General features: G+C 54.4%; 53 protein-coding genes, 1 pseudogene and 1 riboswitch (2 of these 55 cut by a window edge). Of the genes and pseudogenes, 25 read left to right on the forward strand and 29 right to left on the reverse strand.

The window, feature by feature from the left end; genetic code table 11:
* The 7 genes from ACXAIA_RS04350 to ACXAIA_RS04380 form a co-directional block, all read left to right on the forward strand.
* On the forward strand, positions 1–165 hold the final stretch of the coding sequence (locus tag ACXAIA_RS04350; RefSeq protein WP_475348282.1) for a DUF1835 domain-containing protein. Its footprint begins 807 nt before the window's first position; 165 of the gene's 972 nt are visible here — the last part of the coding sequence; its start codon lies off the left edge, out of view; it ends in the stop codon at positions 163–165.
* Between the two features lie 143 nt (positions 166–308).
* Complete coding sequence (locus ACXAIA_RS04355; RefSeq protein WP_475348283.1) at positions 309–1,202, forward strand: glycosyltransferase family 2 protein; 894 nt, start codon at positions 309–311, stop codon at positions 1,200–1,202.
* 41 nt (positions 1,203–1,243) lie between these two features.
* Positions 1,244–2,014, forward strand: a complete 771-nt coding sequence (rfbF, locus tag ACXAIA_RS04360) for a glucose-1-phosphate cytidylyltransferase (RefSeq protein WP_475348284.1) — start codon at positions 1,244–1,246, stop codon at positions 2,012–2,014.
* Positions 2,015–2,019: 5 nt separating this feature from the next.
* Positions 2,020–3,105, forward strand: coding sequence for a CDP-glucose 4,6-dehydratase (rfbG, locus tag ACXAIA_RS04365; protein ID WP_475348285.1), 1,086 nt, complete (start codon positions 2,020–2,022; stop codon positions 3,103–3,105).
* Positions 3,102–4,334, forward strand: coding sequence for a methyltransferase domain-containing protein (locus tag ACXAIA_RS04370; RefSeq protein WP_475348286.1), 1,233 nt, complete (start codon positions 3,102–3,104; stop codon positions 4,332–4,334). The genes rfbG and ACXAIA_RS04370 overlap by 4 nt, the downstream gene beginning before the upstream one ends.
* Positions 4,331–4,867, forward strand: coding sequence for a dTDP-4-dehydrorhamnose 3,5-epimerase family protein (locus ACXAIA_RS04375; RefSeq protein WP_475348287.1), 537 nt, complete (start codon positions 4,331–4,333; stop codon positions 4,865–4,867). The genes ACXAIA_RS04370 and ACXAIA_RS04375 overlap by 4 nt, the downstream gene beginning before the upstream one ends.
* Complete coding sequence (locus ACXAIA_RS04380) at positions 4,864–5,769, forward strand: NAD-dependent epimerase/dehydratase family protein (RefSeq protein WP_475348288.1); 906 nt, start codon at positions 4,864–4,866, stop codon at positions 5,767–5,769. The genes ACXAIA_RS04375 and ACXAIA_RS04380 overlap by 4 nt, the downstream gene beginning before the upstream one ends.
* Positions 5,770–5,790: 21 nt before the next feature.
* Here ACXAIA_RS04380 and ACXAIA_RS04385 read toward each other — a convergent pair whose 3' ends face one another.
* Positions 5,791–6,705, reverse strand: a complete 915-nt coding sequence (locus ACXAIA_RS04385; RefSeq protein WP_475348289.1) for a LysR family transcriptional regulator — start codon at positions 6,703–6,705, stop codon at positions 5,791–5,793.
* Positions 6,706–6,807: 102 nt separating this feature from the next.
* Between ACXAIA_RS04385 and ACXAIA_RS04390 the strand changes: the two genes are divergently transcribed.
* Complete coding sequence (locus ACXAIA_RS04390) at positions 6,808–7,671, forward strand: SDR family oxidoreductase (protein WP_475348290.1); 864 nt, start codon at positions 6,808–6,810, stop codon at positions 7,669–7,671.
* Entirely contained in the window at positions 7,668–8,123 is a 456-nt protein-coding gene (locus ACXAIA_RS04395; protein WP_475348291.1) for a nuclear transport factor 2 family protein, read from the forward strand. The genes ACXAIA_RS04390 and ACXAIA_RS04395 overlap by 4 nt, the downstream gene beginning before the upstream one ends.
* Before the next feature lie 373 nt (positions 8,124–8,496).
* Here the strand turns inward: ACXAIA_RS04395 and ACXAIA_RS04400 are convergent, their stop codons facing one another.
* Positions 8,497–8,961, reverse strand: a complete 465-nt coding sequence (locus ACXAIA_RS04400; RefSeq protein WP_475348292.1) for a nuclear transport factor 2 family protein — start codon at positions 8,959–8,961, stop codon at positions 8,497–8,499.
* 111 nt (positions 8,962–9,072) lie between these two features.
* Positions 9,073–9,621, reverse strand: coding sequence for a carboxymuconolactone decarboxylase family protein (locus tag ACXAIA_RS04405; RefSeq protein WP_475348293.1), 549 nt, complete (start codon positions 9,619–9,621; stop codon positions 9,073–9,075).
* Between the two features lie 176 nt (positions 9,622–9,797).
* On the opposite strand from ACXAIA_RS04405, the gene ACXAIA_RS04410 reads away from it, so the two are divergent.
* A complete protein-coding gene (locus ACXAIA_RS04410; RefSeq protein ID WP_475348294.1) occupies positions 9,798–10,376 on the forward strand; it encodes a TetR/AcrR family transcriptional regulator in 579 nt (192 codons plus the stop codon).
* Between the two features lie 75 nt (positions 10,377–10,451).
* Here the strand turns inward: ACXAIA_RS04410 and rnd are convergent, their stop codons facing one another.
* The 7 genes from rnd to ACXAIA_RS04445 all read right to left on the reverse strand — a co-directional run bounded on the left by rnd (position 10,452) and on the right by ACXAIA_RS04445 (position 17,500).
* Positions 10,452–11,615 carry a ribonuclease D gene (gene rnd / locus ACXAIA_RS04415; protein WP_475348295.1) on the reverse strand — a complete coding sequence of 388 codons (1,164 nt, stop codon included), beginning with the start codon at positions 11,613–11,615 and terminating at the stop codon, positions 10,452–10,454.
* 109 nt (positions 11,616–11,724) lie between these two features.
* The gene (locus ACXAIA_RS04420) at positions 11,725–12,822 is read right to left on the reverse strand and encodes a succinylglutamate desuccinylase/aspartoacylase family protein (RefSeq protein WP_475348296.1); all 1,098 of its coding nucleotides are present in this window, start codon (positions 12,820–12,822) and stop codon (positions 11,725–11,727) included.
* 17 nt (positions 12,823–12,839) lie between these two features.
* The gene (gene rimK, locus ACXAIA_RS04425; protein WP_475346444.1) at positions 12,840–13,745 is read right to left on the reverse strand and encodes a 30S ribosomal protein S6--L-glutamate ligase; all 906 of its coding nucleotides are present in this window, start codon (positions 13,743–13,745) and stop codon (positions 12,840–12,842) included.
* A 135-nt stretch (positions 13,746–13,880) separates the two neighbouring features.
* On the reverse strand, positions 13,881–14,381 hold the full coding sequence (locus ACXAIA_RS04430) for an ATP-dependent zinc protease family protein (RefSeq protein WP_475346445.1): 501 nt from the start codon (positions 14,379–14,381) through the stop codon (positions 13,881–13,883).
* Positions 14,382–14,481: 100 nt separating this feature from the next.
* Positions 14,482–15,207, reverse strand: coding sequence for an HdaA/DnaA family protein (locus ACXAIA_RS04435; protein ID WP_475348297.1), 726 nt, complete (start codon positions 15,205–15,207; stop codon positions 14,482–14,484).
* 29 nt (positions 15,208–15,236) lie between these two features.
* Entirely contained in the window at positions 15,237–16,334 is a 1,098-nt protein-coding gene (locus tag ACXAIA_RS04440; RefSeq protein WP_475348298.1) for an AI-2E family transporter, read from the reverse strand.
* Between the two features lie 41 nt (positions 16,335–16,375).
* Positions 16,376–17,500, reverse strand: coding sequence for a DUF2066 domain-containing protein (locus ACXAIA_RS04445; protein ID WP_475348299.1), 1,125 nt, complete (start codon positions 17,498–17,500; stop codon positions 16,376–16,378).
* Positions 17,501–17,862: 362 nt separating this feature from the next.
* On the opposite strand from ACXAIA_RS04445, the gene purM reads away from it, so the two are divergent.
* Complete coding sequence (gene purM / locus ACXAIA_RS04450; protein WP_475348300.1) at positions 17,863–18,936, forward strand: phosphoribosylformylglycinamidine cyclo-ligase; 1,074 nt, start codon at positions 17,863–17,865, stop codon at positions 18,934–18,936.
* Positions 18,924–19,607, forward strand: coding sequence for a phosphoribosylglycinamide formyltransferase (gene purN / locus ACXAIA_RS04455; protein WP_475348301.1), 684 nt, complete (start codon positions 18,924–18,926; stop codon positions 19,605–19,607). Before purM ends, purN begins: the two co-directional genes overlap by 13 nt.
* Positions 19,608–19,808: 201 nt before the next feature.
* Here purN and ACXAIA_RS04460 read toward each other — a convergent pair whose 3' ends face one another.
* Positions 19,809–22,067 carry a hypothetical protein gene (locus tag ACXAIA_RS04460; RefSeq protein ID WP_475348302.1) on the reverse strand — a complete coding sequence of 753 codons (2,259 nt, stop codon included), beginning with the start codon at positions 22,065–22,067 and terminating at the stop codon, positions 19,809–19,811.
* Between the two features lie 361 nt (positions 22,068–22,428).
* Between ACXAIA_RS04460 and ACXAIA_RS04465 the strand changes: the two genes are divergently transcribed.
* A complete protein-coding gene (locus tag ACXAIA_RS04465; RefSeq protein WP_197145299.1) occupies positions 22,429–22,557 on the forward strand; it encodes an aa3-type cytochrome c oxidase subunit IV in 129 nt (42 codons plus the stop codon).
* Between the two features lie 326 nt (positions 22,558–22,883).
* Here ACXAIA_RS04465 and ACXAIA_RS04470 read toward each other — a convergent pair whose 3' ends face one another.
* Positions 22,884–23,438: a P-loop nucleotide/nucleoside kinase family protein gene (locus ACXAIA_RS04470; protein WP_475348303.1), complete on the reverse strand. Its 555-nt coding sequence runs from the start codon at positions 23,436–23,438 to the stop codon at positions 22,884–22,886.
* Between the two features lie 380 nt (positions 23,439–23,818).
* Between ACXAIA_RS04470 and ACXAIA_RS04475 the strand changes: the two genes are divergently transcribed.
* A complete protein-coding gene (locus ACXAIA_RS04475; RefSeq protein ID WP_475346455.1) occupies positions 23,819–23,956 on the forward strand; it encodes a hypothetical protein in 138 nt (45 codons plus the stop codon).
* Between the two features lie 358 nt (positions 23,957–24,314).
* On the opposite strand, the gene ndk is transcribed toward ACXAIA_RS04475, so the two are convergent.
* Complete coding sequence (gene ndk, locus ACXAIA_RS04480; RefSeq protein ID WP_008891250.1) at positions 24,315–24,737, reverse strand: nucleoside-diphosphate kinase; 423 nt, start codon at positions 24,735–24,737, stop codon at positions 24,315–24,317.
* Between the two features lie 418 nt (positions 24,738–25,155).
* Between ndk and ACXAIA_RS04485 the strand changes: the two genes are divergently transcribed.
* The 3 genes from ACXAIA_RS04485 (at position 25,156) to ACXAIA_RS04495 (ending at position 29,534) form a co-directional block, all read left to right on the forward strand.
* On the forward strand, positions 25,156–27,048 hold the full coding sequence (locus tag ACXAIA_RS04485; protein ID WP_475348304.1) for an ABC-F family ATP-binding cassette domain-containing protein: 1,893 nt from the start codon (positions 25,156–25,158) through the stop codon (positions 27,046–27,048).
* A gap of 390 nt (positions 27,049–27,438) precedes the next feature.
* Positions 27,439–29,100: an MACPF domain-containing protein gene (locus ACXAIA_RS04490; protein WP_475348305.1), complete on the forward strand. Its 1,662-nt coding sequence runs from the start codon at positions 27,439–27,441 to the stop codon at positions 29,098–29,100.
* A gap of 125 nt (positions 29,101–29,225) precedes the next feature.
* Positions 29,226–29,534, forward strand: coding sequence for a HigA family addiction module antitoxin (locus ACXAIA_RS04495; protein ID WP_475348306.1), 309 nt, complete (start codon positions 29,226–29,228; stop codon positions 29,532–29,534).
* An 85-nt stretch (positions 29,535–29,619) separates the two neighbouring features.
* On the opposite strand, the gene ACXAIA_RS04500 is transcribed toward ACXAIA_RS04495, so the two are convergent.
* The 6 genes and pseudogenes from ACXAIA_RS04500 to ACXAIA_RS04525 all read right to left on the reverse strand — a co-directional run bounded on the left by ACXAIA_RS04500 (position 29,620) and on the right by ACXAIA_RS04525 (position 36,764).
* Positions 29,620–31,581, reverse strand: a complete 1,962-nt coding sequence (locus ACXAIA_RS04500) for a diguanylate cyclase domain-containing protein (RefSeq protein ID WP_475348307.1) — start codon at positions 31,579–31,581, stop codon at positions 29,620–29,622.
* Positions 31,582–32,107: 526 nt separating this feature from the next.
* Positions 32,108–32,908: a MetQ/NlpA family ABC transporter substrate-binding protein gene (locus ACXAIA_RS04505; protein WP_475348308.1), complete on the reverse strand. Its 801-nt coding sequence runs from the start codon at positions 32,906–32,908 to the stop codon at positions 32,108–32,110.
* Between the two features lie 88 nt (positions 32,909–32,996).
* On the reverse strand, positions 32,997–33,656 hold the full coding sequence (locus ACXAIA_RS04510) for a methionine ABC transporter permease (protein ID WP_475348309.1): 660 nt from the start codon (positions 33,654–33,656) through the stop codon (positions 32,997–32,999).
* Between the two features lie 81 nt (positions 33,657–33,737).
* Positions 33,738–34,466 (reverse strand): annotated as a pseudogene (locus ACXAIA_RS04515) (methionine ABC transporter ATP-binding protein); the annotation flags it as partial.
* Positions 34,467–34,531: 65 nt separating this feature from the next.
* Positions 34,532–34,609: riboswitch (SAM riboswitch) on the reverse strand.
* Positions 34,610–34,751: 142 nt separating this feature from the next.
* Complete coding sequence (locus tag ACXAIA_RS04520; RefSeq protein ID WP_475348310.1) at positions 34,752–35,207, reverse strand: DNA polymerase III subunit chi; 456 nt, start codon at positions 35,205–35,207, stop codon at positions 34,752–34,754.
* Between the two features lie 87 nt (positions 35,208–35,294).
* Positions 35,295–36,764, reverse strand: coding sequence for a leucyl aminopeptidase (locus ACXAIA_RS04525; protein ID WP_475348311.1), 1,470 nt, complete (start codon positions 36,762–36,764; stop codon positions 35,295–35,297).
* Between the two features lie 279 nt (positions 36,765–37,043).
* On the opposite strand from ACXAIA_RS04525, the gene ACXAIA_RS04530 reads away from it, so the two are divergent.
* Positions 37,044–37,298 carry a DUF2798 domain-containing protein gene (locus tag ACXAIA_RS04530; protein WP_475348312.1) on the forward strand — a complete coding sequence of 85 codons (255 nt, stop codon included), beginning with the start codon at positions 37,044–37,046 and terminating at the stop codon, positions 37,296–37,298.
* A gap of 11 nt (positions 37,299–37,309) precedes the next feature.
* On the opposite strand, the gene ACXAIA_RS04535 is transcribed toward ACXAIA_RS04530, so the two are convergent.
* The 3 genes from ACXAIA_RS04535 to ACXAIA_RS04545 all read right to left on the reverse strand — a co-directional run bounded on the left by ACXAIA_RS04535 (position 37,310) and on the right by ACXAIA_RS04545 (position 39,947).
* Positions 37,310–37,774: an N-acetyltransferase family protein gene (locus ACXAIA_RS04535; RefSeq protein ID WP_475348313.1), complete on the reverse strand. Its 465-nt coding sequence runs from the start codon at positions 37,772–37,774 to the stop codon at positions 37,310–37,312.
* Positions 37,775–37,985: 211 nt separating this feature from the next.
* Complete coding sequence (gene amrS, locus ACXAIA_RS04540; protein ID WP_475348314.1) at positions 37,986–39,068, reverse strand: AmmeMemoRadiSam system radical SAM enzyme; 1,083 nt, start codon at positions 39,066–39,068, stop codon at positions 37,986–37,988.
* A gap of 27 nt (positions 39,069–39,095) precedes the next feature.
* The gene (locus ACXAIA_RS04545; RefSeq protein ID WP_475348315.1) at positions 39,096–39,947 is read right to left on the reverse strand and encodes a hypothetical protein; all 852 of its coding nucleotides are present in this window, start codon (positions 39,945–39,947) and stop codon (positions 39,096–39,098) included.
* Between the two features lie 110 nt (positions 39,948–40,057).
* Here ACXAIA_RS04545 and amrB point away from each other — a divergent pair, with 110 nt between their 5' ends.
* The 7 genes from amrB (at position 40,058) to ACXAIA_RS04580 (ending at position 49,390) form a co-directional block, all read left to right on the forward strand.
* Positions 40,058–41,527 (forward strand): AmmeMemoRadiSam system protein B, encoded by a 1,470-nt coding sequence (amrB, locus tag ACXAIA_RS04550; RefSeq protein WP_475348316.1) that lies wholly within the window; start codon positions 40,058–40,060, stop codon positions 41,525–41,527.
* A gap of 5 nt (positions 41,528–41,532) precedes the next feature.
* Positions 41,533–41,928, forward strand: a complete 396-nt coding sequence (locus tag ACXAIA_RS04555; protein WP_475348317.1) for a DUF2750 domain-containing protein — start codon at positions 41,533–41,535, stop codon at positions 41,926–41,928.
* A 94-nt stretch (positions 41,929–42,022) separates the two neighbouring features.
* On the forward strand, positions 42,023–42,841 hold the full coding sequence (gene cysQ / locus ACXAIA_RS04560) for a 3'(2'),5'-bisphosphate nucleotidase CysQ (RefSeq protein WP_475348318.1): 819 nt from the start codon (positions 42,023–42,025) through the stop codon (positions 42,839–42,841).
* A 381-nt stretch (positions 42,842–43,222) separates the two neighbouring features.
* Positions 43,223–45,298 (forward strand): methyl-accepting chemotaxis protein, encoded by a 2,076-nt coding sequence (locus tag ACXAIA_RS04565; RefSeq protein ID WP_475348319.1) that lies wholly within the window; start codon positions 43,223–43,225, stop codon positions 45,296–45,298.
* Between the two features lie 948 nt (positions 45,299–46,246).
* Positions 46,247–47,245 carry an L-threonylcarbamoyladenylate synthase gene (locus tag ACXAIA_RS04570; protein ID WP_475348320.1) on the forward strand — a complete coding sequence of 333 codons (999 nt, stop codon included), beginning with the start codon at positions 46,247–46,249 and terminating at the stop codon, positions 47,243–47,245.
* A gap of 2 nt (positions 47,246–47,247) precedes the next feature.
* On the forward strand, positions 47,248–47,946 hold the full coding sequence (locus ACXAIA_RS04575; protein WP_475348321.1) for a hypothetical protein: 699 nt from the start codon (positions 47,248–47,250) through the stop codon (positions 47,944–47,946).
* Between the two features lie 31 nt (positions 47,947–47,977).
* Entirely contained in the window at positions 47,978–49,390 is a 1,413-nt protein-coding gene (locus ACXAIA_RS04580; protein WP_475348322.1) for an FAD-binding oxidoreductase, read from the forward strand.
* A 66-nt stretch (positions 49,391–49,456) separates the two neighbouring features.
* Here ACXAIA_RS04580 and ACXAIA_RS04585 read toward each other — a convergent pair whose 3' ends face one another.
* The 7 genes from ACXAIA_RS04585 to ACXAIA_RS04615 all read right to left on the reverse strand — a co-directional run.
* Positions 49,457–50,308 (reverse strand): 5'-nucleotidase, lipoprotein e(P4) family, encoded by an 852-nt coding sequence (locus ACXAIA_RS04585; RefSeq protein WP_475348323.1) that lies wholly within the window; start codon positions 50,306–50,308, stop codon positions 49,457–49,459.
* 183 nt (positions 50,309–50,491) lie between these two features.
* Positions 50,492–50,806 (reverse strand): acylphosphatase, encoded by a 315-nt coding sequence (locus tag ACXAIA_RS04590; protein ID WP_475348324.1) that lies wholly within the window; start codon positions 50,804–50,806, stop codon positions 50,492–50,494.
* A gap of 39 nt (positions 50,807–50,845) precedes the next feature.
* On the reverse strand, positions 50,846–51,229 hold the full coding sequence (locus tag ACXAIA_RS04595; protein ID WP_475348325.1) for a DUF1244 domain-containing protein: 384 nt from the start codon (positions 51,227–51,229) through the stop codon (positions 50,846–50,848).
* Positions 51,222–51,956 (reverse strand): HAD family hydrolase, encoded by a 735-nt coding sequence (locus tag ACXAIA_RS04600; RefSeq protein WP_475348326.1) that lies wholly within the window; start codon positions 51,954–51,956, stop codon positions 51,222–51,224. Before ACXAIA_RS04600 ends, ACXAIA_RS04595 begins: the two co-directional genes overlap by 8 nt.
* A gap of 295 nt (positions 51,957–52,251) precedes the next feature.
* Complete coding sequence (locus ACXAIA_RS04605) at positions 52,252–53,946, reverse strand: methyl-accepting chemotaxis protein (RefSeq protein WP_475346480.1); 1,695 nt, start codon at positions 53,944–53,946, stop codon at positions 52,252–52,254.
* Between the two features lie 564 nt (positions 53,947–54,510).
* Positions 54,511–56,511, reverse strand: a complete 2,001-nt coding sequence (accC, locus tag ACXAIA_RS04610; protein ID WP_475348327.1) for an acetyl-CoA carboxylase biotin carboxylase subunit — start codon at positions 56,509–56,511, stop codon at positions 54,511–54,513.
* Between the two features lie 21 nt (positions 56,512–56,532).
* Positions 56,533–57,671, reverse strand: partial view of an acyl-CoA carboxylase subunit beta gene (locus ACXAIA_RS04615; RefSeq protein WP_475348328.1) — the 3' portion only. The gene runs 394 nt beyond the window's last position; the window shows 1,139 of its 1,533 coding nt (coding positions 395–1,533); the start codon falls outside the window, past its right edge; it ends in the stop codon at positions 56,533–56,535.

A 57,671-nucleotide genomic window follows, 5' to 3' on the forward strand; every position in this document is an offset into this window, starting at 1 on the left:
TTCACCGTCTCCCCAACCAGCCCCCAAACCAACTGGGCTGAGCGCATCCTCACCCTCACCGAGGCCGGACAAGAAACACACGCCGGCAACCGCAATTTCCTTGAAACTTTCACCGGCACCCGCTGGGTCGGGGGGATCCGCATCCATCCTTCGCATGCAGCATGATGCCCAAGGATGGAAAGCTGCCACAGTCTGACCGTGCAAAGCAGCGATTATTTTCCCTGTGGCGGCAATCTCTGATTGGACATTGCACCCGGATTGAATATGTTCTGCCCCACGGGGATATGGACATTCTGCAGGGAACCTAAATGGCGGCGAGAACGACAGTTATCACGATCACCCATAATGGGGGGCTCGTCATTGGCGGGCTGTTGAAATCGCTTCCTGCCGATCTGCCATTGATCGTTGTCGACAATGCGTCTCAGGATGACACGCTTGATATTGTTGCCAAGCTCCGCCCTGACGCAAAAGTCATCCGCAATAACGAAGGTCTGGGCTATGGCGCTGCCGCCAGTCAGGGGCTTGGCGCTGTCGAAACTGAGTTCGCCCTGCTTGCCAACCCGGACTCCCTGATGACCGAGGATGCGGTAAACGCACTTGTCGAGGCCGCTGATCAATATCCCGAAGCCGCAATGTTCGGCCCGCTGCATAGAGATGGCGACGGCAAGATTGAACCCAGCCATGATGTTGAACTCTGGAAGCGCGGCGGCTTTGGCAAACTGGCCTACCACTGTGTTCCCGAAGGGGCACTTTGCGTCGAATTCCTCTCGGGTGCGGTCAATCTTGTACGCATGGATGTGATGAAACAGGTCGGTTTCTATGACCCGGAAATCTATCTGTATTACGAAGATGACGACATGTGTACGCGCCTTCGCCGCGCAGGACACGGCCTGATCCTTGTTGCAGACTCTGTGGTGACACACCTGAATGGCGGATCGGTTCGTCCCAACCGGGCATATTACTGGGAAAAGTTCTGGAACATCGCTTGGTCCAGAATATACTTTGAACGCAAATACAAAGGCCGTCTCGCTGGAAGCTGCCTTGGCCTCAAATGCGCGTTGCGGTTTGCAGGAAAGGCCCTTTTGTACGGTCTGACCTTCAAACGGACGAAAGGCTGGCGCGATCTGGCAAGGTCGGCGGGATCTCTGGCGGCTGTCCTCGGTGTAAGGGCCTCGAAACTACCGCGCTCGGCGAAACACTAGGTCGGTGGCATCAAAACCTGAATGAGTGGATATCTTTTCAAATGAAGGCAGTAATTCTTGCAGGCGGATATGGCAGCCGGTTGAGCGAAGAGACCTCGGTTAAGCCAAAGCCGATGGTAGAAATCGGTGGCAAGCCGATCCTTTGGCACCTGATGAAGATTTACTCAGCCCATGGCGTCAATGAATTCGTGATCTGCCTTGGCTACAAGGGCTATGTGATCAAGGAATATTTCGCCAACTACTTCCTCCATCACGCCGACGTCACCATCGATATGGCGACCAATCAGCTTGAATATCACAATGCCAATGCCGAGCCGTGGAAAGTCACCCTGGTTGATACCGGTCTGAACAGCATGACCGGCGGGCGCATCAAACGGGTTGGGGACTATCTTGATGACAATGAACCGTTCTGCCTGACCTATGGCGACGGGGTCGGCGATATCGACATCACCGCCAGCATTGATTTCCACAAAAAACAGGGCCGCAAGGCAACCATGACTGTGGTCTCCCCTCCGGGCCGTTTTGGCGCAACTGTTCTGGAAGGCAATCAAGTCTCTGCTTTTCAGGAAAAGCCGCTTGGCGATGGCGCGCGCATCAATGCCGGCTTCTTTGTCTGCGAAAAGTCCGTCCTGAACGAAATCGCTGAAGACAAAACCGTTTGGGAAGCTGAACCGCTGCGCAATCTGTCTGATCAGGGCGAGCTTTCTGCATGGCGTCATGATGGCTTCTGGCAGCCAATGGATACCCTGCGCGAGAAGCAGATGCTTGAGAACCTCTGGACAGAGGGCAAAGCCCCCTGGAAGGTCTGGTAACTGTCATGCGTCCCAGCGAAAACCTGAGATCATTCTGGTCAGGCAAACGTGTTCTTCTAACCGGTCACACTGGTTTCAAGGGAAGTTGGGCGGCCTGCTGGCTGATGCAAATGGGCGCTGAGGTCCATGGCTTTGCACTGTCACCGGAAACTGATCCAAACCTGCATGATCTTCTCGACCTCGACTACGCATCGGAAACCATTGCCGACTTGCGTGATCGCGCTGACATTGCCGCTACTGTAAAACAGGTCCAACCCGAACTTGTTCTGCACATGGCGGCTCAGCCGCTTGTGCGGCGCGGATACCGTGAACCGGTCGAGACCATGGCAACCAACATTATGGGCACTGCCCATCTTCTGGATGCGCTGCGCGATAGTCCTGGCCTCAAGGGCGCTCTGGTGGTTACCAGCGACAAGGCCTATGACAATGACAGCTACGATCAGGCGCATGGCGAAATTGTCTTTAGCGAGGGTGACGCACTCGGTGGCCGCGATCCCTACAGCGCGTCAAAAGGCTGTCAGGAAATCGTCGCACGCAGTTTTGGCCAAAGCTATTTCCGCGCAGCAAACATCCCGGTGGTCACAGCACGCGCAGGTAACGTGGTCGGCGGTGGTGACTGGTCCGAAGACCGCCTGATGACAGATATCATTCGTGCCGTTTCCAACGGTGAAGCGGTCGAACTGCGTAATCCCGGCACCACACGCCCCTGGCAGCATGTCATTGAGCCGGTTTCCGGATATTTGATGTATCTGCAGGCTGCGGTTGAGAGCAAAACGGCTGTCAGCGCACTTAATTTTGGTCCGCATGAATCGCATACTGTTGGTCATGTAACCAATCTGATGCTGGATGCCTGGGGATCGAAAGCGGGCATCGCGCAGCAGGACAATACCGGGGGCAGCAAGGAAGCACTCACGCTTGCCTTGGATTCAGCTCTTGCCACCAAAACCCTGTCATGGGAACCGCGGCTTGAACTGCCGACCTGTGTGGAATGGATTGTCGCATGGCACAAGGCACACCTTGATGGCCGCAAAATGCGCGACGTGACCGAGGCCCAAATTGCCTCGTTTGAGAAGATGATGGATACGAAATGACAACGCCAACCTGCCGCGCCTGCGGAACCGAACTGAAACACACGCTTGTTGATCTGGGCCTGAGCGCGCTTGCCAACTCCTATGTGCCGCTGGATCAAGCGGATCAAAAAGATCCGCGTTACCCTCTCCATGCACGCGTCTGTGAGAACTGCTTCCTGGTGCAGGTCGATGATGTTGTCCCGCCATCGGACATCTTCAGTCACTATGCTTATTTCTCAAGCTACTCGTCCAGCTGGGTCGAACATGCACGCAAGTATTGCGAAACAGCTACGGAACGTCTTGACCTCGGCAAAGACTCCTTCGTCGTCGAAGTCGCGTCTAACGACGGTTATCTGCTGCAGCATTTTGTAGGCAAGTCGATCCCGGTCCTGGGTGTCGAACCGGCGGCGAATGTCGCTGAAGAAGCCGAGAAAAAAGGCGTCAGAAACCTGGTTGCCTTCTTCGGTAAGGAAACGGCGCAAAAGGTCGTTGCCGAACATGGTCACGCAAACCTGACCGCCGCAAACAACGTTCTGGCCCATGTGCCCGACATCAACGATTTCGTTTCGGGCTTTGCCACGGTTCTGGCTGATGACGGGGTTTCCACCTTTGAATTCCCGCATCTTCTGAACCTTCTGGAAAAAACCCAGTTCGATACGATCTATCACGAACACTTCTCCTACCTCTCGCTTTACGCGGTCGAGAAATGTTTCGAAAGCAATGGCCTTAAGGTCTTTGATGTTGAGGAAATTCCGACCCATGGCGGCAGCTTGCGCGTTTGGGCCCAGAAAACCACTGGTACGCGTCCCGAAACGGACCGCCTCAAGGCCCTTCGTGCCAAGGAAGCCGATGCCGGCATTGCAACTCTTGCCTGCTACGAAGGCTTTGACGCCAAGTGCCGCAAGATCCGTGACGACCTGCTGGCTTTCCTCAAAGCCGCCAAGGCAGAAGGCAAAACTGTTGCTGGCTACGGTGCCGCAGCCAAGGGCAATACGCTTCTGAACTACTGCGACATTGGCGCCGATCTGATCGATTTCGTGGTCGATGCCAACCCGCACAAGCAAAACACGCTTCTGCCCGGAAGCCATATCCCGGTCCATGCGCCCGATCACCTCAAGGTCGCCAAACCGGACTATGTCCTGATCCTGCCGTGGAACCTGTCGACCGAGATCATGAAAAGCATGTCGCACGTCAGTGACTGGGGCGGACAATTCATGGTCGCAATTCCCAAGGTCGAAGTGATCGGATGAAGTTTATCCCGACAGATATCAAGGGCGTCGACCTGATCGAGCTTGAAAAGCACAGCGATGATCGCGGCTTTTTGGCACGCTCCTTCTGCAAGGAAGAACTCGCCGCCAACGGCCATGACTTCGAGATCGATCAGGCCAATCTGTCGTTCAATCATCACGCAGGCACACTGCGCGGCATGCATTATCAGGCGGCACCTGTCGGCGACCCCAAAATCGTGCGCTGCATTTCCGGTGCGATCTTTGATGCGGTCATTGATCTTCGCCCGGACTCACCGACCTATTGCAAATGGTTGGGTGCCGAACTGTCAGCCGCCAACCGCAACTCCCTGATCATTCCCGCAGGCTGCGCCCATGGCTTCCTGACGCTAGAGCCCGATACCGAGGTACTTTACCTGATGGGTGCACCGTTCGTCCCAGACCTTGCATCGGGCGTGCGTTGGGATGATCCTGCCTTTGGCATTGAATGGCCGAACACGCCTGCCATCATCAACGACCGCGATGCCAACTATCCTGACTACGAGCCATCGAAATGAAGGTTCTCGTTACCGGTGCCAATGGCCTGATCGGCCCCTATGCCTGCCAAAGACTCGCTGCTGCAGGCCACGATGTCATTACCTGCGGACGATCTACCCCAAAGGCGAACGACCTGCCCGGACAGCACATCTCGGGCGATCTTCTCAATGCCGACTTTCGCAAACATCTGATCGAAAGCGAGCGCCCGGAAGGCCTGCTCCATCTGGCTTGGCAGACCAAGCACGGTCATTTTTGGAATGCCTCGGATAACCCCGACTGGCGGGATGCCAGCATTGATCTTCTCGATCGTTTTCACGATCAGGGCGGTAAACGCGCCGTCCTTGCCGGAAGCTGTGCCGAATATGACTGGCAGGGCATTGCGCCGGGTCAAAAACTGACCGAGGACGCAACCTGCAAACCCCACATGCTCTATGGCCAGGAAAAACTCAAACTCGCCCAGCATTGTCTGGAGCTAAACAGCCAGGGCGCATCCATCGCCTGGGGGCGCCTCTTCTTGCTGTGCGGCCCCAAAGAGGCTCCTGCCCGCTTCGTGCCCGCCATCACCCGTGCCCTTCTGGCCGGTGAAACCGCCAAAATGAGTTCCGGCAAACAGATCCGCGATTTCATGCATGTCGCCGATGCCGGTGCGGCCTTCGCCGAGCTGATCGATCATCCCTTTACCGGCCTGATTAACATTGCGACCGGGAACGGCCACAGCCTGCTTGAAGTTGCCGAAACCATCAAAAGTCTGATTGGCCGCGGTACCATCGCCGCTGGCAGCATGCCAGACCGGCCGGATGACCCTCCTTATCTTGTCCCTGACACGTCACAGCTTATGCAAACGGTTGGGTTTCAACCAGAGTTTGACCTGAAGTCTGGACTTCAGAACTGCATTGAATGGTGGCGCACTCACCCAAGCTAATCTCGGCCTCTGACCGTCGCCCTACCCCATCCCACGCGACACGCGGAAAATTTCGCCTCTTAGCCACTTATGCGCCGCATTGGCGGCGTTTCGCACATGCCAGTACTGGGCAAAGCCGTATTCCGGGAAATCGAATGGCAGATCAAACTCGCCAAAGCCCTGCATCATGGAACCCCTCAGGCGCGATGGCAGGGTGGCGATGATATTCGTACCCCGGATCAGGTTGGCAACGCTGGCAAAGGTTGGCACCTGCAGCGCTGTGCGTCTGGATCGGCCAAGGCCGCGCAGGATGTCATCAATTTCCGAACTGTCATTGGCGCCGATCATCACGCGTGCATGGCTGGCCGCACAGTAACGATCCAGCGTATCGGGCAAAACGTCATGAAATGCCGGATCGTAGAAGCAGCGCATATGTTCGCGAAAAAGTCCCTGCCTGGCAATATCCCCATGCTTTCCAGAGGACTCGATACTGATCGCATGATCAATCGTGCCGTCGCGCAACCATTTGACAATCCGGTCCTCCCCCGTCACCGGAAGGACCTTGAGCCGGATATCGGCCGCGCAATTTTGCACTCGCTTCATCAGTGCGGGCAGGATCACCGCCACTTCATAATCGTTGGTCCCGATCACAAAGCTCGCTGAATGGTCGGCATTATTCGGATCAAACGCCACCACACGGGTCAGGCTTCGTATGCCCTGCAGAAGCATGCGCACCTGCGGGGCGATTTCATCGGCATGCGCCGTTGGCGCGATCGACCGCCCCGATCGCACAAACAACGGATCGCCAATAATCTGGCGCAACCGGTCCAGCCCGTGACTGACGGTCGGCTGCCCGACATCAAGGCGGTGCGCTGCTGCCGTCACTGATCCCTCGTCATAAATCGTCAGGAACAACCGCAACAGGCGATAATCAAGATCCAATTCATCGATATTCATACATATGTAATATCACATCCATCGAATTGATCATATGCATTCTTTGGCCCAGATTTCTCCCATGAACAGGCAACGCCTGCCCCCTTTATCGGAGAAACTGACATGACCATCTTGATCACTGGCGCAACCGGCCAACTTGGAATGCTGGTTGTTAAGCATCTGCTGGATCGCATTCCGGCAAGCGACATTGCCGTAAGTGTCCGAAGCCCCGAAAAAGCTGCGGATCAGAGTGCCAAGGGCATTGATGTTCGCAAAGGCGATTTTAATGACTTTGCCCTGATGACCAAGGCCTTCGCAGGTATCGACACCGCACTCATCATCTCGGCTGAGGATGACAACGCAACCCGCATCAAACAGCACCGCACCGCCGTTGATGCCGCCACAGCCGCAGGCGTCAAACACATTGTCTATACCGGCATTGTCGACCCAAAAGCCGATGCCGATTTCACCTATTCGGCCATTCACCTTGATACCGAAAACCACATCCGCCAAACCGGCCTTGCCTACACGATCTTGCGCAACAGCTTCTATGCCGATCTGTTGCTGGCGGGTGTGCCGCACGCGCTTGAAACCGGCGATTACGGCGCACCGGCCGGGGATGGCAAAATCACCTATATCCCGCGCAATGACCTTGCAGAAGCAGCCGCCGTCGTGCTTGCCGACCCGGCCGATCATGTCAACAAGATCTATGACCTGACGGGCACCAAGGGTGTTACTCATAGCGAAATCGCTGGCTACATCGCGGATGCCACTGGCAAGCCGGTCAAATTCGTCGATCTCCCTGCCGAAGTCCATACCGGTATTCTCGGCAGCCTCGGCCTGCCCGGCCATCTCGTCGAAGCGCTGTCGGGGCTCTTTGTCGGCGCGAAAAAAGGCGACTATGAAACCGTCAGCAATGATTTCGAAACGCTGGTCGGGCGCAAGCCGCAATCGGTTGAAGACTTTATCGCGAAGGCGCTCAAATGATCGGTTCAAAACGCCATCTTCTGGCAGCCTTGCCGGTCGCCTTCCTCGTCCTCATGCCAACTCTTCATGCGGGTGAAATCGAGGATCGCAACACCGCCAATGCCATCGCCTTCTATGAAATGGTCTTTAACGACAAGGACGTCGAAGGCGCGATCACGCAATATATCGGTGACGAGTATATTCAGCATAACCCGGTCGCCCCGGACGGGATCGAAGGGTTCCGCGCCGCCATTTCCGGCTGGCTTGCCGCCGATCCGTCCATCCATGCCGAAATCGTGCGCACGGTCGCCCAAGACGATCTGGTCGTGCTTCACGTCCGATCCAACTCGGCGCAGGGTGAACGCGCTGTGATGGATATCTTCCGCTTTGATGATCAGGGCAAGGTTGTCGAACACTGGGATGTCGTCCAACCCGTCCCGGCTGAAATCCCCCACGACAACACAATGTTCTAAGCTCTCCCCGCGTCCCGAGACCTCAACGAAAAACAGCCGCCCGTTTGTTCGGGCGGCTGTTATCGTTTCGGCCTCAAGCTGCTGCCTGCCCCCCACAAAAAAGGGCCCCCAAAAGGGGCCCGGCAAGTTTTCAGGGAGGCATATTAGAACTGACGTTACGGCGCAAAGGTCAGCAGGGAGGAGACAAAAAGCACGGCGGTCGATGTGATCGAAAAGGCGATATATTTAATAATCATGTTCAGGGTCCTTTGCGGGGTGGCAGGCAAGACAGCACCGGGGACGTACCGCCTTGCCTGCCGGGTAGAACTTCTTTCCGCCGAACTTTCCTGTCCGTTGCCGGAACCGGAACATGGCGGGGTGATCTAAATCAGGATTACAATCCCAAGTCTGACAGCCCCGGATGATCATCCGGACGGCGGCCAAGCGGCCAGCGGAAGAGACGCTCTTGCTCGGTAATCGGCTTGTCATTGATTTGTGCGAAGCGATGGCGCATCAGCCCGTCTTCATCAAATTCCCAGTTCTCGTTGCCATAGGCACGGAACCAGTTGCCGCTGTCATCGCGATATTCATAGGCAAAGCGCACAGCAATGCGGTTTTCATGAAACGCCCAAAGTTCCTTGATCAGGCGATACTCGATTTCCCTCCCCCATTTGCGGGTCAGGAATTCAACAATGTTTTCACGGCCTTCAAACATTTCGGTCCGGTTGCGCCAACGGCTGTCGGGCGTATAGGCAAGCGACACCTTTTCAGGATCGCGGCTGTTCCAGCCATCCTCGGCCATGCGGACCTTTTGTTTGGCGGTTTCGACGTTAAAGGGTGGAAGCGGTGGCCGTGACATCAATCTTGTCCTTTGGTCTGTGGTCAATAAAAGGGACCCCGGTCGGCTCGGAGCAACATGCGGAGGGGGGGGGACAGCCGACCGGGGAAGTGCCGGAAGTTCGCCCTGCCCTTAAGCGGCAGAGGCATTCACCACCGGAAAGTCAATCGGGGTATCAAAGGCTTCGTTGAGATAATTGGTGAGCGTATTGAGTGCGACATGCGCCACGATCTCGACCAGTTCGGCCTCGCTATAGCCGGCAAGCTTGGCGGTACTGACATCGGCCTCGGACACCTGGCCACGGTTTTTCACCAAAGCGACGGCAAAGCGCACAGCTGCATCGGCTTTCTGATCGGTGGAAGCGCCATTACGGTTTGCCGCGATCTCGGCGTCATCAAGCTTGGCGAGGTTCTTACCCAGATAGGTGTGGGCCGAAAGGCAATAGTCACAGCCATTGATCTGTGCCACCGCAAGGGCGATGCGTTCGCGGGTTTGCGGATCAAGCGCGCCCTTTGACAGTGCACCATTCAAACCAAGATAGCCTTCAAGGGCTGCCGGGCTATTTGCGGTCAGACGAAACAGGTTCGGAACCGAACCAAGCATCTTGTTCACGCCCTCAAGAAGCGGCTGGGAAGCCTCCGGGGCGGCATCGATCGAAGCAGGCAGAGAAATGCGGGTCATTGAAACTCTCCTTAACAAGTTCGGGTTGATCAGCGTTGAAAGCATATATACAGACAGGTCTGTCTACTTGTCAAACATAATTTTAAAACGACCGTTCTGCTATCTGAAAGGCTTGCTATTCTGCGGCTTTCCCGCCAAAAGAATACAGACCGGTCTGACTATTGGAGTGAAGAAAGTTGAAATCTAAACGCGACGTGCTTGTCGAAACCGCCCTTAGGCTTTTCTATACGCAGGGCTTTAATGCCACCGGAATCGACAAAATTCTGGCCGAGTCCGGCGTCGCCAAAATGACGATGTACAAGCACTTCAAATCCAAGGACGAACTGATCCTGGCCGCCCTCACCCGTCGTGATGAAACGTTCCGCGACTGGCTGACATCGGAAATGCAAAAGGCTTCCACCAACCCGCGCGATCAGTTGCTGGCAATGTTTGATGCGCTCGAAGACTGGTTCCATGGCCGTGCATTCAAGGGCATGGGCTTTTCGGGCTGTGCGTTTATCAACGCATCAAGCGAGTTCGCCAAGCTTGACCACCCCGCCCACAAGATCGCCGCCGAACACAAAACCTGCGTGCTTAACCATATCGAGGGTCTCTGTGAAAAGGCGGGTGCCGCCAACCCGAAACAACTCGCAGAAGAACTGGCGTTGCTCAAGGAAGGCGCGATTGTCACCGCCCAGGTGCGTGGCATGCCCGAATCGGCAAAGATTGCCAAGACCATGGCAACCGCGCTTTTGGATGCCGCCCTGCCCAGCTAACAGCGGCCACTTAGCGCCCAAAAACAAAAACGGGGCCATCCGGCCCCGTTTTTTGTTCGTCACAGCGAAATCGGATCAGCGATCAAGCTCGACAAAAACCACTTCGCCGTCTTTAAGCTTGAGCCCAAGCTGACCGTGCTTGAGACGCAGGGCATATTGCCCGAAAAGATCCCGGCGCCAGCCGCGCATGGCCGGAACGTCGGCATTGTCATCCGCCGCGATGTTCTGAAGATCATCACTGGATGCCACCAGACGCTGGGCAACGCCCTTTTCCTCGGCACAGAGTTTGAGCAGGACTTTAAGCAACTCCACCGTCGGGCCGATCCCGGCCGGCAGTTCGATGCGTTGCTTGGGCTTTGGCCACTGATCCTGCGGGCTATCAAGGGCGGCCTTGATGGCTTCGATAATCGCCTGGCCGGGTTTTGAAGAGCCAAAGTTGCGACCAACCCCGCGCGTTTTATCAAGATCCTTGTCCGTCATCGGCTGACGGGCGGCGATATCAAGCAAGGTATCATCACGCAAAATCCGGTTGCGCGGCAGGTTCTTGCGCTGCGCTTCGGTTTCACGCCATTCGCCAAGTGCCCGCGCCACGGCGAGGAATTTCGGGCTGTTGGACCGGGTTTTAAGCCGCTTCCACGCGTCCGCCGGATCAATCGAATAGATCGACGGATCGGTCAGGCGTTCCATTTCCTCAAACAGCCAAACAGCACGGCCATTGGCTTCAAGGCGTTCGTGGAAGGCCTCATAGATCACACGCAAATGCGTCACATCCGACAGTGCGTAACTGATCTGCTTGGTTGAAAGTGGACGGCGCGACCAATCGGTAAAGCGCATTGATTTATCAATGCTTTTGCGCGCCACCTTGTTGACCAGCGTCTCATAGCCGACCTGATCGCCATAGCCCAGCACCATTGCCGCCACCTGGGTATCAAACACCGGATGGGGCACCTTGCCCGACAGATGGACGAAAATCTCGATATCCTGACGGGCGGCGTGAAAGACCTTCACGACGTCCTCGTCCTGCATAAGCTCGAACAGCGGCGTCAGATCAATGCCCTCGGCCAGCGGATCGACCGCGGCCCCGTTATCGGACGGCTCCGGACTTGCCAGCTGCACCAGACACAGTTGCGGCCAATAGGTCGAGTCCCGCATGAATTCGGTATCGACAGTGACATATTCGAACGTGCGCAATCTTTCACACAGATTGCGAAGTTCTTCTGTAGTTGTAATCGGTTCCATGTCGATTGCTATAGCATTGCGCAGCACAATCCGCCAGTGGCTTCGATGCAGAGCAGGTCTTCACCCGCGTTACGCCGCCAAACGCCACATCACATTGGCTGCTGAGAGACTAAATAATCTCGTCCTCATCCAGAAGCGGATCGGATTGCAGGTGGGTTTCAATGGCATCCATGCGTTCCTGCACCTCGGATGGTCGCTTGATCAGGGCAACATGAAACAGCGCATCCCCCTGATTGACGATCGGCAGGTTGGTGCGCCCGATGATCAACCCATCTTCGCGCGCCACGATATCCTCGTCACGTTGCCCGAACGGGTCGGAAACCGCCGCCACCACGTCGCCCTCATGGACAAAATCACCTGCCAGCTTGAAGGTCCGCAAAATGCCGCCTGCCGGTGCGCGCAGCCAATGGCTGTTCGATGATTTGAACGATGGCACACGCGGCTCACGCACGGTGCGTTGGGATGTCATGCCAAGCTTGCGCATCACGCGCAAAACGCCCGAAACACCGGCCCGGATCGACATTTCATCAAATCGAAGCCCCTCGCCCGCTTCATAAAGCAGGATCGGAACGCCAAGTTCACGCGCCGCTTCACGCAGCGATCCATCGCGCAACGGGCTGGTCAGAATGATTGGCGCGCCAAAGGCCTCGGCATAATTCATGATTTCCGGATCATCTTCATTGGCCCGGATTTGCGGCAGATTCACCCGATTGACCGCCGCAGTATGCAGATCAATGCCAAAGTCCGACCGCTCGACAATTTCACTTAGGAAAAGATGGGCAAGTTGGCCTGCAAGCGATCCGCGCGAATGGCCCGGAAAGGACCGGTTCAAATCACGCCGGTCAGGCAGATAGCGCGTATGGTTTAAAAACCCGAACGCATTGACGACCGGAACGGCCAGCAACGTTCCACGCATGCCGCGCAAGGCGGGCGACTTCAAGACACGCCGGATGACCTCCACCCCGACAATCTCGTCGCCATGGACCGCTCCGCTGACGAAAATGACCGGTCCCGGGCGTTTGCCATGCACGACACTGACCGTCAGATTGACCGGCGTGTGGTTCGATAAAAGCGAAATCGGGATATCGACAAGCTGGCGTGTGCCCGGTGCAACCTTTTGCCCCCCAATTTCAAAATCAGGGGTCTTGGGGGTTTTGGCCGCTTTCGCGCCCTTGCTTTTCCCCCGGGGTGATCCGGTCTCGCTCATGTTCTTGTTCCTTGCCCTTATCCCTTGCCTTTGGTCCGCACCTTACCGGGTTTGAAATCCTTTTCCATGAAATCAATGATCATGCCGGCAATGTCCTTGCCAGTTGCCACCTCGATCCCTTCAAGACCCGGGGATGAATTGACCTCCATCACCACCGGCCCGTGGTTGGACCGCAGAATGTCAACACCGCAAACATTGAGCCCCATGGCCTTGGCCGCTTCAACCGCGGTCGCGCGTTCCTGTGGCGTTATGCGGATGGATCGTGATGAGCCACCGCGATGGATATTGGACCGGAAATCGCCCTCCGCCCCTTTGCGTTCCATGCTCGCAACCACCTTGCCACCAATCACAAAGCAACGGATGTCGCTATTGCCGGCTTCCTTGATGAATTCCTGCACCATGATGGCAACATTGGCCCCACGGAACGCCTCGATCACGGATTTCGCGGATTTCTCGGTCTCGCCCAGAACCACGCCGATGCCCTGTGTGCCTTCCAGCAGCTTGATCACCACCGGCGCCCCGCCAACGATGGACAGAACCTCGTCAGTCTTTTTCGGATCATGGGCAAACGCGGTTACCGGCAGGCCGATGCCACGGCGCGCCAAAATCTGCAAAGAGCGCAGCTTGTCGCGTGACCGGCCAATGGCAACCGATTCATTGATCGGATAAACCCCCATCATTTCGAACTGGCGCAACACCGCCAAACCGAACTGGGTCACCGACACGCCGATACGCGGGATCACCGCGTCATAGCCGGTCAGCTTCGATCCGCCGTAATAGATTTCCGGTTTCAGCGAGGTAATGTTCATCGATACGCGCAGCGTATTGATGATGTCGAGCTCATGCCCGCGATCCTCGGCCGCCTCGACCAACCGTTTGTGGGAGTAAAGATTGGGATTGCGTGCAAGCATCGCGATTTTCATGAGATGTCCCCCTTGGTCGGCATAAAACGGTGCGCGTCCGGTATCATACCGGCTGCGGGCGAATGCGAAATTGTCAGAAAGTAAAACGGCCCCATCCGTTATTTGTTCCGGTTTTCGGGCTGTTCTTCTGCGCGTCTATCGCTGTTCGGGCTTCCCTGCAAGATAAGATTTTGATGGCAGCACCAAAAATCTTCCTGCTTTCATCGCCGTGCGGCCCAAAAGCATGGGAAAGCCCATGATGGAGCGGTTTGCCAGCGACACTTCAACTTTCAATTTGTGATGCCCGACCAGGATATGGGTCGATATCACAAACCGTTCTTCGGCACTTCCGTTCGACGAGCGAATCTCGCGAAGCTCGACCAACGGGGCCAGACAATCAATCTGGCCATGCCCGTCTCCTGGATAGTGCGGCAGGGTAAACGCAACAAAATCGCGCCCGTCACGTTCAATCTGTCTGGGATTGATCGCATGCAATGACGATGTCCGCGCCCCCGTATCCACCTTAGCCTTGATCACAGGCACGTCAAGGTCGGGAAGTCCGATCCATTCCCGCCAGCCCAGAACATGCCCATCGGCAATCAGCGATGCGGTCTGGGTCTTGAGCGACGGTTTTGCTTTTGCGCGTTGCGGGCTCACATGCAGCTTCCAATTATTGAACGCAATTTGTCAGGTGGGACTGATCATACCCGGTAACAACCTGATTGGCTTACAAAATTTGCAAGCCACCCTGCCAAGTTCAAGCTGACAGTTCTTCCATCACACTACGCACCAGCGGCAAGGTCACTGCCCGCTTTTCCGCAAGGGCCCGGCGGTCAATCGCGGTGACAAGTTCGGAAAGTGCGGCAAAGGATCGCTCGATCCTTGGCAGGACATAACTGATGATTTGCGGGCTGGCCGGGATTTGCCGGTCGGCAAACAGTTTGATCAAAAGCCCGACAATCAGGTCATCATCAGGCGGGGAAATCTCGCACACCAATGCCGCACCGAGCCGGGATCGCAAATCGGGCAGCGTGATCTGCCAGCGCGATGGCGGCTGGCTTGCGGTCAAAAGCAAATGGCCGCTGCGTTCCTTGAGCATATTGTAAAGATGGAAACAGACCGTCTCATCAAGCCCGTCTCCCCCGACCTGATCGGCATCCTCGATCACAAGCCCGGTCGCATCGCCAAGGACCGCATCGGCATCCCGACCAGCAAGGTCAGATGCCGCGATCTGAAGCGCGCCAGACCGTGCCCGCCAAACTTCCGCCAGATGACTTTTCCCGCACCCCTTCGGCCCATAAAGGCACAAGGCCGGGGCGGGCCATTTCGGCCATTGGTCGATCCATGCCACGGCTTCGCTGTTGCACTCGGCCACCATGAAATCATCACGCCCAAGTGCCGGGCGCATTTCAAGCGCCAGGGGCAATTGCTGTGGATCGTTATCTTTGTCCGGCTTGTCCGGTTTGGAAGTCACCCGGGTCACACTAAACTCAACTTGCAGGTCTCGACATTTTACCGGCTTTCGGAATCCGCACCGGCATTGCTGCCGGCATCCGGTCCGTGATCATAAAGCCTGCTATCGAGATACTGCCTTAAACCATAACGTACAAGCACGCCGATGACAGCGGCCACCGGCACGGCCAGCATAACCCCCAAAAGGCCGAAGACCGCCCCCCCGGCAAGCAGGGCAAACATCACCCACACCGCATGCAAACCGACCTTGTCGCCAACCAGCTTAGGGGTCAGGAAATTGCCCTCAAGCACCTGACCGATCAAAAACACAATCGCCACCAAACCAAGATCAAGCCCAAAGCCGAACTGTGCCACCGCAACGCCCATGCCCACCGCAAAGCCGGCAATCATCCCGAAATAGGGCACAAAGGACACCAAGCCGGTCATAAGCCCAATGACAAAACCAAACTCAAGCCCGACCAGCGTCAAACCAAGCCCGTAAAACAGACCGAGCAAAATACACACGGTCGCCTGCCCGCGCACAAAGCCTGCCAGCGTTTCATCAATCTCGCTGACACATTGGCGGATGTCCTTGGCAGATCGGCGTGGCAGGTAACTGTCGACCTTGGCAACAATCTTGTCCCAGTCGCGCAGCAGGTAAAACGACACCACCGGCGTAATGAACAGCAAGCTCAGGAAGTTCAAAAGCGCCAAGCCGCCGGACAAAACATTGCTCAGCAGATTGCCCACCCATTTAAGGGCATTGGCACTCTGTCCCTTGATCGCGTCCGATACACTTTGCAGCGTCTCGGGGGCCACCCGGTCGAGGATGTTTTGCAGATACGGCGCGACATTGGTGCGCAACGCATCAACATAGCCCGGGAACCGTTCAAGAAAGCCCGCAAGCTGGCTTCCGATCATCGGCACCACAAGCAACATCACCAGAATGAAAACAAGGAAGAACAACACCGTGATGATGCTGGTCGCAACCACCCGGCTGGCGCCGCGTGCTTCAAGCTTATCGGCCAACGGATCAAGGAAATAGGCAATCGCCATCCCGGCGACAAACGGCAGAAGGATGCTTGAAAACAGCCAGATCAGGAAAAAGAATCCGACGACAAAGATCAGCCAGAAACGCGCTTGCTGCCGTAAAGTCATCCTCGGGTCCCCCTGTTACCCCTCCCCGCCGTCAAACGGGCTTAACTGCCAAGTGACAATCCCTCAAGACGGTCCGATCCGCTCGGCTGGATGAACCAAAGTTCTCCCATCCGGCCAAGATTAAGGTTCTGCTGGCTCAGCGCTGTCTGAAGTTGACTGGTCGAGCCGACATAATCAAGTGACAGCTGCACTTCGCGCTTGGACATCGCGATCACGCGTGAATTGCGCACCACCGGCAGCCCGATCAGCTTTTTCTCGATCCCGGCCCAGTCACCAAGACCGGTAATCGGGATAAACACCATCAGGTTGCCACCCGTGCTGTAATTGATCAGGTTGGCCCGTTTCCAGCCATCGGCAAGCTGGTCCTGCACCGATTTCGCCGCACGCACCAGCGTTTCGTTCAATGTCTCGTCAGGCAGGGTCTTTTCCTGCACGCCAAAGATCTGCGGCGCGCCGTTCGGATCATAACGTGTCACGGAAACATCCACGGTCTCGCCGCCCTCCGGCCCGGTCACCTCGGCACTGGCGACAACAGCCACATCCGCGCCATAGCGCTTGGCAAGCTGGGCTAGCCGTTCCATCGACCCACCTTCGGCCTGCTCGGCGGAAACCGTGCTGATATCGGTCAGATCACCAATCGGCGCCTTGATCGGGACAAGTCCCGAAGTCGCGATATTGCGTGACCACACTTCGCGCCACGGATTGGGATCATCCCACAGGCTGACATAATTATTGCTGCGATAGACCGGCACGATCATCACCGGTTTGGATTGCAGCTCGGCAAAGGAAATATCACGGAAGCGCAGGAACCGACGCAGTTCATCATCCTTGAACCGCACGGTCATGTCCGCGATATAGCGCACCGACGATGTCTTTTCGTTCGACACCCCGAAATCACGCACCATGTTCGTGATCACCGATGTTTCCGGTGTCGCCAGTCCGGCACGATCTTCGGGCAGGGTCAAACGGGCAACCACTTCTTCAAACGCCTTGCGCTGACCGATTTCAAGCGCCTGTTCGCGTGCGGCCGCGGCCGTTTCGGCGCGCTCGTCAACATGAACACCGGTAACGGTGAAAATGTCCTGGGCTGCTGCCGGAAAGGCCATAATGGCGGCAACGGTCGCCGCGCCAGCCCACATCCTGATATTTTTCAATGAAGTAAGCACGTATGCCTCTTTGCCCTAATCGTGTCTTGGTTAATGCTCTTTGTGGCATGTCGAACGCATTCTGCAAAGAAAACTCTGTCATGCGCAGGTGATCATTGCATATTGCCCGCGTTTGAGTATTTTCGGCCCAGCGGAAATTATCAAGCCCGCGTTTTTTATCAGCAGGATCGTGCTTGTCCTCTATATCTGATTAAAGGCGTCAGTAAGGCGGATTGGTCAAACAGCAGGCTCACCCCTGCGACCCGGACCGCAAAAAGCCCGGCATACGGCGCCTGACATGGATACCTGTTGATGAAAAACGCGGGCCACCGCCACATAGCACCGCTTTTATTCATGCATGCGCGAAGCCAGGGATCACCAACATGACCGCCTCTAACGGCCTTACCTATAAGGACTCCGGTGTCGATATCGATGCCGGGAATGACCTTGTCGAACGAATCAAACCGCTTGCAAAAGCAACCACCCGCTCCGGTGTTGCCGGCGGTCTTGGCGGTTTCGGTGCCCTTTTTGATCTGAAGGCCGCCGGATATAACGATCCGGTTCTGGTATCCTGCACCGATGGTGTCGGCACCAAGCTGAAAGTCGCCTTCCTGGCCGACAAGCACGACACGGTCGGCATCGACCTGGTCGCCATGAGCGTCAATGACCTTGTCGTTCAGGGCGCAGAACCGCTTCTGTTCCTTGATTACTTCGCAACCGGCAAGCTGTCGGTCGATAACGCCGCAAGCGTCGTCGCCGGTATTGCCGAGGGCTGCAAACAGGCTGGCTGTGCATTGATCGGTGGCGAAACCGCCGAAATGCCAGGCATGTATGCCGACGGCGAATATGATCTCGCCGGTTTTGCGGTTGGTGCTGCCGAACGCGGTGAACTGCTTGATGGCACCAATGTTGAAGAAGGCGACGTCATCCTGGGTCTTGCCTCCAGCGGTGTGCATTCCAACGGCTACTCGCTGGTCCGCAAGGTTGTCGAAACCGCCAGTCTTGAATATGCCGATGACGCTCCGTTCGCACCAGGCAAAACCGTTGGCGAAGCGCTGCTTGAACCGACCAAGGTGTATGTCAAAAGCTGCCTTGCTGCCCACAAGGCCGGCATGGTCAAGGCGCTGGCCCACATTACCGGTGGCGGCCTGACTGAAAACGTCCCGCGCGTTCTGCCCGAAAACCTCACCGCTGTCTTTGATGCCAGCTGCTGGGAATATCTGCCGGTATTTAAATGGCTGTCCAAACAGGGCGGCATTCCGGCGATGGAAATGGCCCGCACCTTTAACTGCGGTATTGGCATGTGCGTCGTTGTTCCGGCCGACAAGGCGGACGAAGCCGAAGCCCTCCTGCGCGAGCACGGCGAAACCGTCAGCCAGATCGGCGTTATCGGCCCGCGCGCCGGTGATGGCCCGCAGGTCGTGATCAAAAACATGGCCCGTACATGGGACAAGTAAGCAACGGCAAGAAGCTAAAGCTCGCCGTTCTGATCTCAGGCGGCGGGTCAAACCTGCAAGCCATCCTTGATGCCTGCAAGACGCCCGGCTACCCGGCTGAAATCGTGCTGGTCTTTTCCAACCAGCTGGATGCGGGCGGGCTTGAACGCGGCCGTAAGGCTGGCATCCGGTCTGAGGCGATCTCGCACAAGGGCTATCCGGGCGGACGCGAAGCCTATGACAACGCCGTAAGTGCCCTGATCGAGGAAAGCGGTGCGGATCTTGTCGTTCTCGCCGGTTATCTGCGTCTCGTCAGTGAAAGCTTCGTCACCCGCTGGAAAGACAAGCTGATCAACATCCACCCGTCGCTGCTGCCAAGCTTCAAGGGGCTTGGTGTCCATCAGGCGGCCCTCGATGCCGGGGTGAAGTTCGCGGGCTGTACCGTGCATTATGTCGTGCCCGAAGTTGATAGCGGCCCGATCATTGCCCAGGCCGTGGTTCCGGTCCTGCCCGGCGATGATGCCGGCAAACTCGCCCAGCGTATCCTGCGTCAGGAACACCGCATCTACCCGCAGGTCATCCGCTGGATCGCCGAAGGCCGCGTCTCGGTCGATGCCAAGGGCATTGTCACCATCGAAGATGCCCCGCCAGCCGACTTTGCTGAAATCAACCCGGCGCTCGAGCCCGGATGAAAGAACCTTTGGCGCTGGCTGCGCAAGTTGCTTAACGCATGAAACGGCGGGTCATCACATATGACCCGCCGTTTAATTACTTTGCTGTCAGCTCAGGAAATGGAACCCCGACCATTTAAAGACGACAAGCTGTCAGCCTAAACGGTAAGATTCATAACGTGGACAAACGAAGAGCATACTGACAACGAAAAGATATAATAATTATTTCTTCGTCAGATTGGGAGAAAAGTCGATCTTGGCCCCTACAGCAGTGTTATTCGAATTTACAAACTTGCAATCCGATGCCGTCGGTTTCTTTTGTGCGCTATAATATTTCGAGGCCATCCAGCTGAACTTCATGTCCGCGGAACAACCCTTGTAAGGCGCGGTATTGATTGTCGTACAATCGACACCACCTTCGCCACACCCCCAACCTAGAGCTGCCGAAAAATCACTACCCACAACAGCCTGGCATTGCGCCTTAGACGAAACAAGGTAACTGCAGCTGCCTTTCGCCGGAGCTGTTGTCGTGCAACTTATGGTGCCTGCTTCGCCCTCAACAACGTAAAGGGTCTGCCCAGCATATGAATTTCTAACTTTACCGGCCAAATTCTTATCGTCGCCATTGCATTTTATTGGAACCCAGGCTGAACCAGAAGTTGTATCGGTTTGATACAATACAAATGACTGAATGTTCGCAGGCATCGCCGCCACGGCCCTCATACCTGGCCCGGTGGGATACGTTGCCTGATAAGTTTGTGTCGGCGAGGCTTCATACCCATATAAAGCGGCAATAGAGGAGGACGTGAGGTTCTTAATTGTGAACGGTATTTGGGTTGGCAATGCTTGGAGTGTAGCACTGACCTTACTCTCCGACGGCTTAAATCCTTTTTTCGGCGGCGTGCTTTGCGGAGTTGCATCAGACATTGTACAATCATAGTTGGCATCACCATACAAAAGTGAAAGTAATGCCGCCTGTGGCCTTGGCACAAGATAGTCGAGCGGTGTCTGGTAATAGGTATCATAGGACGGCCAGTTAAAGCTGTTCGACGGATAACTGGATGTCAACCAATTCGTATGAACATCATAACCTGTACGCTGAGCGGCAAAGACCCCCCACCATTCTTCATCCCAGAAACCGCTCGCAGACAGCCCCCCGCCGCTTGCGCTGCCGACATCATGGTCCCAGACATGACTAGGTTTGCTTTTCCACCATTCGTCACTGTAGGAAAAGTAATACAAGCCGTTGAAGAAGGGATAAGATGTCACCGCATTGAAGTTGACACATAGTTGGTCCATTGCGAGACGTTCATATTCCGCCTTTTCAACACCTCTTGGACATGAATCCTTGCATTTAGGCCAACCTGCTTTTCCCGGTGGGTCATGCTGCACACTCAAGGCTCCATATTCTGTCACCAGCAAGGGTTTCGCTGTAATTGATGGGTTAAGGCCTTTCAAGATTTCCACATATGTCTGATAGACCGCACCATAATTATCCTTCTGTTTATAACTACTCACTGGATATAGATTGACCCCCCAAAAGTCGACGACTGAATCATATACCTGCTTTTGCTGCATCGGTCCTGGTTTAGCTTCGCATGCGGATTTACTGGTAGGGTTGGAAATTGGGCAAATTTCACCGCTAGACGCCTGAAGAGCTAATCCGACAATTTTGTTGTCAAAATTTGGATCTTTATGGATTTGATTTGTCAACGAATTGACTAATTTCCAATAGTCGCCACTAAGCGGATCAGAATTTCTCCATCGCCCATTATTTGATTCGTTTAATAATGCAAACCCCATCACAGCTGGATGGTTGGGATAGCGGGCACCAATTGACTTCAAATTGTTTTTCATGAAGTTACGACGATTTTCGTACCCCATAGCGCCGCCCGATGGAGTTGGCGGGAAAATAGTGCCGATGGCACCCGGCGCTGAAACACCAATCAGAACATAAATGGGGTCCCTTCCCTTATTCCATAACTCATCGAGAAATTCTCTATGTGACCACAGGTCACCGCAGCCTTCAGCAGTTTCATTCTTAAGGCACTTTTGGGACATACCCCAGAAATCGTCACACTGCGTTTTTGATCCTCTATCTTCGCTACAGTAATTATAATTGGCAGTAAGATTGGCATGCGTTGGCGCATGTTCCCAAAATCCGTAAACGCGGACGGTGTTAATGTTCATTTCTCGCATGATTGGGATGTCTCTCATGAAAACAGTCCGCCACGCGTCATGGTATGTATCAACCATGGTACTGCCGTCACTAGACCCGATGGGTACTGGCTCGTAGGCGATACCGTTACCAAAAAAACTGTTGCCATTCAGTTGTATGGTCTGACCACTTACCGTCCAGTCACTTGTCTGTGAGACACTTGTCGGTGAGGCACTGACGTATGTTGCGTTGGCCATCAGAGACAAAGCCACGCCAAACAGAAACAGATAAGACTGCTGAGAAAGTCGTTTTATACCCACCATCTCTATCCCTCTCCTGCTTCGGAAGACGGTCATTTCAGACGCACACCGAAAACGTAAAAACAGCCACCGGAAAATACATTTAAGGTTGAATTGTATACTAACAAACTCTCCTATACAAGACAGTTAACAGCATGAAGATGTCCCAGACCAGAAGTCATTCGCGATGATGAGCCACGGGCTTTCGGGGACCTTCCTGCCCTATGGCTGCAAATCCAGCATCCAATAACCCCTTAGGATCAAACCTTAAGCCCCAAATGTGTGAAGTCGGTCAAATGTCTAATATCTCTGATTAATCTTGCACTTGCCCCGGCTCAACCCAGTGGATATACATTGGAAAAGTCCCAATGCGCAGGAGGCAAATTTGCAGGGTAACGACTACGAACTCACCGAAACCCATGTCAGCATTTATCACGGCTACACCAACTTCGTGAAATGGGGCACCATCTCCATCATTGCGCTGCTGGTCCTGATGGCGATCTTCCTTCTGTGATCTGCCGATTGGCATTGATCCCTAGGGCCAGGACCCATTAATTTGATTTGAATGGCAGACGTTATATTTGTGAAATCCTAGGAAAAGTCCGCCGGTCGGGCTGTTATCCCGGCCAAGGGGTTTGACGCCGGAGTTTGCAAATATAACGTCTGTCCTTCGGATTGACCGGATTTGCACGGTCTACTTTGTCGCAAAACCTTGAAAGATAAATATCTTCCTACGGCTTTGCTCCGCGTATCCGCACAAATCTGGTCAACCATCTAAACCAAATTAATGGGTCCTGGCCCTAGCCCAAAGCTGCCGTTTATCGGCAGCTTTTTTTGTGCTTACAGCGTGTCTGTCTGATGGGTAACAACGTTAAACCCCTCCTCCACGCTTGGCGGGACAAAGGCCGCATTGATCTGATGGAACTGCGCGTCACTGGCAGCAAACTGATGGCTGCCCGCCCGGTTGCGGATGCGAAGACGGTTGATGCAAACCTCATCTTCAAGATCGAGATAATGCAAAACATGATCGGCCCCGGCATCCTCAAGCACACCGCGCATCCAGCGGCGCAGACCAACCGTATTGGCCGGAAAATCCAGCACCACCGATAATCCGGCCCGCAGCAACATCGCCACATGCGGCCCCATCACACCGCGCAACCTGTCTGATACCCGGACATAATCGGCAACCGATCGCATCTGATCGCCAAACAGGGTTGATAACCACTCATCCTCGGCAATCAAAACCGTGCCGGGTTTGCGCGCCAGTTCGGCGGCAAGGGTTGATTTGCCCGCGGCAATCTTGCCACACAACATATGCAGCGTGCCGGTCTTTGTGCCGTTTTGCGGCATCAAAACCCGGTCGGTTTGGGTTAACTCTGATAAGGGCTTGGTCATCTCTGTCTCCCGTAATGTGCGAACTTGGTCTGGCCGGGAGACAGCCATAAAAAAACCCGCCTCGCCGGCGGGTGGGTCTCATTTGGTCAAAACGTCGCTACCCCGCCACTCTATGAGAGGCGGTAAAAATAACGGTATTCATCTGTGCAACGACGTTTTCCATCCCCAAACCATGCCACGCACGTGCCTACTTGTCCAGCGTCAGAACACGGCAAGACGCCGCATATCGCATCGCACAACCGGATAAGTCAATAATTCTTATTCACCCATAAGTTATTTAGGGCTATCATTTTTTGTATCGCCTTGCGCGATATCCGGCCGACAAAAGCAAACAGATAACCGGCGCGGAACATCATGATCCGCAATCAGGGAGGAAACCCATGCAAGGAAGTGATTATGACGAAGGCCTGGTGCATCACCACGAAGAAGGTTGGCACCACTGGACGAAATTCATGCTCTGGAGTGTGGTCTCGATCGCCGTGCTCCTGCTGTTGATGGCCGGCTTTCTGATCGACTGATCCCCGCGCGAGACCACAACAGACCCAAACAAAAAACGCCCCGCACTTTGCGGGGCGTTTTTGCTTCCGGAAGAACCGGAGAACTTCAGGGTCAGGACCTGCTAATTTGGCAGTAATGGCAGTCTTTATATCTGTAAAATTCAAGGAAAAGCCCGCCGGGCGGGGCGGCACCCCGCACAAGGGGTTTGACGTCGAAGTTTGCAGATATAAAGACTGTCCAGAGGATCAACCAGATTTGCACGACCTAGCTTTGTCGCAAAAACTTGAAAGATATTATCTTCCTGCGGTTTTGCTCCGCGTATTCGCACAAATCTGATTGACCATTTCGGTCAAATTAGCAGGTCCTGACCCTGTTAGCTTAGCCGACGATTTCGGTCTGAGCGAAGAAATATGCAATCTCGATTGCAGCGTTTTCGAGCGAGTCCGAACCGTGGACCGAGTTCGCTTCGATGGATTCTGCAAACTGTTTGCGGATGGTGCCTTCCTCGGCATTCGCCGGGTTGGTTGCGCCCATTACTTCGCGGTACTTAACGACGGCATCTTCGCCTTCGAGAACCTGAACAACAACCGGGCCAGAGACCATGAAGTCTACCAGTTCACCGAAGAACGAACGTTCTTTGTGAACTGCATAGAAACCTTCAGCCTGAGCGCGGGTCAAAGCGACGCGCTTCTGTGCGACAATGCGCAGGCCAGCTTCTTCGATGACGGCGTTGATTTTGCCAGTCAGGTTGCGGCGCGTTGCGTCCGGCTTGATGATCGAAAGAGTGCGTTCGACAGCCATTGGTTTCACCTAAGCTTTGTAAAAATTCGTTACCCCCAAAGAGGACCCCACTGAGTCCCCCGAGCACAAAGGGCCTGCGGAAGATAAAGGCGGCACCAAAGACCACCCTTATCATCCACAGACCCGAAGGTTGGCGCTATATAAACGGGGTTGGATCGCAACGCAACACATAGTTCTACCGCTGCAAAGCAGACCTGCAGCCGTTGCATTCACCCGTTTCGACTGTAAAAAGCCCCCAAAAGGCATGAAACTGCGGTTCCCGGCTGTTTTGGCACCGTCCTGTCACCGAAATCACAGCTGCGATGACAATTTGAAGAATCCTTGCGTCAAACACGCTCCTGCCCTATTGAAAGCACAGAAATCCTTGCGATTCCCCCGATTACGAACCGAAAACGACCCGATACCGGCGAAAGACATCATGCTGCAAATATCCGATCTGACCTACCGCATTGGCGGCCGCATCATTCTTGATCAGGTCAATCTGACCATCCCGGACGGGCACAAGGTCGGCCTGATTGGCCGCAATGGCGCGGGGAAATCGACCCTGCTCAAACTGATCTCGGGCGAATTGCCGGGCGATGGCGGTGATATCCGCCTGGCCAAACGCGCCCGCATGGGTGTCGTCGCCCAGGAAGCCCCGGCTGGCGAACGCTCGCTGATCGAAACCGTGCTGGCGGCAGACACCGAACGCGCAAGCCTTTTGGAAGAAGCCGAAACCACCACCGACCCGCACCGCATTGCCGAGGTCCACACACGTCTGGCCGATATCGACGCCCACACGGCTGAGGCCCGCGCGGCATCGATCCTGTCCGGTCTTGGTTTTGACGCGGATGCCCAGCAACGCCCCTGTGATGATTTCTCGGGGGGCTGGCGCATGCGTGTCGCCCTGGCCGCGACCCTGTTCCTGCGCCCCGATCTACTGCTACTTGACGAGCCGACCAACCACCTTGATCTCGAAGCCACCATCTGGCTTGAAAACTATCTGATCAATTATCCCGGCACGATCATCCTGATCAGTCACGACCGCGATCTTTTGAACAGGGCTGTCAAAACCATCGCCCATCTGCATGATGGCACGGTGACCCTTTATGGCGGCAACTACGACAAATTCGCCAAAACGCGCCGCGAACAGATGGAGCTGGCTTCCAAGCATTATGAAAAGCAGATCGCCCAGCAAAAGCATCTGCAATCCTTCATCGACCGCTTCCGTGCCAAGGCCAGCAAGGCCAAGCAGGCACAAAGCCGTGTCAAAATGCTTGAAAAGATGGGCCCGGCCATCCCGGTGGTCGAGGATCGTGGCATCAGCTTTGACTTCCCAAGCCCCAAGGAACTGCCGCCGCCCCTGATTAACATTCACGATGGCGATGTCGGCTATGAAGAAGGCAAACCGATCCTGCACAATATCAGCCTGCGCATTGATATGGATGACCGCATCGCGCTTCTGGGTGCCAACGGTAACGGCAAGTCGACACTGGCAAAGCTGCTTTCGGACCGCCTGCAACTGATGTCAGGGGAAAAGGCCGCATCCAGCAAACTGCGCATCGGCTATTTCGCCCAGCACCAGACGGATGAGCTGCGCGGTGATGAAACGCCCTATCAGCACATGGCATCCCTCATGCCCAACGTCATCGAAAGCAAGGTCCGCGCCCAGCTGGGTCGCTTTGCCTTCGAAGGCGATAAGGGCGACACCAAGGTCAAGGACCTCTCGGGTGGTGAAAAGGCGCGCTTGCTGTTTGCCCTGATGACGCTCGATGCCCCGCATATGCTCATCCTCGATGAGCCGACCAACCACCTTGATATCGACAGCCGCGATGCGCTCAACCATGCGCTCAATGCCTATGAAGGTGCTGTGATCATCATCAGCCACGATCCCTATCTGATCGAAGCCTGTGCGGATCGCCTGGTTCTGGTCGCGGATGGCACGGTCAAGGCGTTTGACGGCGACGTTGCCGAATATCGCCAGTACCTTCTGGATCGTGCTCGCATGGAACGTCGCGCGAATAAAGGCGACGATGCGGGCAAACCGGCCAAACGCGACCGCAAGGCCGAACGCCAGCAGGCGGCTGAAAAGCGTAAAGTCGCCGCCCCGGTCAAACGCGAAATCGAAAAGCTTGAAAAACAGATGGAAAAGCTTTCCGAACGCAAAGCCGCCATCGAAGAAAAAATGGCCGACCCGACCCTTTACGAAGACGCCAACGCCCAAAAGCTCTCGGATATCCAGCTCGAACTCGGCAAACTCGAAAACGACCTTGCCATGATCGAACAGAAATGGATGGACAAGCAGGAAGAATATGACGCGATGGTGGCGTGATCCGCCACCGCCCTCTCAAGCACGCCCCTCTCTTGCAAAAACCGTCATCCCCGCGAAAGCGGGGATCCATCTATGCCGTGCCGAAAAACGCCATTTTCACACCCTCTTCCTCGTCATATCCCCGAAGGCCGAAACCCACCTCCGCCGAAAAAGGGGACAGTCCCCTTTTTCTGAATAGCAGCCAAACTTCCCAAAAACTTAGCCCACAAAGAAACTTTACAGGCAAGAGCCCTGCAAAAGTGAGGCTGCATAAAATCACTTTTAACCGCCAACAAATCAACCTTTAGTTAAAATGCATATTTCTAATACAAAAAATCTGAATTATACTCCTAAGCCAAGAACAGCCTCTCATTTTGACACCAATTCAACCGAAAACAGGCGAGGTGCTTCATGGTTAGTCAAGACACAAATCTAAATACTGATATGAATCAAGACGATGAACTAGGCGATTCGGGTTGGGGACCTTCTCGCTTATTTCAAGGTGTCGATGCGTTCACTGAAAAGGCGAAAGGAAATGCCGCCGTTCAAGGTAAAGAAACAACCGGGAATAACAGCGACACCAAAGCTGAGTACAAATTAACGACGTCTATTTCCGAGTTCGAACAGTCAATTGACATATCAGCAGAATTGGCCGTGGCGAACCTGTTGGGAACGTCCTCGCTAAGCGCGAAAGTTCAGTTTGCCAGCGAATTGAAGCTGACCGAAAAAAGCGTTGTAGTGCTCGTAAACTTTTATAAATCCACTAGATATTCAGCAAAGAATATAAAACTTAGCGGTGGCGTGATTCCTCTGCCCTCTCCCGCAAACAAAAAAGATCTTATTAACTTTTTTGACAACTATGGAAACAAGTTTGTATCGCAAATAAGCAAAGGCGGGCAATACATTGCGGCATACGTTTTCCAGTCTACTTCCCGCGAAGAGCAAAACAAGATTGCTGCTGAACTTAATGCGAGCGGCATCACCTCCGGGGCAAAAGTCGACGCCAAAACCACCGCAACCATCGAAACCATCAGAAAACAAACAAACGTATTCAACGAGTTTTCTCAAATATTGATTGGATACCCGGGAATCACCCTACCAACACAACAAGGAGAAATACCAACATTCCTTACAGAAACGCTTCCTCAAGCACCACATGGCGATGCCATTCTCGGCTATTCCTGCGATGATTACTATGAAGTCCCGGGACTAACACGAGACATGTTCAGTCCGATTACCGCCTCATACGACTTATTCAAGAATGAATGTGAGCCAATTTCCCAAAAACTCGTGGCACTAAAATCTGCCGCAAATCGGGTTAAAGAAGTTTATGATACTTATGGCTACACTCTGGATTCCAAGCTGACGGACGCGATAAAAAAAGCGAATACTGCCGAGACAGACCTTCGGAAAGTAGCCGAAGCCATTGCGAAGAACCCGACAAATGACCTGCCAACTCTGCCGGACACATCTATAGTTAAAATCGGACTACCATCAATAAACTTTTCCGGACCCGAATCAAAAACAGCAATAGCGGGAACGTCCACCGGAGGTAACATAATCGCTAATTTCTCACGCAACCAAATATTAGGCGGCGTAGTTTTCGCCGGCGCTCAAGTCAAAGAAACAAATGGCTGTATCATAGAGTTACAATCCTACTATGGTGTGTGGAAAGACAGTGTAATCACGGATGAACACCAAATTGTTCAAGCCAAAGGCGACCCTAACATTACGTGGACCCCTGACACTGTGGACTTTATACCCCCAGGTTATTTTGTAACAAAGCTCAAGGGTTACGCCAGCCCTCCAGACGGAGACCCTTACTGGAGCAACAACGCAGCTGCAGTAGAAATGTGGTTAACCGGTGACGACACATCCCAATCTACCTCACGCGTTGTCGGGAAAGTATCACCCAACAGTGTTGAAGGGGGGACTTGGGAACCCAAAATCGACACCGAAAAAGAAACATACGAGGTCTTTGTCGGTTGGTCTGGCAACTGCGGACTGTTGATTAACCAACTCGGCCCTCAAGTTATGACATTCAGCCCCGCAAAGTGGCATCCGCTCAATTGACGACCGAAAAGGCGAAAAAAAAGGGAGGGGGGGAGCACGGACACGAAATGAGACGGTCCCTTTTCCCGGAATGATGCCGATCTTTATCTTGACAATCACAGTTATCGATGAGGCACCTCATGATCATGACAGCACGAAAACCCGTCAGCGTTGGTGAAATGCTCGTCACCGAGTTCATGGAGCCGATGGAATTGACACAGACCGCCCTGGCAGACGCCATGGGCGTTCCGCGCAAGCATGTGAACGAGCTTTGCAACAACCGTCGCCGGATAACCGTTGATACGGCACTCATTCTGGCCCGTGTTTTTGGTAACAGCGCGGAATTCTGGATCAACACCCAGACCCGCAATGATCTATGGGAAGCCCACAACATCCCGGATCGCCGCAAGCGGATCGAACGCGCCCGCCCGGTCACCTCTCCTGTTGCGGCATAAGCCTGACAGCGACCAAAGCCGCCCGACCTAACGCAAAAAGGACAGTCTCATTGGACTGTCCTTTTTTGTTTGCTCTGCCCTGGAATTATCGCGATCCGTTGGCCTGTTTTTTCTCGGCGCCCTTGCGGAAGCGTTTCTGGCGATACATCTGCTCGTCCGCCAGGGCCAGCAGGGCGGCACTTTCGCGGCTGTCTTTCGGATAGATCGCGTAACCGACACTGGTGCCAACCGTGATGGTCAGGCCACCAAATTCCATCGGGCGCTGCAGGGCGACCTGAATTTTCTGGGCGATCCAGTCCGCTTCCTCATGACTTGCGACTTCTTCGGCGATGACGGCAAACTCGTCGCCGCCAAGACGGGCCACCGTATCGTCGTGGCGCACGGTTTCGCGGATCCGCTCGCCCACCACGCGCAGCACCTTGTCCCCGACTTCGTGACCATGCTGGTCATTGATCGGCTTGAACCCGTCAAGATCGATATACAGCAGCGCGATGGCGTATTCTTCGCTGTCGGCGTGGCCGCAGGCGACGTCAAGCCGGTCTTCAAACAGCAAACGGTTGGGCAATCCGGTCAGGGCATCATGATTGGCCTGACGCCAAAGCGCTTGCGCATTTTCCATATGGCGCGAGATATCCAGCCCCATTTCGACATAATGCACCGCCCCCTCTTCCGGGTCGGCAATCGCACTGATCACGACGTTGGAATAGAAGAACTTGCCATCCTTGCGCCGGTTGCGCACCTCGCCCTCCCAGGTGCCGCTTGCGCGCGCCGACATCAGGATATCATCAAGCTCTTCGGTGTTTTCGCGCTCGGCCCGGACAAAGGCCAATGGCTTGCCAACAGCTTCGTTGGGCAGATAGCCGGTCATGGCGGTAAAGCCCGGATTGACCTTGCGAATGATGCCGTCCGGATCCGTGATCACCACACTGTTTTTCGACACTTCGAGCACACGTTCGGACAACCGCGCCCCGAAACTTGCCACCAGTTGCCGGCGCCGGGTCCAGGAATACGCCGCACTGCCAATCGCGATCAGCAAGATCACCGCAACACTGACAACCGTCAGCATGTTGCGATCCGGGCTCAGCAAAGCCTGATATTGTTCATCCGGCAGGCGCGCGCCGATAAACAGGTTCAGGCGACTGGTCAGGGCAATGTCATTTTCCAGAATGACAGAAATCTTCTGTCCGAAATCCCCGCGCAGCAACAGGTCGGATACCTCAATCCGGGCGACCGTGTAAAAGCCCTGATCGGTGACAAAGCTTGTTTCGCCCGCTTGCATGCGGTCCCAGGCCGGGGCAAATCGATCAGCCAATAGAGCCGGTGTACCAATCAGATCGCTGGCCCAGTTTTCCCCCGGCTCGCCGCCGATAATCCAGTTGCCCTCCTCGTCCGTGACAAAGGCATGTGCGCCATCGCGTTCAAGCGGCCCGATCACTTCGGCCAGCATCGGACTTGCGCGCAGGTTCAAAACCAAAACACCCTGACGGTCGCCAAGGCGATCAAAGACCGGGGATGCCAGCCGGATGACCGGCTTGATCGGTTGTTCGATCTCGCCAAATTCGCGGTTCAGATCAATGCCCGACATGTAAAACGTGCCGCGCGGGGCGCTTGCGGCCAGCTTGAAATAGGATCGGTCTGCCTTGTTCTGCAATTCACCCGCGGGCACGGTATAGGGAATGCCACTGCCGTAATTGACCCGCACCACTTCTTGCCCGTCATGATCAAGATAGCGGATCTGGTCATAAATCCCGCGGCGCAAGGCAAACAGCTCATACTCGCTGGCAAGCTGCGCCCTGTCGGTACGCCCGTCTATGACCGCGTCAAGCTGGGTGCTCTCGGACAGGATCAGCAGATCAGACACCACCACATTGATGCGCTCGCGCATGATGGCAATCGATTTATCCAGCGCAAAGGATTGGTCATCGGCGATCTGCTTGCCCCGGACATTCGCCCGCTCCCAGGCCAGCAACCCGATGACGAGCAGGAACACCGCACTAAGCGGCACAAAACAGGCAAGGAAGGATTTCAGATGACCGAATTTGATCATGGTGCTTTTGGCTTTTCGCTCTTGGGCTTTGGGGCTCTCGCGTTTTTGGGCCCCTGATCGTCGCAAGGATGCGATCCTGTGCACATAGCGCGGGCTGCCAGCAGATCACATATTATGCGGTCGTATGATCCCATACATGCGTTTCCTCCCAGCATTTACAAGACACCGCCTGAAATTTTTCAAATTTTATTATTTTAAATCATATTATTATCATATTTTCATTTATTATAACTATTCCAATAAATGCAAAGAGATTAGCCTATACGTCTTATTAAAATGCTTCAGGGTCCCCTTGGCGTCATCTGACTGCGTCATACCACCCACGGCACCTGCGCCCCAAAACCCGGCACGCCTCCCCGCCTAAATCACACCACCGAAAATCCCACGATCAAATCCGGACGTGCACGCCGGGCGAACACATTCCTCATACAATTTGATTTGCGCGGTTTTGGCACATCGCCATAAAAAAATCCCGCGGGGCGCAAACCCCACGGGATTTTTCATTTATTTTGAATAATCGGCCCGATTATTCAGGAAGTTTGAATACCGGCAGGACCGAGCCTTCATACTTGGTTTCGATGAATTTGCGGACCGCATCATCGTGATAGGATTCAACCAGCGTTTTGACCCACGGCTCATCCTTGCGCGCCGTCTGGGTGACGATCACGTTGGCATACGGGCTGTCATTGCCTTCGATTGCAATCGAATCCTTGATCGGGTTCAGACCGGCTTCGAGCGCATAGTTGGTGTTAATCGCCGACGCATCCAGATCATCAAGCGAACGCGGCAGCTGGGCCGCATCGAGCTCTACAAAGCTGATATCCTTGGGATTTTCGATGACGTCAAGCGGGCTGACGACAAGACCAACCGCCGGATCAACCTTGATCAGACCATGGGACTGCAACACCAGAAGCGCACGGCCGCCATTGGTCGGATCGTTCGGAATGCCGACTTCGGCACCTTCGGGCAGCTCATCAAGGCTTTTGATTTTGTTGGAATAAATGCCCATCGGGGTCAGGATGTTGTACCCAACCACCGACAGCTCATAACCACGGTCCTTGATCTGGTTATCCAAATACGGCACATGCTGGAAACTGTTGGCATCGAGATCGCCATCATCAAGCGCCTGGTTCGGGATAACATAGTCCGAGAAGCTGACCAGTTCGATGTCCAGGCCCTTGGTGGCAGCCACCTTGACGACTTCTTCCATGACTTCTTCATGCGCACCCGGGGTGACGCCGATCTTGATCGCGTCATTGGCCAGTGCCTGGCCGGTCAGGGCCGATGCGAGGACGGCAGCCGCCGTCAGTTTAAAGAAAAACCGCATTGTAAAACTCCTTGTTTTCTTTTGGGTTTGTGCGGGAATTTGGCGAATGTGAGCAACCCTCACATTCGGATTTTGTTCGATGAAAGGCTCAGATATTCCGCTTGTCGGCCTTGCGCGCCAGATAGTCGCCAAAGCTTTGCACCGCTTGCACGACAACGATCAGGGTGATGACAACGGCTGCCATCACATCCGGGCGGAAGCGCTGATAGCCATAGCGAATACCAAGATCACCAAGACCGCCGGCACCAACGGCCCCCACCATGGCGGAATAGCCAATCAGGGTGACCGCCGTCAGGGTCAGACCGTGAATGATGCCAGGCAGTGCTTCGGGCAGAAGAACCTTGGTCACGACCTGCACCGGGCGGGCCCCCATGGCCTGGGCCGCTTCGATCAAGCCGCCATCCACTTCGCGCATCGCCCCTTCGATGATCCGGGCAATGAACGGAATGGCAGCAACCGTCAGCGGCACAATCGCCGCTGAGGTGCCTATCGAGGTGCCGACGACAAAGCGGGTAAAGGGAATGATCGCAACTGCGAGAATGATGAAGGGCACGGAACGCGTCGCATTGACCAGCGGGCCAAACAGGCGCTGAAACCACAGCGCTTCAAACAGCTCACCCCGGCCAGAGGTCGCCAGCAACACGCCCAGCGGCAAGCCAAACACGGTGGCAATACCAAGCGAAACCGCGACCATATAGATGGTTTCCCAGGTCGCCTGCAGCAGAATGGGTGCAAGGGTTGAAAACATGACTTAGCCCTCCTGCCCGGCTGCAACGCCGGTGTTGTTATCGCTGTCCGATCCGGCGCGGAAATCCATGAATTCATCGGCCAGAAGGGACTGCGTGGTTGCGTGCTTGGGATCGGCAAAAATACCCTCCACGCCGCCTTCTTCGACGATTACACCGCCATCCATCACCGCGACACGGTCACAGAGCGCTTTGACCACCGCCATTTCATGGGTGATCACGACCATGGTCAGTCCGAGGCGTTTGTTGATGTCCTTAAGCAGCGTCAGGATCTGACGGGTGGTTTCCGGATCAAGGGCCGAGGTGACCTCGTCACAAAGCAAAACCTTGGGGTTCGATGACAGCGCGCGTGCAATACCGACACGCTGTTTTTGGCCCCCGGAAAGCTCAGCCGGATAGCGGTCGCGCTTTTCTTCCAAGCCCACAAGCGGCAACAGCGGATCAACCGCCTTGGCAATCTCGGCCTTGCTGGCACCGGCCAGTTCAAGCGGCAGTGCAATATTGTCATAGACCGTGCGCGAAGACAGAAGGTTGAAGTGCTGGAACACCATGCCAAGCTGACGGCGGAACAGCGGCAAATCACGTTTGGACAGGGTCGTGACATTGGTGCCATCGACCGTCACCGTCCCGGATGTCGGGTGTTCAAGCAGGTTGATGCAGCGGATCAGCGTGGATTTGCCCGCGCCGGAACGGCCAATGACGCCAACGATTTCGCCTGCTGCAATATCGAGATTGATGCCGCGCAATGCGATATGTTCGTCGCTGCCACGCCGGGCCGCATAAGTTTTATGGACGTTCGAGAGCCGGATCATGGGTCTCAACCTTTCCGTAGATACAAAAAAACCGCCGCGGCTTAACCGAGGCGGTCGTACATACGGAGCATATACGCCCTCTCGCTTTAGCCGCATTTTTAACGCGCCCGCAAGCTGAGGAGCAAATCGGCGCGATCAATGAGTCCTGTGTATCTGACTAGACGTCATTCTTCAACAGGTAAAATCATGCAATCTACGCATGGCATATATGAAATCGCCATATATTACAGAGTTTTATGTGTTTAATGAGAGTGACGCGCTGTCCAGCAAGCAACCAAAACGCAATCAGCTTTCGGCCTTTTTCTCCCACGCGCCTTGCGGGGTTTGTTGCCAGTAGGACAGTTTGTGTCCGGCGTCTTTCCAGTCTTTCCAGCGCGTACGGGCTTCTGCCACCGCATCGCGGTCGCGGTCATCAAACAGCATGATGACGCGTTCATACTCGCTGACCTTCTCGCTCATGGCGCGGTCGGCCAGGAACAGGAATTGGGCCCCGTTGGGATTTTCATCCTCGTCGGTCAGCCAGACCGGCTGCATTTCGGCGTCGCCATCGGATTTCGACCCATGGGGCAACCAGCTTGCCGGGTCATAGGTCCAAAGCAGGGTATTGATGGCCTCGATCCGTTGGTCATTGCCGGTCATCACCACGGCACGCTTTTCGCGCTCCAGCGTTTTGGAGAGCAATGTGGGCAAGGCCCGTTCCAGCGGCATGCTGGTGAGATGGTAAAACCAGATATCAGCCATAAGGCGGTTTTATCCCGAACATGAAAATGGGGCAAGGTGATCAACACCCTGCCCCACAAATTCCATCCCAGCGCGGTGCGCGCGGGCTTAGTTTTCGTAGTTATCGGCAACAAAGCGATCAAGCAGACGCACGCCAAAGCCGGTCGCGCCCTTCGGCGTGACTTCCTTGTCGGACGTTGACCAGGCCATGGCGGCGATATCAAGATGCGCCCATGGGCGATCCTTGGTGATAAAGCGCTTGAGGAACTGGGCAGCCGTGATCGAGCCCGCCGCACGACCGCCGACATTTTTCATGTCGGCAATGTCGGATTTAAGCTGCTTGTCATAGCCAGATCCCAGCGGCAGACGCCAGACGGTTTCATCAACCGAAAGACCGGCCGTGCTGATCTGGGTCGCCAGATCATCATTGTTGGCAAACAGACCGGCATTTTCATGGCCAAGCGCAATGATAACCGCCCCGGTCAGGGTTGCCAGATCAACGATCAAACGCGGATCATGTTTTTCCTGCACATAGGTCAGGGCATCACAGAGAACCAGACGGCCTTCGGCGTCGGTATTGATGACTTCAATCGTCTGACCGGACATGGAGGTCACGACATCGCCCGGACGCTGTGCGGTCGATGACGGCATGTTTTCAACCAGACCAATCACACCGATCACGTTGCATTTCGCCTTGCGACCCGCAAGCGCCTTCATCAGGCCGGAAACCACACCGGCCCCGCCCATATCGAACTTCATGTCTTCCATGCCGGCGGCGGGTTTGAGCGAGATACCACCGGTATCAAAGGTCACACCCTTGCCAACGAAGGCGACGGGTGCGTCCTTTTTCTTGCCGCCGTTCCAGCGCATGACAACCATGGCCGGTTTCTGGGCCGACCCCATGGCAACGCCCAGAAGCGCGCCCATGCCAAGCTTTTTCATTTCCTTTTCGTCAAGGACCTCAATTTCCACACCCAGCTTTTCAAGGGCTTTGACTTCCTTGGTGAAGCTTTCGGGATGAAGAACGTTGGCCGGCTCGGACACCAGATCGCGGGTGAAGAACACGCCTTCGACGACCTTTTTGGCAGAATCAAACTGCTTCTTGGCGTCCTTGTGATCGTGGGCTGAAATCTTCAGCGCCTTGAGAACCGGCTTGTCTTCCTTGGTTTCAGTGGTGCGATATTTGTCGAAACGATAATCGCGCAGCATCGCACCGGTTGCGAAATCAGACGCCAGACCTTCCATGTCAAAGAGAACGGAAAGCTCCTTCTCGCCGGTCGAGATGGCACGCGTGGTGACAGAGCCGCCGAGTTTCTGCGCGGCAATCACGTCAAATTCGGCTTCCTTGCCGATCCCGAAAATGATCACGCGCGACAGATCGACATTGGCCGGTGCCAGCACCTGCAGGCTCTGGCCCGATTTACCCTTGAAGGTCGACGCCTTGATCGCCTTGGTGATCGCACCACCGGTTGCCTCATCAAGTGCAACGGCACTGGGCATCAGATCGGCACCTTCGGTCGCAAAGGCGATAACCGCACCGCTTTTCGGAATGGCGAGATCGGAAAACGTGATCTTCATGGTGAACAGGACTCCTGTCATGTTTCGGGGCGCAGCCCTTGATCAAGCAACTGCAAACAAATTGATGCTCCTAATCTAGCGCGTTAAACGCGGTTGAAAAGGCTTATCGTTGAAAAAGAACGTGATGGCTGGCGACCATACCGAAGACAGCTGATCTTTCTTACGATCTTGGTCATGATATTTGGTGTTGGGCAAATTGACATTGCGCAGAGACTTGCGAACAAAAACATTACATCATAATTTTATGGTATATTATTCGCATTATCGGAAGAAGACCCCATGCAGCCTTTTATTCCCCGCCGTCTGGAGCCTGTTGCCTTTGCCTTTTTGCTTTCGGGCATCCAGTCCTTTCTGATTTCGGGCATCGCGACATCGATCGCGATTTCCGACTGGTCGAAGTTTTTTGAATTGTGGATGGGGGCTTATGTGTCGTCCTGGGCGATTGCGTTCCCGGGTGTGCTGGTTGTCGCCCCCCTGGTGCGCAAGATCCTGAAACGGATCGTCAAACCCGACAGCCGCACGCAGGCCGCCTGAGCCACGGTTCATCAGCCAAAATCAAACAGCGAAAGCGACGGGTTGGATTTGATATATTCCACCTCGTCGTTTTCGACATCGCCCGTGCTATGCCAGCCATGGCTTTCATAAAAGCCGTGCGCGCGGTTATCGGGGTTGGCCCCGGTGGTCAGCGAGATGTCATTACATCCCTTGGCAAACAGCCAGTCTTCAGCGGTGCGCAAGAGTGCCGCGCCGACCCCGCGCCCTTCAAATTCCGGATCGACAAACAGTGCCCACAGGGTGGCTTCACCGGGGATGGCAATGGCGAACCCGGCGGCGGAACCATCCAGATCGGCAAGCCAGATGCCATAGCCCTGATCAAGCCATTTGCCAAAGGCCGCCTTGGTAATGCCGCGTTCGGCCAGCTCAGACGCCGAGAGATGGTTTTCGCGCACGCGGCTTCGGATGGCAAAAATTGCCCCGACATCGCCCAATCGTGCTTTGCGAATTTTCATCCCGGCCACTGTGTCTGCTTTCTTGCCAACCACATCAAACTGGGCGGCAATGTAGCGATATGGCGCGAGAGTGCCAGCGAAATCGTCAGGTCGTTGCCCGCACCCGAACCTTAACCAGCGTCATCCCCGCGCAGGCGGGGATCCATTCCGGCACTACCGCGCAATGGATTCCGGGTCTGCGCTCCGCTCCGCCCGGAATGACGGCAGGGGGTCAGGTGGTTTCTTTAAGCCGCACCGGCAGGCGTTTCGGGCCCCACTGGCCCGGTTGGGCCTGAAACACACCGGCGCAATGGGTGCCGCAGCTTTTGCATGCGCCATGGGCATCAAGGTTCCAGTCCGATAGCTGATACCAGTCACGGCCAATCAGGATCTCGCCACAGCCATGGCAGAAGGTGCTGCTATGGGATTTGTCATGGACGTTGCCGACATAGGCGTAGCGGATACCGTTTTGCATGGCGATCTTGCGTGCGCGCACCAGTGTTTCGGGCGGGGTGCGCGGGGTGTCCATCATTTTCCAGTCGGGATGGAAGGCCGAAAAATGCATCGGCACATCGGGGCCGAGTTCATCATGGACCCATGACGTCATTTCATGGAATTCGGCGTCGCCATCATTCTCGCCCGGGATCACAAGATTGGTCAGCTCCACCCAGACACCGGTTTCGTGGCGGAGATATTTAAGCGTTTCCAACACGTCATCGAGATGCGCCGAGCACAGCTGATGATAAAAGCGATCCGTAAAGCCCTTTAGATCGATATTGGCGGCATCCATGTGGCGGAAAAATTCCACGCGGGCCTCATCACCAATATAGCCCGCCGTCACCGCCACGGTGCGCAGGCCCATTTCGCGGCAGGCAATCGCGACATCAACGGCATATTCGAGAAAGATCACCGGATCATTATAGGTGAACGCAACCGCGGAGCAGCCATAAGCCTTGGCAGTTTTGGCGATCATTTCCGGGGTCGCGAGCGAGGAAAGCTTGTCCATCTCGCGCGCTTTGGAGATTTCGTAATTCTGGCAGAACTTGCAGGTCAGGTTACAGCCCGCCGTGCCAAAGGACAGGATCGGGGTCCCGGGCAAAAAGTGATTGAGCGGCTTTTTCTCGATCGGATCAATACAAAATCCCGAGGATCGGCCCCACGTCGTCAGCACCATCTGATCGCCTTGGCGCGCGCGGACAAAACACAAGCCCCGCTGCCCGTCGTTTAGCTTGCAAAAGCGCGGACAGACATCGCACTGAATGCGGCCATCCTCAAGATGGTGCCAGTAGCGGGCCGGGACGGCACCTTGGGTCATAACGAGCCACCTTTCAGCAATTGCACTCTAGAGATAGCTCGATTGGCTTTGATTTTTGTTGAGAACATCTTTGTTATCGCAGAGAGATCCCGCAAATTTGCAAAACCATAATCGCTCGTCCAACCTGAGCACTCGGGATGCATCTATTGATGATATTTTCTCCCAAGGGTAGAAACCTATGCGCTCTTCATCAGGAAATCTTATTAAAACGCCCTTCTCAATTGATCTGAGCAGTAGAACCCCACTCTCTTCAGAAGAATTATTGAATGAAATGGTGTAGTTCCCACTTTTTGCTGCAAGATCCTTCTCTGCCATCCACGCGCCATGCGAAGCAACTAAGACAACCACTATAGGAATACAGACAATCACAGTTTGGACTCGCATTGTGAATATCTCTGAGAATAGGGGGCTTTCAAAAATCCTTTTTAAAAACATCAGCCACCCTAGTGAGAACGTTATTCCAACAACCATTATTTTGGGATCTGGGTAAATAAAAACCAAAATCCCAAAAATAATAATGAACGGAATCAAGATTCCCTTTGGCACGTCCCCCTCAAACAATCCACCCACAATAGCATTGAATTTATTAATCGACTTTTCTTTAAAGCCACCTTCTACTTTTTTTATTTTCTTTGAGAACGACTCTGCAGCAGAAATTGCAATAACCCGCGCAGAGAACTCGTATGCAATTATACTCAACGCAAGCAGTAAGGTTGCTGGTAGCCAAGACAGCACCATGCTGAAGAAATCAGAAACCGAAATCAGGCCGAACATATCGTTACCTAAGAAACTAAAGTACGACCATTCATGGAGTACTGAAAAAACCAGTGTCATTGCTGATGTAACAACCGATACTTCTGAAACGGTGTTGATTTTCATCCGGCTCCCCCTATTTGAGTGACTAGGCAGCGACAACCTGAAGTTATAAACCTTAATATTACAAGGCTCATCTAACTTTATCGTCATGATTTAATTGACTGGAAGTGTAAATGACCATCATCCGCCCGCCTGCTGTTGCCGGGACGTTTTATCCGGCCGATGCCGATCTCTTGCGCAGCGAGATTGACGGGCTGATGGGTGCAGCTTTGCAGTCGAACGCTGCGCAGCAAGAAGCCACACCGCCCAAGGCGATCATTGTGCCGCATGCGGGTCTGATGTTTTCGGGCAGTCTGGCGGCGCTTGGCTTTGCCACGGTGCGGGCATTGAAGGATACCATCAAACGCATTGTGATTATTGGCCCGGCACACCGGATGGCGTTTCAGGGGATTGCGCTGGCGCGGGCTGATCAGTTTGCCACCCCGCTTGGCAATATGCGCTGTGACCTGCCGGCACTGCAAAAGGCGTTGGCGTTGCCGCATGTTCAGATGCTTGACGCGGCGCATACGCTTGAGCACGGGCTTGAGATCGAATTGCCGTTTATCCAGCGCCTGTTTGGCGAGGATGCTGATATCGGCATTGTGCCGCTTCTGGTCAGCCGGTGCAGCCCACGGCAAGTGCATGAAGTGATCGAGAAGCTTTGGGGCGGGCCGGAAACATTGATCGTGATTTCGTCCGACCTGTCGCATTTCCATGATTATGACACCGCGCAAAAGATGGATAACCGCACGCGGACGATGATCGAGAATTTCGATGCCGAAAACATCGACACCAGCGATGCCTGTGGCGCGTTGCCGGTCGCCGGGATGCTGATGGCCGCACGCAATCGCGGCATGCGGATCAAGACGCTTGGCATGCGCAATTCCGGCGATGTGACGGGGGATAAGTCGCGCGTTGTCGGCTATGGCGCCTGGGCGCTTTATGACGGAAAGGCATCGGGGATGCGGGACGATGGCGAGGATGATTTTACCAAGGCGACCGAACATCTGATCCAGACGCACGGGGCCGAAATGCTGGGCCTTTGTCGGCAATCGATCTTGCATGGGCTTGAGACCGGCGCGCCGCTTTTGGTTTCGCCAAATGAATTTGGCCCAGCACTTGCCGCACCCGGAGCGTGTTTTGTAACGCTCAAGAAAGCCGGGCAGTTACGTGGTTGCATCGGGTCGATCATGGCGCATGCGCCGCTTGCGACTGATCTGTGCGAGAATGCGTTCAAGGCGGCGTTTCGCGATCCGCGCTTTGCCGGATTGTCACGCGAAGAGATCAATGATGATCTGGAGCTTTCGATATCGGTGCTGTCGCCGCCCCACCCGTTTGGCTTTGCCGATGAGGCGGATTTTGTCGCCAAGCTGACGCCGTTTGAGGACGGGATCATTCTGGCGGATGGCAATCGGCGGGGTTTGTTCCTGCCGCAGGTTTGGGATCAACTGCCCGATCCGAAAGACTTTCTGGCGCATCTTAAGCGCAAGGCGGGGCTTGCGATGGATCATTGGTCGCCCAATATGCGCGCAGAGCGGTTTATTACGCGCGGGATATCCTCACGGGATGTTTCCTCGAGCGGCTTTTGGGATCAGCAGGATTAAACGCCATGGCAAGCAGCACCCCCGAGAATGGGCAAAATGATACGCGCTACGCCGATTTCATCCGCGAGGTTGCGGAATGGGAAGGGGTTTGGGCGCTCTATCATAATGGCTGGTTGCTGCAAACGACGGATAGCGGGCAAAAATACTGCCCGATCTTTGCCATGCGCAAGGAAGCCAAAAGCTTTGAGGCCAGCATTCAAAGCGACCATGTCCCCACCGCGATCACGCTTGTCGAGTTGATGGAAAGCCTGATGGTGCAGTGGCGGGCGGAAGATATCATGGCGGGCATCTGCCCCACCCCGGGAAAGCTCGCGATTGTTATCAGCCTTGATCAGCTGAGCGATGATCTGATGGCAGCGCTCAAGGACGTCATGGCCGAGCGGTTTGGCAAGCAAAGCTGAAAAGACTCACTGTTTCCAAAGCCAGGCTGGACCTTGCGGGCAAAATTCCCTATTCCCGAGGGACAGATAACTTTTCCCGAGAGACGAGAGAGCCATGACCGTTGCCCTGCCCGCTGATGCCGATGCCCTTGAAAACGGCCTGATTGAAATCGCCCGCAAGGCGGGGGCCGCGATGATGGAAATCTATAAGACCGATTTCGAAGTGCGCTCCAAGGATGACGCAAGCCCCGTGACCGAGGCCGATGACGCGGCAGAAGCCGTGATCCTGCCGGGGCTTCGCGCACTCACCCCCGATGTTAAAATCGTGTCCGAGGAAAGTGCCGCCAAGGGCGATGTGCCCGATGTGAACGGGGAAACCGACTTTTTCTGGCTGGTGGATCCGTTGGACGGCACCAAGGAATTTATCAAGCGCAATGGTGAATTCACCGTCAATGTGGCCCTGATTGCCAAGGGAAAACCGGTTCTGGGCGTGGTTTATGCCCCGGCCATCGACAAGCTTTATTACGGCGGTCCGGATGGCGCGAAGCTGATTGAGGGCGATGTCATGGAGCCGAAAACCACCGCCATTTCAGTGCGTGACATGCCCGAAGACGGCGTGGTCGTGGTCGGATCACGCTCGCACGGCGATCCGGAGGCAATGAAAGCGTTTCTGGGTGATCTTGCGGTCAAGGAAATGCGCCCGGCGGGAAGCTCGCTCAAGCTTTGTCTGGTCGCAGCGGGTGAAGCCGATCTTTATCCGCGTCTTGGCCCGACCATGGAATGGGATATCGGGGCGGGGCATGCGGTCTTGAAAGCCGCAGGCGGTGTGGTTGAAAATATGGACGGATCCCGATTCCTTTATGGCAAGGCCGATTTCCGCAACCCGTTCTTCATCGCACGCAGCCCAAGCGTGCCGGTCACCTATCAGAATTAAAGACCAGGCCAGAAGGAAAGACTGGGCCTGAAGTTAAGACTGGGCCAGAAGTTAAGACCAGGAACGACGCCTCACAACGAGGCGCCTTCGAACAAGGCCCGAGCCCCCCGAACCCCGAACACAAAACACCGGGGCTCGCCCCCTCATTGTTTCCAAATTTCGCCGACAGTACGGCTCACGGCACGATCAACGCCCGTCTGCAAGGCGTGATCGATTATGCCTTTGTGTCTGATTTTTAGACTGCCCGGCGCGTTATTTCCAAAAAAATTGAGTTATTTCAGTCTCCTTCTTGAAATCAGGTTGGACGGCACAAATTTGTATATCGCCAAAAATACTATGCAATTGGACAGCAATAGACCCATTTTGGGAGACTTAACGTATATGTTCCGGACTTCGATATCTCGCCTCATCATATCGCTACAAAGCCTTTTGCTGATCGGCTTTGTCAGTGTGACGGGCGTTCTCGCGTTTATCAGCTGGCAAAGCTCGGACAACGCATCTGAAATTTTGAATGCAACCCGCGCAGATCAGTCGCTCTTTTCCGCCGTTCTTGGCGTAAGGCAACAGATTTCCAAGACACAGACCGCACTGGTATCGCAAGACAACCCGACAGCGGCCTTTGCCGAAACGCGCGCCATTGCTGATGAGAGTTTCGACACCGCGATGGCGGCCCTTGAAAATGTCGAGATTGATGGCGTTGAAGAACATATCGCCAATCTTCAGGCGGCATGGGCGGAACAGAACAGTCAGGAAGCAAAAATTGATGCCCTGACGAAACTTCCCAGAGACCAACGCAGCGTGCCCGAGGTCAAGGAATGGTCAAATTCGGTACGGGCCGTGGTTAACACCATTTTGGACGTATCGCTTGCAGTCGGGAATGATGTTCGGCTGCTTGATCCGTTTGTTGGCGAGATGATCCAGGTTCGACGTGCTTCATGGATGGTACGCGACAGGTTCGGCAGCCAATGTTCGCTTTTGCGTCCATATGTATCAAACAATGAGCCCCTTACCGCTGAGGCCTTTGCCAGTTGGAACCAGCGCAAAGGTGGTTATCAGCTTATGTGGCGGGAAATTGATGACGTTATGGCCCGACCGGGCATTCCCCAGGCGCTGCTAAATGCGGTTCAAGTGGCGGAAGAAGCAACGCAATCAACGCAAGTAAAGCTGAATGACCTGCAAGCAGGTTTGAATGGTGGTGCGGCACCGGCAATGGCCGCGGCGGACTATACCGCACTTTGTAATGGCCCGTTTGATCAGATTGTTGCCGTCGGTCAAACCGCCATGAAAGAAGCCGTTCTGGGTGCCGAGGACAAAAAAGTATCCGCCGCGATTGCATTGGTTGTGGTGATCATTTGCCTTCTCCTTGCCCTGGCTCTTTCGGCATTTGCGATTGCATCTGTTCTTCGGCGTTTCTCAACCCCGATTGGCAGCCTGATGGTTGATGTCGAACGTCTTTCGCAAGCAGACTACAAAACCGAGGTGACAGAAACCGGCGCGCCCGATGAACTGGGTCGTCTTGCTAGTGCCCTTGAAGAGCTGCGTAAAAATGCGTTGCAGACCGAAGAACTGCGTGCAGCACAACAAAAAGCCCAGCAAGAGCAGATTGAAAAAGGGAAGCAACTGTCCGAGGCCGTCAGTGCCTTTGAACAGGGCTCCGCACGCATTGTGACAGCGGTGCGCCACGCATCGGGTGATATGCACGGCAATGCCGAACAACTATCGTCCATTGCGGAAAACACCGATCAACGCACCCAAGTGGTTGCCACGGCATCGGGCGAAGCATCGGGCAATGTGCAAACCGTTGCAGCAGCATCCGAGGAACTCAGTGCGTCGATCATTGAGGTTAACCAGCAAATCAACGGATCATCGCGTATGGCCAACGATGCGGTGGATGAAGTTGAACAAACCAACCAGTCGTTTGCGGAACTTCGCGAAGCCGCAGACAAGATTGGCGAAGTTGTTGAGCTGATCCAGAACATCGCATCGCAGACCAACCTTCTGGCGTTGAACGCAACGATTGAGGCCGCCCGTGCCGGTGATGCCGGCAAAGGTTTTGCCGTGGTTGCCAACGAGGTCAAAACCCTTGCCACTCAAACGCACAAGGCAACCGAGGAAATCTCGGGCCAGATTGGCGGCATGCAAACGGCCGTTGGTTTGTGTGTTGATGCGATCACCGGGATCGGCACCAAGATCCACGCGATCAACGAGGCAATTTCGGCAATTGCCGCAGCCACCGAGGAACAATCATCGGCAACCCAGGAAATTGCCCGAAATGTCCAGCATGCCGCCACCGGCACGTCGGAAGTCTCGGACAATATTGCCTCGGTAACCGAAATGGCACGCGATACACGGCAAATGTCGGATGAGGTGCTGAAAGCATCTGCAGAGCTTTCAAGCCAGGCCGATGAACTGGGCCGTGAGGTTGAAGACTTCCTGTCGCGCGTCAGAGGCATCTGATCTGGTTTGATCTGATCTAGACGGAGGGGACCGACCCGTCGGGCCGTTTCGCACAAGATCTCACAAAAAATGGGCAGTGCATCACAGCGCTGCCCATTTTTTCTTGTCAATCACACCGACCACAAGACACATCATCAATGACGAAATTCATTTCGCGACAGCGCGCTTGAACTGAATTTCAAAGCCGCATCAGCAGCTTGTCGATGGCGCATTGCACCAATGGCAATTGGCGATTTTCCAACAAAGGTTAAAACGCCGCCATGCCGCGGTTTCATTGACTTTCCGGGTATTTTGCGCTATACATAATTTATCGCCACACAGAGTGTAGGTGACGTAAATAGCCGCCGGAATCACGGCGACGCGGTCCAGTTTCACCACCGCGGGGCGAGACAGGGCTAGAGCGTAAATTGGAGCCGCCATTTTCATGGCGGCTCTTCGCTTTTTAAAAAAATTTAGTAAGAAATCCCTAACAAAGCCAGAGATCATTAACCTTTTATTGTTAGTTTCATCGCGAGGAGAATAACCGGAGGTTATCGCGATGTCTGATAGGACAGACACATGGCTTGCCCGAAACTAAAGATCACTTTATTACTATCGTTGTCGCTGCCCTTTCAGAAATTGTACGTCAGTTAGTACGTCTTTTTTTCTGAAGATTATTATTTGTAATATTGATTGAACCCTAAGCTACCCTGCCAATCCTTTGACAAGGTCAACGAGAAACGTAGGTCGGGCAATACCAGAGCTGAGAGCAAAAGCTTTCAAAAATAGTCGAAGATACAACATTTTGCAGACCGACAGTTTCGGTTGATTTCAACAATGCTATGCCCTTCCTGAAAGTCTGTCTGTTCCAAAAATAGAGAGTTTTTGGAATTGACAACCAAAGAAACTTGTTTTCAAGTTGCATCATCGCTAGGTATCTCAATAGCTTATATTCCTTGAGATTGTTGCATGTCGCCAGCCCTTACCATCCGTCCCTATTCCGAAGGTGCCCTTAGTCAGGCGGCAGCCAAGCTGCGCGCCGGTGAGTTGGTGGCCTTTCCGACCGAGACGGTTTACGGGCTGGGTGCGGATGCGACCAATGCCGATGCGGTGGCAAAAATCTATGCCGCCAAGCAACGCCCGAGCTTCAATCCGCTGATCAGCCATTTCCCCGATCGCGATGCCGCCGCCAAGCATGCCGAGTTTGATGCGCGTGCCGATAAACTGGCCGCGGCGTTTTGGCCGGGTGCGCTGACGCTGGTTTTGCCGCGCAAGACTGAGAGTGGTGTTTGTGATCTGGTGACCGCGGGCCTGCCCAGCATTGCGGTGCGGGTGCCGGCCCATCCGATGGCGCGAGAATTGTTGCGTGCGGTGGGGCGCCCGGTTGCAGCACCTTCTGCAAATCGATCTGGCAAGATCAGCCCGACCACGGCGGGGCATGTGGCAGGGTCGCTGGGGGATGCGATTGGCATGATCCTGGATGGTGGGCCGTGTGGCGTCGGGCTTGAAAGCACGGTGATTGACCTGACCACGGACCGGGTGGTGATGCTCCGCCCCGGCGGGGTGACGGCCGATCAGGTTTCAGAATTACTCGGCACCGATGTTGTCATGGCCGAAAGCGATGATACAGCCCCCAAAAGCCCCGGCATGCTCAGCAGTCACTATGCGCCGGGTCTGCCGGTGCGGCTTGAGGCCACCCGTGCCGACCCGGCCACGTATGGCAATGAAGTGCTGCTGGGCTTTGGGGATTGCACCACCAAGGGGTTTGATGCGGTCTTGTGGCTGTCAAAAACCGGCGATGATATTGAGGCCGCCACCAACCTGTTTGCCAAGCTGCATGAAGCCGATCAAAGCCGCTTTGACGGGATTGCGATTGCGCCGATCCCCGATCACGGATTGGGCATTGCGATCAATGACCGCCTGAAACGGGCCGCGGCACCGCGAGACAACCAGCACGCGATAAAGTAGCGATGCAAGATGACACTCGTCGTATGATTGCCCTGGTACGCTTTTCAACAGAAGAATTCATCGACCAGCTTAGGGAAACCGGCAAACTATACTTCAATCCTATCACGAGTTTTTCGAAGATAAAGGATGGGAGTCTTAGAGGTGACGACTTCGAGAATCTTACTCATGTTTACCAACCACATGAGGTGAAGCTGGAGGTAAGTGGAAAATCGGTTGGAAAACTCGCCGGCCCAGTAAAACTGTATATGCCTCAAGATGACGAGTTCAATGTAACTCATATATTTTGCATGTCATTTTTGTCAGATAAGACAGAAATAAGAGATGATTTGAAAATATTTTCACATCGCGTAACCGAATTCGGCGACACAGCGTTTTTAATCACTAATACTCAGATATTTTTTGATCGTCTACACGCTGCATTCGATGATGAACTAAAAAAAGAAACTATAGGTGCATACCGTCATGGCATTGTCGAATACATTGACACTGCACAATACTCAGGAAAAATGAATTGCTTTAAAAAACCTCAGAACTTTGCATGGCAACATGAATATCGAATAGGTATAACATCCAGGGTAGATCAACCAATCGCAATCGAGTTAGGTGATCTATCTGATATTGCCGTAAAAATTCCCTTAGAAAAATTTGAGAATAGAGTTGAAGTTCTTGAGAACTCACAGGTAGTTCTCCATTTTTCTTAAAGGCTACATAAGCACGACGGGAAATTGGGTTATGCCAACAATGCCAACCTCTGCAGTCAAGGAACTTCAGGATACTCTTGGGCCCAAAGGGTTCAGCATGGAAAGTGACGTTCTGGCCGCCCACAACAGTGAGGCGCGTGGCAAGTTCACCGGTACGTCCGAGATTATCCTGTTTCCGGCCAGCACAGAGGAAGTCGCCAAGGCGGTTGCCGTCTGTGCCGCGCATGACATTGCGGTTGTCCCGCAAGGTGGCAATACGGGGCGTTGCGGCGGGGCAGTTGCCGGGGACAAACAAATTCTGATCAATCTCAAGCGCATGAATCGCGTGATCGAGATTGATGACCGTGATTTCACCGCGACGGTTGAGGCCGGTGCGATCCTGCAAACCATTCAGGACGCCGCCGAAAAGCAGGATTTGCTGTTTCCGCTGTCACTTGGCGCTGAGGGCACCTGTCAGATTGGCGGGAACCTTGCGACCAATGCCGGGGGATTGAACGTTATTCGCTATGGCAATGCGCGCGATCTTTGCCTTGGGCTTGAGGTTGTGTTGCCCGATGGCACGGTGTGGAATGGGCTATCAAAACTGCGCAAGGACAATACCGGCTATGACCTGCGTGATCTGTTTATTGGTGCGGAGGGCACGCTTGGCATCATTACCAAGGCGACGCTGAAGCTGTTTGCCCAGCCCAAACATGTCGCCACTGCCTGGCTTGCCGTGCCCTCGCCCGCATGCGCGATTGATTTTCTGGCCCTTGCGCGCCGTCATACCGGCGATGGCATTGCGGCCTTTGAGCTGATCAGTGATTTTGCCCATGATTTGTCGGTCACCTACCTTCAGAACCTGACACGGCCGCTTGCGACCAAAACGCCGTGGCATGTTTTGATCGAGCTGACCTCTTCACGCCCGAATGATGATCTGCAGACCCTTTTGGTTGATCTTTTGGGGCAAGCGGTCGAGATCGGGCTGGCGACGGATGCGACCATCGCCCAGTCAGAGGCGCAGCGCAAAAACCTGTGGGCGATCCGCGAAGGCATCCCGGAAGCACAAGGCTTTGAAGGTGGATCGATCAAGCATGATGTGTCGGTGCCGGTATCCAGGGTGCCTGATCTTCTCAAACGCGGCATGGCGGCAGCCGACGCCCTTATTCCCGATATTCGCCCCTGCCCGTTTGGCCATGTCGGGGATGGAAATATCCATTTCAATTTCAGCCAGCCCGCCACCATGGACAAGCAGGAGTATCTTGCGAAATGGGAAAGCCTGAACGCGATCATTCACGACATCGTTGCCGATCTTGGCGGATCAATCAGTGCGGAGCATGGCATCGGGCAACTTAAACGTCACGAGTTGGCGCGTTATGCCAGCGTGGAAAAGATGAAACTTCTGCGTGCGATCAAAGCCGCCATTGATCCTGATAACCGGCTTAACCCCGGCAAGATCATCTGATTGCCGACATAAGAAAACGGGTGCCCCGATGGGACACCCGTTCCAGAATACATATTGGCAGAAACCTTATTCCGCCGGGCCTTCCCACGGGTTCATGGCGTTGATTTTATCCTGACGACGTTCGTCGCCGGACTTGCCCCAATCACCACCGAAGGCAGCCGATTCCCAGGAACCGTAGCTCGGGTTGGGGAGCATGAACCAGCGTTCGCCCCAGTAATTGCCGTATTTTTCCATGACTTCGAGACGTTCGATGATCGAACCATCAATTTCGTCGGTGAAGTCACCGAAGTTGTCACCAAACTGCATGATCACACGGTAGTCTTCGGTCACGTCCGCACGGCGCGGGGTTTTGTTCGAGCCCCATTCTTCGATTTCACCCCGCAGCATGACGTGCTTTTCATCCGCATAGGGGAAGCCGAATTTTTTCAGGTTTTCGATGGTCGGCTCTTCTTCCGGTGCCTTGCGGTTCGAGACATAGAAGACTTCAACACCGCGCGCAGCCGCCGCCTTGGTGAATTCCAGCGCACCCGGGGTCGGGGTCGAAATCATGTCATGGACGAATGCTGCCCAGGTCTTGGAGCTGTAATGGGTTTTCTCGGCAACAACCCAGGCCTGATAGGCGGAGTTATCAAGAACGGTTTCATCGACATCAAGGATAACCGCCGGCGGCTTGGCGGAATAGTTGCCATCCTGCTCAAGGGCGGCGGTCCAGTCATGATCGCCGATGGCGGCATCGAGCAAACGGGTGGCACCGGCATAAACCGACATGGCGGTCGTTTTGTATTCGACCGAGGTCTGCAGCCACAGCGTGCCGTTCAGGCCATCATTTTGTTCCGGCTCTGCCTGTGCGCCAAAGGCGACAAGGGCGCTGGTCGCGACAATGGCCGCCACGCCAAATGATTTTGCGATAAAAGTCATATGTAGTCTCCCTGTTGATTTCCGGGCTGCATGGATACTGACCATGCAGACAGGATTGCATAACCATGCCACCGCACTGCGATAAAGAAAAAGCCTTTTTCAACATTCCTGCTGAAAAAGGCTTTTGTCCGGTATTTGATAAAGACGCCAATTGATTGAACGCACAGCGTTTTTTAACGCGGATTATGCGGTCGGGCGTTTTTCAAAGGACGTGTAGCCGTCCTCAAGGGCGGGTTCTTCGTGAATGCGATCAACGCGCGCATGGGTCGGGCCCTGGTGACAGGCCCCGATCATGGATTGTACGACCTTGACCGGCCCGCAAAAGACGGCCTCGACCGAGCCATCCTTGCGGTTGCGCACCCAGCCGGTGAGATCGCGCTTGCGGGCTTCTTCGACCGTCCAGGCGCGATACCACACACCTTGGACCCGGCCTTCGATGCGAGCATGAACGGCGATGCTGCCGTCACCCGTTGACGGGTCGGGGCTTGTATCTGTCATGAACGGGCGTCCTCCCTTGCGGCTTGCGTATTTGGGCGCTTATTTCGCGCCGGGGATTTTGGCATGCAGATGGGCGGTGTCCTGAAACTTCTGTTTCTGTTCCTCGGATGCAGGCGCCTGATAATTGTCCTTCCAGGCGTCATAGGTCATGCCATAGACGACTTCGCGCGCACCATCATAATCCATGGCGACACCCTTTTCGCGGGCTGCGGCCAGATACCATTTGGCAAGGCAGTTACGGCAAAAACCCGCAAGGTTCATCAGATCGATATTCTGAACATCCTTGCGGTCCTGCAGGTGGGTGACCAGCCCGCGAAAGGCAGCGGCTTCGAGTTCCAGTTTGGTTTGCGGATCAAGATCGGCTGCCGGGCCGTTGGCCAAGACGGCCTCGGTGGACATTTCAGAACCGGCGCAATCAGACATGTTCCATACTCCCAGCTGTTCTTTGTTGTTCAAGTTTCTCGATAATGCCGGGCACATCGGCAATAGTTTCGGCCGTAATGACACTGGCATTGTCGATCTCGGTCTGATCGACCATTTCATGCACCCAGGTGATTTCATAGGGAATGTGGATCGCTGCCGCACCGCAAGCAAGGACCGGCAGGATATCGGATTTCATCGAATTGCCGATCATGACCGCATCTTCGGGCTCAACCCCATAGCGGCCAAAGATGTTGCGATAGGTCAGCGGATCCTTTTCCGAGACGATCTCGATGCCGTCAAACAGGTCTTCAAAGCCGGAACGGTCGATCTTGAGCTGCTGAGCGATCAGATCGCCCTTGGTGATCAGAACCACCTTGCATTTCGGATCCTTGGCATAGCGTTTGAGCACGGCTTCGGCCCCGTCAATGATGCGGGTCGGCGCACGCAGCATCGATTTGCCGATTTCGGCCAGTTTGTGGATGTCCTCGGCACTGATCTTGCGATTGGAAAGTTCAATCGCGGTTTCGATCATCGACAGGGTAAAGCCCGTCACGCCATAGCCGTAAATGGAAAGGTTTTCGAGTTCGGCCTGATACAGGCGATCATCAACTTCGTCGGCCGCCACATAGTGGCTGAGCATTTCGCGCAGTTCGACATGGGCCTGACGGAAAAGCGGCTCGTTATGCCACAGGGTATCGTCGCCATCAAAAGCAATCAGCTTGTACATTCTTACGCCTCGTTTCTTGTTATTGGATGGCCATAGGCACGGTGAAAGCGTTGGCAATCAAAGTGGTTTGGGATTTACGGCCTCAATTCACGACCATATGGCAGCGCAAACCCGCCGTAAAGCCCCGTTATCTGTATTTATTATGCGCGAAACTGTTCCGAAAGCCCTTGAAAACGCAAGTGCTTGAACAGGTTGCGTACAATTGATCCGGAGGTCCGCTCATTAAAAGAAAAAAGCACCGCGCGAAACGGTGCTTCTTTCAAAGTTATTTGACTAAGACTAAGATGAACCTCAATCAGACTGCCTTAAGGTCAGCAAGAAACTTGGAGATCAGTTTTTCCATATTCTCTGCCTGTTCATTCATCGTGCCAGCAGCGGCAAGCACAGAGCCAGAGACGTCACCGGTATCTTTAGCCGCTTTGGCGACCTCTTGAATTCCGAAGGATACTTCCTGACTTCGCCCCGCAGATTCAGAAACGTTTCGGGCAATTTCCTGAGTTGCGGCGCCTTGCTCTTCGACAGCAGAGGAAATTGCTGTCGCGATGGAGCTGATGCGATTTATCGTCTCCGAGATTTCCTGAATAGCGGTGACGGTATCCCCTGTTTCCGATTGAATGCGTGAAATTTGGCTGCTGATTTCTTCTGTTGCCTTCGAGGTTTGATTTGCAAGACTCTTCACCTCGTTAGCAACAACCGCAAACCCTTTGCCTGCTTCCCCGGCGCGCGCCGCTTCGATGGTGGCGTTGAGGGCCAACAAGTTTGTCTGTGACGCAATATCGTTGATAAGAGACACCACATCACCAATCCGGTTTGCAGACTCAGCAAGCCCTTTAACCAGTTGCTCACTAGAAGATGCCTGTGCAACAGCAGAGCTTGAAATCGCAGTTGAATCAGATACCTGCTGAGCGATCTCGGAGACAGATGCACTTAGCTCCTCGGTTGCGGAAGACACTGTCTGAATGTTGGATGATGATTGCTCAGCCGCTGCAGAAGAATTGTTCGACTGTTCTGAGGTCTTTTCTGCTGTTTCGCTGATGTAGTTTGCACTTTCACTAACGTCATTTGCAGCTTTGGTGACGCCTTTAACCAGTTCAATAGCAGACGTTTCAAAGTTCGCAGCGATCGCCTCGATGGCTTTGGCGCGTTCTGCTCGCGCTTTCTGGTCTTCGAGTTCACGCGCCTGAAGTTCACGTGCCTCCTGAGCTGATTTCTTGAAGAACTGCAACGAACGCAGCAACGAACCAATCTCGTCACGGCGTTCTGCACCAGCAATATCAATATCAAAATTACCTTCGGCCACATCCTCCATCATCTTGGCCACCGAACCTATAGGACGCGATACTTGAGAAAGAACAATATAAACAGCAACAGCGAGAGACAGTGAAAGGCCAACTACTGCGGATAAAATCAAAATAGCAGTCGTCGTTACATACCGATCATGCGCCAAATCGGTTGACGCCGCCAAATTGTTCTTTGCAAGTTCCTGAAGCTTGTTCAGGTAGAAGTTAAATTCTTCCTTGATGATCGGGCCACTACTATCGAGATATTCAAATGCCAGCGCAATATTACCTCCTCTGGCAGCATCAATACCCTTTAGGATCGTTGCCTTAAAATTAACGAGACCTTTTTCAGCCTCAACAACCCAGCTTCGCTGCTCTTCTGTTAGATCATAGGAAAGAAGCCCGTTCAAACGAGCGGCCGCAGAGTCTACAGCGGATGTAAAAGCGTTGGTGCGTTTCTCAATTTGCTCGTCTGACTTTTCCGCCACAATGTCCAGAAGAACGTTTCTGGCAGTCATTGCAGAAGCAACACGCATTCTGTTTACATCCAGAGCGCCAAGTGACAATGGCGCATCCTGCTTGGTGATTTGCGTTGTGGTTTTGTCGAGGGAACTAAGCGCGTAAACCGACACCCCCGTAATGATTGCAATAGCAATACCCAGCAATCCCAGTGGCAAAGCCAATTTGAGGTGAATCTTCAAATTTTTCATAAATCCCCCGAATCATTCCAATGATGAAAGCCTAGGGTCAGGACCTATTAATTTGGTTTGAATGGTTAAACAGATTTGTGCGGATACGCGGAGTAAAACTGCAGGAAGATATTTATCTTTCAAAGTTTTACGACAAAGTAGCCCGTGCAAATCCGTTTAATCCGGAGGACAGACGTTTTATTTGCAAACTCCAGCGTCAAATCCCTTGTCCGGGATGCCGACCCGACCGGCGGGCTTTTCCTTGGATTTCGTAAATATAACGTCTGCCATTCAAATCAAATTAATAGGTCCTGACCCTAGCCATACCTAGAAGGCGTACCTTCATTTAAACTCGCAAGACACATACTATAGTCTAGTTTTCAAAAAATTAAACCCAAATATCACATCCAAATGGAAACAATCATTATATTTCAAATAGATAAAGGTATAACATTCAATGCAAATACTCCTAATTGACTAATTTCTGAAATGCTGAACACAAAAAAACGCACCGCAATTCTGCGGTGCGTCGCTCAACCGACCTGTTCAAAAATATAATTCTGTGTTTCGGGACAGTCCCCAAACCTATTCGTCTTTTTCGAACTCGATGATGATGGCATCGACCGAGAGGTTGGCACCCTGTTCGGCGTGGATCTTTTTGACCACGCCCTTGCTTTCGCATTTAAGGACGTTTTCCATCTTCATGGCTTCAAGGATGCAGAGCTCCTCGCCCGGCTGAACGGTCTGGCCTTCTTCGACGGAGACCTTGACGAGCAGACCCGGCATCGGGGAGAGCAGGAAGTTCGACATGTCTGGCGGGGCCTTGAACGGCATCAGTTTCTGCAGCTCTGCCACACGGGGCAACATGACCTTGAAGTGGCGCTGAATACCATTGGCGGCGAGTTTGTAGCCGACACCTTCGACGTCGATCTGCACACAGACCGGGGCACCGTCAATTTCACCGACAAACATCGGATCGCCGATTTTCCAGTCCGAGACGACGCCATAGCTGCGGTCATCAATGGCAACGATGTAATCACCGTTAACACCGTCGAACTCGATATCGAATGGCGTGTGGTCATCCCCACTGACGGCCACCCAGCTTTCGGCGACGTCAAGCGGATGATCACTGACCTGGCCGGTGATGCCGGCATTGCGTTCGGCAAGGCGCTGGTTGATATAGGCTGCAACCACGATCAGGGTCGCGGGATCATCATTGGGCAGATCATCGGCCGAGAAACCATCGGGGTATTCTTCGGCGATGAAGTTGGTGGTGATGTTGCCGCTCTGGAAGCGTTTGTTGGCCATGACGGCGGCCAGAAACGGGATGTTGTGCGAAATACCGCGAATGTAATAGCCATCAAGGGCGCGCCGCATTTCACCAATCGCCTGTTCACGGTTATCACCATAGGTGATCAATTTCGCGACCATCGGGTCATAGAACATCGAAATCTCGCCGCCTTCATAGACGCCGGTATCGATACGCACGGTGTCTGATTCCGCTGGCGGCTGATAGCGCACCAAGCGGCCCGTGGAGGGCAGGAATTCGCGGAAGGGGTCCTCGGCATAGACGCGGGTTTCCATGGCCCAGCCGGTGAGTGTGACGTCATCCTGTTTGAGCGTCAGTGTCTCGCCATCGGCGATCTTGATCATCCATTCGACAAGATCCTGACCGGTGACAAGTTCGGTCACCGGGTGTTCGACCTGAAGACGGGTGTTCATTTCAAGGAAGTAGAAGTTCTTGTCCTTATCGACAATGAATTCCACGGTACCGGCCGAGCAATAATCAACGGCCTTTGCCAGTGCCACGGCCTGTTCGCCCATGGCCTTGCGGGTGGCGGGATCAATGAAGGGCGACGGGGCTTCTTCGACGACCTTCTGATGGCGGCGCTGAATGGAGCATTCACGTTCACCAAGATAGACCGCGTTGCCGTGTTTATCGGCCAGCACCTGAATTTCGATATGGCGCGGTTCTTCGACGAATTTTTCGACAAAGACGCGGTCATCGCCAAAGGAGCTTGCGGCCTCAGAGGTTGCACGCTCAAAGCCTTCGCGACATTCGGCGTCATTGCGCGCGATACGCATGCCCTTGCCACCGCCGCCAGCGGAGGCCTTGAGCATCACCGGATAGCCGATATCGTTGGCGATCTTGATGGCCTCATCAGTGTCCTTGATGACGCCCATGAAACCGGGAACGGTCGAAACGCCGGCATCGGCCGCGATCTTTTTCGAGGTGATCTTGTCGCCCATCGCGGCAATGGCACCGTTCGGCGGGCCGATGAAAGCAATGTTGGCGGCATCAAGCGCCTTGGCGAAGGCCTGGTTTTCCGACAGGAAGCCATAGCCCGGATGAACGGCCTCGGCCCCGGTGGATTTGCAGGCCTCGATGATGTTTTCAATGATCAGATAGGACTGATTTGATGGCGCCGGGCCGATATGGACGGCCTCATCGGCCATCTGAACATGGAGGGCGGCTTTGTCGGCATCGGAATAGACTGCGACGGTTTTGATGCCCATTTTCCAGGCTGATTTGATCACACGGCAGGCGATTTCACCGCGGTTGGCAATCAGGATCTTGCTAAACATTTTTATCTCTCCCAATTTGTCTTACAGCGGAATGTTGCCGTGTTTCTTTTCAGGGTTCTTGATGTCCTTGTTACGCAGCATGCCGAGCGCCTTGCAAACGCGGCGGCGTGTGCCATGCGGCATGATGACATCATCAATGAACCCCTTGCGGCCCGCGACAAACGGGTTGGCGAATTTTTCGCGGTATTCCTCGGTGCGGGCTTCGATCTTTTCGGGATTGTCCATATCCGCCCGGAAGATGATTTCCACCGCCCCTTTTGGCCCCATCACCGCAATTTCGGCGGTCGGCCAGGCATAGTTGACGTCACCACGCAGATGCTTTGACGCCATCACGTCATACGCCCCGCCATAGGCCTTACGGGTAATGACCGTAACCTTGGGAACGGTAGCCTCGGCATAGGCGTAAAGCAGTTTGGCACCGTGTTTGATGATGCCGCCATATTCCTGTGCGGTGCCTGGCATGAAGCCCGGCACATCGACAAAGGTGACAATCGGAATGTTGTAGGCATCGCAGAAGCGCACAAAGCGCGCGGCCTTTTTGGAACTGTCGATATCAAGGCAACCGGCCAGCACCATCGGCTGGTTGGCAACGACACCGACGGTGCGGCCATCCATGCGCGCCATGCCGACAATGATGTTCTTGGCGTAGTCGGCCTGAATTTCAAAGAAGTCGCCTTCGTCGACGATCTTGGTGATCAGTTCCTTCATGTCATAGGGCATGTTTGGATTTTCTGGCACCAGGGTATCGAGCGAGAAGTCATCGCGCTTGATCGGGTCTTCGCATAGACGCGCAGGCGGCTCTTCCTTGTTACACAGCGGCAGGAAGTCCATGAAACGCCGGGTCTGAAGCAAAAGATCGACATCGTTCTCGAATGCGAGATCGGCTACACCCGACACGCTGGTATGGGTCGATGCCCCGCCCAGCTGTTCATGGGTGACTTCTTCGTGGGTCACGGTTTTGACCACATCGGGACCCGTGACGAACATATAGGAGCTGTCTTTCACCATGAAGATGAAGTCGGTCATGGCAGGGCTATAAACCGCACCGCCGGCACAGGGGCCCATGATCAGGGAAATCTGCGGGATGACGCCGGATGCTTCAACATTGCGTTGGAACACATCGGCATAGCCGGCAAGACTTTCGACACCTTCCTGAATAC

The organism is Thalassospira sp. ABL2_045, from assembly GCF_056161285.1.

What these genes read in the sequence shown, in the direction of transcription:
- ACXAIA_RS04390 (WP_475348290.1), top strand. Translation starts at nt 6,808, where the DNA reads ATGACCATCTTGATCACTGGCGCAACCGGCCAACTTGGAATGCTGGTT.
- ACXAIA_RS04470 (WP_475348303.1), bottom strand. Translation starts at nt 23,438, where the DNA reads ATGACCAAGCCCTTATCAGAGTTAACCCAAACCGACCGGGTTTTGATG.
- ACXAIA_RS04595 (WP_475348325.1), bottom strand. Translation starts at nt 51,229, where the DNA reads ATGTCTGATTGCGCCGGTTCTGAAATGTCCACCGAGGCCGTCTTGGCC.
- ACXAIA_RS04460 (WP_475348302.1), bottom strand. Translation starts at nt 22,067, where the DNA reads ATGGTGGGTATAAAACGACTTTCTCAGCAGTCTTATCTGTTTCTGTTT.
- ACXAIA_RS04535 (WP_475348313.1), bottom strand. Translation starts at nt 37,774, where the DNA reads ATGAAAATTCGCAAAGCACGATTGGGCGATGTCGGGGCAATTTTTGCC.
- rfbG (WP_475348285.1), top strand. Translation starts at nt 2,020, where the DNA reads ATGCGTCCCAGCGAAAACCTGAGATCATTCTGGTCAGGCAAACGTGTT.
- ACXAIA_RS04545 (WP_475348315.1), bottom strand. Translation starts at nt 39,947, where the DNA reads ATGAAAATCAACACCGTTTCAGAAGTATCGGTTGTTACATCAGCAATG.
- ACXAIA_RS04530 (WP_475348312.1), top strand. Translation starts at nt 37,044, where the DNA reads ATGCAGCCTTTTATTCCCCGCCGTCTGGAGCCTGTTGCCTTTGCCTTT.
- ACXAIA_RS04570 (WP_475348320.1), top strand. Translation starts at nt 46,247, where the DNA reads ATGTCGCCAGCCCTTACCATCCGTCCCTATTCCGAAGGTGCCCTTAGT.
- purM (WP_475348300.1), top strand. Translation starts at nt 17,863, where the DNA reads ATGACCGCCTCTAACGGCCTTACCTATAAGGACTCCGGTGTCGATATC.
- ACXAIA_RS04355 (WP_475348283.1), top strand. Translation starts at nt 309, where the DNA reads ATGGCGGCGAGAACGACAGTTATCACGATCACCCATAATGGGGGGCTC.
- ACXAIA_RS04525 (WP_475348311.1), bottom strand. Translation starts at nt 36,764, where the DNA reads ATGAAGATCACGTTTTCCGATCTCGCCATTCCGAAAAGCGGTGCGGTT.
- ACXAIA_RS04475 (WP_475346455.1), top strand. Translation starts at nt 23,819, where the DNA reads ATGCAAGGAAGTGATTATGACGAAGGCCTGGTGCATCACCACGAAGAA.
- ACXAIA_RS04510 (WP_475348309.1), bottom strand. Translation starts at nt 33,656, where the DNA reads ATGTTTTCAACCCTTGCACCCATTCTGCTGCAGGCGACCTGGGAAACC.
- ACXAIA_RS04495 (WP_475348306.1), top strand. Translation starts at nt 29,226, where the DNA reads ATGACAGCACGAAAACCCGTCAGCGTTGGTGAAATGCTCGTCACCGAG.
- ACXAIA_RS04500 (WP_475348307.1), bottom strand. Translation starts at nt 31,581, where the DNA reads ATGATCAAATTCGGTCATCTGAAATCCTTCCTTGCCTGTTTTGTGCCG.
- purN (WP_475348301.1), top strand. Translation starts at nt 18,924, where the DNA reads ATGGGACAAGTAAGCAACGGCAAGAAGCTAAAGCTCGCCGTTCTGATC.
- ACXAIA_RS04575 (WP_475348321.1), top strand. Translation starts at nt 47,248, where the DNA reads ATGCAAGATGACACTCGTCGTATGATTGCCCTGGTACGCTTTTCAACA.
- ACXAIA_RS04405 (WP_475348293.1), bottom strand. Translation starts at nt 9,621, where the DNA reads ATGACCCGCATTTCTCTGCCTGCTTCGATCGATGCCGCCCCGGAGGCT.
- ACXAIA_RS04600 (WP_475348326.1), bottom strand. Translation starts at nt 51,956, where the DNA reads ATGTACAAGCTGATTGCTTTTGATGGCGACGATACCCTGTGGCATAAC.
- ACXAIA_RS04555 (WP_475348317.1), top strand. Translation starts at nt 41,533, where the DNA reads ATGGCAAGCAGCACCCCCGAGAATGGGCAAAATGATACGCGCTACGCC.
- ACXAIA_RS04590 (WP_475348324.1), bottom strand. Translation starts at nt 50,806, where the DNA reads ATGACAGATACAAGCCCCGACCCGTCAACGGGTGACGGCAGCATCGCC.
- amrB (WP_475348316.1), top strand. Translation starts at nt 40,058, where the DNA reads ATGACCATCATCCGCCCGCCTGCTGTTGCCGGGACGTTTTATCCGGCC.
- ACXAIA_RS04400 (WP_475348292.1), bottom strand. Translation starts at nt 8,961, where the DNA reads ATGTCACGGCCACCGCTTCCACCCTTTAACGTCGAAACCGCCAAACAA.
- rimK (WP_475346444.1), bottom strand. Translation starts at nt 13,745, where the DNA reads ATGAAAATCGCGATGCTTGCACGCAATCCCAATCTTTACTCCCACAAA.
- rfbF (WP_475348284.1), top strand. Translation starts at nt 1,244, where the DNA reads ATGAAGGCAGTAATTCTTGCAGGCGGATATGGCAGCCGGTTGAGCGAA.
- ACXAIA_RS04485 (WP_475348304.1), top strand. Translation starts at nt 25,156, where the DNA reads ATGCTGCAAATATCCGATCTGACCTACCGCATTGGCGGCCGCATCATT.
- ACXAIA_RS04585 (WP_475348323.1), bottom strand. Translation starts at nt 50,308, where the DNA reads ATGACTTTTATCGCAAAATCATTTGGCGTGGCGGCCATTGTCGCGACC.
- rnd (WP_475348295.1), bottom strand. Translation starts at nt 11,615, where the DNA reads ATGGAACCGATTACAACTACAGAAGAACTTCGCAATCTGTGTGAAAGA.
- ACXAIA_RS04395 (WP_475348291.1), top strand. Translation starts at nt 7,668, where the DNA reads ATGATCGGTTCAAAACGCCATCTTCTGGCAGCCTTGCCGGTCGCCTTC.
- ACXAIA_RS04420 (WP_475348296.1), bottom strand. Translation starts at nt 12,822, where the DNA reads ATGAGCGAGACCGGATCACCCCGGGGGAAAAGCAAGGGCGCGAAAGCG.
- accC (WP_475348327.1), bottom strand. Translation starts at nt 56,511, where the DNA reads ATGTTTAGCAAGATCCTGATTGCCAACCGCGGTGAAATCGCCTGCCGT.
- ACXAIA_RS04375 (WP_475348287.1), top strand. Translation starts at nt 4,331, where the DNA reads ATGAAGTTTATCCCGACAGATATCAAGGGCGTCGACCTGATCGAGCTT.
- ACXAIA_RS04370 (WP_475348286.1), top strand. Translation starts at nt 3,102, where the DNA reads ATGACAACGCCAACCTGCCGCGCCTGCGGAACCGAACTGAAACACACG.
- ACXAIA_RS04440 (WP_475348298.1), bottom strand. Translation starts at nt 16,334, where the DNA reads ATGACTTTACGGCAGCAAGCGCGTTTCTGGCTGATCTTTGTCGTCGGA.
- ACXAIA_RS04505 (WP_475348308.1), bottom strand. Translation starts at nt 32,908, where the DNA reads ATGCGGTTTTTCTTTAAACTGACGGCGGCTGCCGTCCTCGCATCGGCC.
- ACXAIA_RS04520 (WP_475348310.1), bottom strand. Translation starts at nt 35,207, where the DNA reads ATGGCTGATATCTGGTTTTACCATCTCACCAGCATGCCGCTGGAACGG.
- cysQ (WP_475348318.1), top strand. Translation starts at nt 42,023, where the DNA reads ATGACCGTTGCCCTGCCCGCTGATGCCGATGCCCTTGAAAACGGCCTG.
- amrS (WP_475348314.1), bottom strand. Translation starts at nt 39,068, where the DNA reads ATGACCCAAGGTGCCGTCCCGGCCCGCTACTGGCACCATCTTGAGGAT.
- ACXAIA_RS04605 (WP_475346480.1), bottom strand. Translation starts at nt 53,946, where the DNA reads ATGAAAAATTTGAAGATTCACCTCAAATTGGCTTTGCCACTGGGATTG.
- ACXAIA_RS04580 (WP_475348322.1), top strand. Translation starts at nt 47,978, where the DNA reads ATGCCAACAATGCCAACCTCTGCAGTCAAGGAACTTCAGGATACTCTT.
- ACXAIA_RS04490 (WP_475348305.1), top strand. Translation starts at nt 27,439, where the DNA reads ATGGTTAGTCAAGACACAAATCTAAATACTGATATGAATCAAGACGAT.
- ndk (WP_008891250.1), bottom strand. Translation starts at nt 24,737, where the DNA reads ATGGCTGTCGAACGCACTCTTTCGATCATCAAGCCGGACGCAACGCGC.
- ACXAIA_RS04380 (WP_475348288.1), top strand. Translation starts at nt 4,864, where the DNA reads ATGAAGGTTCTCGTTACCGGTGCCAATGGCCTGATCGGCCCCTATGCC.
- ACXAIA_RS04565 (WP_475348319.1), top strand. Translation starts at nt 43,223, where the DNA reads ATGTTCCGGACTTCGATATCTCGCCTCATCATATCGCTACAAAGCCTT.
- ACXAIA_RS04385 (WP_475348289.1), bottom strand. Translation starts at nt 6,705, where the DNA reads ATGAATATCGATGAATTGGATCTTGATTATCGCCTGTTGCGGTTGTTC.